Consider the following 57,671-nt stretch of genomic DNA (forward strand, 5'->3'; position numbering starts at 1 on the left):
CTGCTATTTACTCACTCGTTGATTCAGTTTTCAAAGGACAATTCTTTTCGATCATTTTCGACATTCCGTCAAAAGCGACCTGATTAATATAGCACATTCATTCATTCAATTGCAAGTACTTTTTTTATCATTATATGTTTCTTATTATGACCAGAAAAGCTTGCCCTCGAAGCGACAAAAAGTAATATAACAAATCGGCAAGAAAATTGCAACAACTATTTTTCAGCTATTTTTCAGCTCAGTATACCCAACTACTAAAAAAATAAAGAAAAAACGCACCTCCCATAAAGGAAGATGCGTCGTAATCATTTTATACCAGAGAAGCTTATTCGCCTTGGCGTTCGCGCATCGAAGGGAATAATAAGACATCCCTAATTGATGGGGAATCTGTCAGCAGCATGACAAGTCGATCAATTCCGATGCCAAGTCCACCTGTAGGAGGCATTCCGTACTCCAGTGCACGTAGAAAGTCTTCATCCATCTCATGTGCCTCATCATTGCCTTGCTCACGCTCAATCAGTTGCGATTCAAAACGCTCACGTTGATCTATAGGGTCATTTAGCTCAGTGAATGCATTCGCATGCTCACGGGCCACAATGAACAGCTCAAAACGATCAGTAAATCGTGGGTCCAGAGCATTCTTTTTAGCTAAAGGGGAAATCGCGACAGGATGGCCATACACAAAAGTAGGCTGAATCAATGTCTCTTCGACAAACGTTTCAAAGAATTGATTCACAATATGACCAAAGGTCATCGTCGGTTCAGCATGAACCTTATGGTCCTTAGCCAATTGGTGTGCTTCCTCATCCGTCATGTGCTTGCTGAAGTCGACCCCAACAACCTCTTTAATCGCATCCACCATGGAGACGCGTCTCCATTCTGGAGTCAGGTCAATTTCCTGTCCTTGATACTGAAGCTTCGTTGAACCCAGCACCTCCTCGGCGATATGTGCAATCAAAGTCTCAGTCAGCTTCATGATATCCAAATAATCCGCATACGCTTCATACAGCTCAATCATTGTAAACTCTGGATTATGGCGAGTCGAAGTCCCTTCATTACGGTATACACGTCCAATCTCGTACACCTTCTCCATACCGCCAACAATCAAACGCTTCAGATGAAGCTCGATGGCGATACGCAAATGAAGCTGCATGTCCAACGCATTATGATGCGTATTAAAAGGGCGCGCAGCCGCACCACCTGCTACCGAATGCAAGGTCGGTGTTTCCACTTCCAAATATCCGTGGGAATCCAAATATCTGCGCATGGACTGAATAATTTTCGAACGCTGAATAAAAGTAGCCTGAACTTCCTGATTCATAATCAAATCCACATAACGCTGACGATAACGAAGCTCCACATCCTTTAAGCCATGAAACTTGTCCGGTAGCGGCAATAACGATTTGGAAAGCACGACGACATTGTTTACTTTTACGGAGAGCTCACCTGTTTTGGTTTTAAATACAGTCCCTTGTACACCGACGATATCTCCGATATCGAGTAAATTAAAGGCCTGGTACTGGATAGCGTCCAGTGCATCCTGACGTACATACAATTGAATTTTACCGGAAATATCCTGAATATGAGCAAATCCTGCTTTACCCATGCCGCGCTTTTGCATAATACGTCCTGCAAGGCTGACTTCGATGGATTGTGCATCCAGTTCCTCATGGGTTAATTCATCATAAGCTTGCAGTAATTCGCCTGCATGATGGGTAACATCATATTTTTGTCCGAACGGGTCAACACCCAGCCCCCGCAGTTCATCCAATTTATTACGCCGTATTTGCAGCAATTCATTAAACTCTTGTTCTTCTGACATCGTGCTTCCAGCCCCTTATCCATCATTCTTCTTACATTAAAAAAGCTTCCAGAGGAAGCTTTTTGCTTGTATAAAACCGTATCGATTTCAACTTGCCTTCCACATCTTATTTCTTAATATCAATGATTTCATACTGAAGTGTGCCTGCGGGAACATTAATATCTACTTTTGTTCCTTTCGGTTTGCCGAGAATAGCTTTACCTACAGGACTTTCATTGGAAATTTTATTATTGAAAGGATCAGCTTCTGCCGTACCCACAATATTATACTCAACAGTTTCGCCATATTCCAAATCCTTGAGCGTTACAATAGCTCCGACACTGACTGTATCTGTGTTCACATCAGCGTTATTAATAATACGTGCGTTACGCAGCATTTTTTCTAAAGTAATGACTCTGCCTTCAATAAAAGCCTGCTCATTCTTGGCATCCTCGTACTCAGAGTTCTCACTGATATCGCCGTATCCAATTGCCACTTTGATCCGTTCCGCCACTTCACGGCGTTTGACCGATTTCAAGTGCTCCAGTTCGTCTTCTAGCTTTTTTAAACCTTCCTGCGTGAGGATGACTTCTTTCTCGGCCACGGTAACGATCCCCTTTCATGTAAAAAATTCCCGTATTTATGAGCGGATTCATGGAGTCTGAATTCACTGTTAATCATATGTTGACCATCTTATTCTTAATGACTAATATCTCATGAGGATGACTATTGACTGATTATATTGCAAGCCTATACAAATGTCAATCTAAGCCAAACCTACAACTTTTAGACCAATTGCCGCATAATCGGCATTCCATCCTGGGAATCGGTATTGTCCAATGAAGCAACAAATTCCTCCAGCACGCCAGCCATAATATCTCGCTTGGTCGTCTCCATAACGATGTCCTTCACACGTGCTCCACCCGGTAAACCTTTTAGATACCAAGCCAGATGCTTACGCATTTCCTTAACGGCAACGTTCTCGCCTTTAAGTGCTACCAGTCGATCCATATGCAAAATTGCGATGCGGATTTTTTCCTGACCTGTTGGCTCTGGAGGCAGCTCTCCCTTGGTCAAGTATTGAATGGTCCGGTACAGCATCCACGGATTACCGAGCGCAGCCCGCCCGATCATAACACCATCTACACCGGTCTCATCCAGCATTCGCTTGGCATCCTCAGGTGTTGTCACATCGCCATTCCCAATGACAGGAATCGACACGGATTGCTTAACGTCTCGAATGATATCCCAATTGGCGTGTCCTGTATACATTTGTACACGTGTCCGGCCATGGACAGAAACAGCAGAACCACCGCCATTTTCGACAGCTTTAGCATTTTGCACCGCATATATATGCTCATCGTCCCAGCCGATCCGCATTTTCACTGTAACCGGCTTACTTACGGCCTTCACGACGGTTGTAATCATCTCTTCAATTCTGGATGGATCGAGCAGCCAACGGGCTCCTGCCTCACATTTCGTTATCTTGGGAACGGGACATCCCATATTAATATCAATGATATCGGCATTCGTATGACGATCCACATGCTTTGCCGCTTCAACCAGCGTTTCTGTATCTCCACCAAAAATTTGCAGACTGAGCGGCTTTTCCCGGTCATCCACAAACAGCATATCCATCGTACGATGATTTCCATGTAAAATAGCTTTGTCACTAACCATTTCGGCACATACCAGCCCACAGCCGAATTCCTTGGCGATCAGCCGAAAAGCCGGATTGCAGACACCTGCCATTGGCGCTAATACGACTTGGTTGGGCGCGACGACATTTCCTATTTTCAACATATAGTACCTCCTCCTTTCTTGTGCTATTTATTTTGCAGTTGGAAAGAGCTCTTCCGGGTCAATTCCGAGTACTTCGGATATTTTACTAATGATCTGTGCGTCCGGACTTCGAGTTCCTCGTTCGATAGCTCCCAGAACAGCAATCGATACATCCAATTGATCGGCCAGCTCTGTCTGTGTAAAGCCCTTCAGCTTACGAAACGCGCGAATGCGCTGTGCTATTGCATAGGATTCCATATTCTGACACCCTCCTTCCCATCCACCTGATCCAACTGCTCAGCCCACTCACCAGCTTGACTGGAGTGTCTCTGCTGCATAACCTCGACCAGGGGTACCAATACAAACGCCCGCTCTGTCATTCGCGGATGCGGTAAAATGAGCTGCGGATCTTCCTGTTGAAGATCATCATACAGCAATAAATCCAGGTCAATCGTTCGTGGTCCGAAACGAATCTCTCTTATGCGGCCGAGCTTATTTTCTATACTTAGCATAACAGTAAAAAGCTCCTGTGCCGATAGGTGAGTTTCCACCTCAATTACCATATTCAAAAAAGCGTCCTGATCCACATAACCAACAGGCTCGGTTTCATATAGTTGTGAGCGTCCGGAGACGTGAATATGTTCATGGTTATCAAGATACTGAATGGCATCCTGTAGATTCCGTTCCCGATCACCCATATTGGAGCCAAGTGCAAGGTATGCACAACATGGTGACATAGAGCCCATAAAGTTATACCCGCTTTCTGCGAATTTCAACCTTGACACCATCAAAAAACATTTTCACCGGCGGATGCGGCTTGAGTACACGTACGGTCACCTCAAGGATACTGGGGTACGTTTGCAGCAATAGAGCAGCAATTTCCTCAGCGAGTGCTTCTATGAGCTTAAATACTTGGCCTTCCACGATATTACGAATGACCTCATAGGCTTCAGCGTAATTGACGGTATCTTCAACACGGTCACTTCGACCGGGCTTATCCAACGGCAGCATCAGCTCGACATCCACCTGATAGCGCTGACCGAGCTTGTTCTCTTCAGAAAACACGCCGTGATAGCCAAAAAATTGCAAACCTGTCATGATGATTTTATCCAATGCTTGTTCCTCCCTTATGATTTAGCATCGTATCCATCATCAATGCGGCCCGTTTCATTTCCAATACATCATGGACTCTAATGATCGAGCAGCCTTGTTGAATTCCCATGCAGACTGTGGCCGCGGTGCCTTCTCGTACTTCATTGGCAGGAAGGCCCAGCGTTCGTGTAATCATGCTTTTTCTTGACGTCCCTAGTAAAACAGGATAACCAATAGCGACAATTCGATGCAGCTCATTCATCAGCTGTAAATTGTGCTCGTACGATTTGGCAAAGCCAATGCCCGGGTCAAGTATGATCTGTGAATCCCTGATTCCGGCAGCATGCGCCAGGCGAATACTTTGCAGCAAATCGTCTATAACCTCAGGAATGTAATCATCATACACGGCTTCATTCCGATTATGCATAATCACTATAGGGCATCCATACTCCGCCGCTAATTGAGCCATTTCCGGTTCTCTTTTCAAGCCCCAAATATCATTCAACACATGCGCACCCGCTGCGAGGGCCTGTCGGGCAACCTCTGCTTTGTAGGTGTCTACGGATAAAGGAACCGTGATCCCGGCCTCTATCAGAGCCTCTACAACAGGAATAACTCGCTGCAGCTCTTGCTCAAGGGTTACAATAGTTGAACCCGGACGGGTTGATTCTCCACCAATATCAATCATATCGGCTCCTGCAGCAACCATCCGCCTTGCCTGTTCTACGGCCGCTTGTACGCCAACGTACAAGCCTCCATCGCTGAACGAATCCGGGGTCACATTTAAAATCCCCATAATCGCCGTTCGATTGCGTAGATCCAGTATGATCCCGCGGCAATCGACCTCAATACCTCGTCTATGTGATATTTCCATCTTATTCATCCTTTATATTACCGCTATTGTGCGCTGTCTATATAGCCGCAGCAGACGCCCAGTCAAGTCGCCAATTATTCCGTTGCTCATCGTTGTTTGCTGTCCTGTAGGATCAAACAGCTTCGTAATGGGTACGATCTCCTGGATAGAGTTCGTAATGAATACTTCATCCGCTTCACGAATAGTGCTCCAGTCATACAAACCTTCCTCAACGTATACCCCAGCCGCTTCCGCCAGGCTGATTACAAAAGCACGCGTAATTCCCGGTAATATCCCGGTTGCCAAGGATGGCGTGTACAATCGTCCGTGCTTCACATAAAATACGTTGTTGACTATCCCTTCCGCTATTCGCCCTTGTCCATCCACAAGAAGTCCTTCGGCCCCATCAGCCCAAGGATACTGCTGGAGCTCACGCTTGGCCAAGATGTTGTTCATAAAATGCAAGGACTTGAGACGCACGGGACCCTCGGGCGTGTTTCTTGGCAGCTGCAGGAGCTGCAGTGATTTCCCGTAACGGTCCTGTTGTTCATTTCTTGGAGGAAGCGATTTGATATAGACAATGACAGAAGGTTCAGCGTAAGAGCCTACAGGTAAACCCAAAGCTTCCTGTCCGGCTGTTACTGTAAATCTTATATAAGCATTCCTCAGCTCATTAGCGTGGAGCAAACTTTGAACGATTTGCTCCCATTGTCCTGCTTCGGTTTGATAAGCTATCCCTAATTGTTCACAGCCTGCCTGCAGACGTGCCCGATGCTTTTCCAGCAAGAAGGGCTGTCCATCATAAGTCCGAAACGTTTCAAACAAGCCGATACCGTATAAAAAACCATGGTCGTAAACCGATACCATGGCCTCTTGTTCGTTCGTCACACGACCGTTGATATAGATCTTCACGCTTGCTTAACTCCTGTTTCCTGCAAAAAGTTTTTTAATATTTGCAATCCGTGATCTGTGATAATGGATTCTGGATGGAACTGTACACCTTCGATAGGATACTCCTTATGACGCAATCCCATAATTTCACCTTCGGCTGTTTCGGCGCTGATTTCCAGACAATCGGGCAGCGTTTCTCTTTTTACGATCAAGGAATGATAACGGGTAGCCGTAAATGGCGAAGGCAGGCCTTTAAACAAGGTTTTACCGTCATGAATAATCGGAGAGGTTTTGCCATGCATCAACCGTTCAGCACGAATAACATCGCCTCCGAATACTTGTCCAATCGACTGGTGCCCCAGACACACGCCCAAAATTGGAATTTTACCTTTAAAACGCTCGATTAAGGCCAGACTAATACCTGCTTCATTTGGCGTACATGGGCCAGGAGAAATCAAAATATGATCCGGCTTCAACGCCTCGATACCATCCAGGTCAATCTCATCATTACGGCGCACCTCAACGTGCTCGCCAAGCTCACCTAAATATTGCACCAAATTATACGTAAACGAATCGTAGTTATCAATCACTAGAATCATCGTAATCCCTCACCTTCACACCGGATTTTGAACACTTAATTCGCTGTATTGTATCGCTTTCCATAACGCCTTCGCTTTGTTGATCGATTCCGTATATTCCTTCTCGGGTATCGAATCAATGACAATGCCTGCACCTGCTTGTACGTAGCCTATACCGTCCACTACAACGAGGGTACGGATTACAATGTTGAATTCCATGTTTCCGTTATAATCCATCCATCCGATTGAGCCCGTGTACGGTCCGCGGCGAACTGGCTCCAGCTCCTCAATAATCTGCATGGTGCGAATTTTGGGAGCACCCGTAATCGTTCCCCCCGGGAATTTGGCTGCAATAACCTCATAGGCCCCGTTGCCTTCCGCTAGTTGCCCCTCAACCTGAGAAACAATGTGCATGACATGAGAATAATATTCAATAACCATAAAATCCTTGACCTTTACCGTTCCATAGGTCGATATGCGCCCCAGATCGTTGCGTTCCAGGTCAACCAGCATAATATGCTCGGCCCGCTCTTTTTCATGATGAATGAGCTCATCTGCCAGCTTACGATCCTCCTCGGCGTTTTTGCCTCGAGGTCTTGTGCCAGCAATCGGGCGTGCTCTGACCACACCACTTTCCAACTGCACCAGAAGCTCCGGCGAGCCCGACACGAGCTGAAAATCTTCAAATCGCATCATAGCCATATAAGGTGACGGATTGATAACGCGCAGCCATTCATAGATTTCCTCAGGACTTTGGGTGAGCCGCTTATGTTGACGGACGGACAAATTAACTTGAAATACATCGCCTGCACCAATGTAATCCTTAATTGCATTTACCGCATCGATGTAAGCTTCCCTCGGAAAATCTGCTTTAATGCCTTCAATAGAGTCAACATCAATATGAAGTTGATCGTTGTCCATATGCTTCAGCATCATGTCTCTAGTACGCAGTGCATCGTTCTCGTTATTGATTACAGCGATCCGGTCCCATCTTTCTTTCATCCGATAAATGTCTGCTGCTGCCTGGCTGTAAAGCTGCTCTAGCTCGTCAAGACCGCCTACAGATGGGTTCCATTGATGAGAAGATGAGCAATACAGCTCCCGCTTCTCATGATCAATGATCCAAACCTGATCAAACCGGACAAAGGCATAATCGGGTATATCCAAATCGTCTACAGACGTCTCAGGAAGCTTCTCAATTGAACGAACCACATCGTATCCCCAAAAACCAACGCAGCCGCCCAGAAACTTCGGGGCTTTGTCGACGACAGGGGAGTGGAATGGCTCCATCCATTGGCGAACCAGCTCAAGCGAGGCCCCATGCTGCTCAACAACAGATCCGTCTGTATTTGTAATGATCGCTTGATCGTGTTTCCCCCGAATTTCCGAAATCGGTTGAAGACCAAGAAACGTGTAGCGTCCGCCTTTTCCACTCTCCAATACAAAAGAACCCGGATTTGCTTGCTTCCATGCATACTCCCATGAAAGGATACGGTCATTCTCCAAAGGAAACGATTGTACATAAGGAAGCATCGTGTAATGCTCAGCCCATTCGTTCCATTGCTTATAGGTTGTTACAAACACCTGCTTCCCCCCTTTATCTACGCTGTCATATAAGTTAGGATTTAGTATACTGTATATTCTCAACGAAAAAAAGCCCCTCAAGGAACTGAAGGGCTCTGTCGATGCTGCTACTCTTCGAATTGATACAAAGGTGTACTCAAGTATCTTTCACCGTTGCTCGGAAGAATGGCAACTACACGCTTGCCAGGTCCGAGTTCTTTGGCAACTTTCAATGCTGCAAAAATCGCTGCTCCGGAAGAAATACCACCAAGAATTCCCTCTTCTTTGGCAACACGACGGGAAGTTTCAAAAGCTTCCTCGTTATCAACCTGAATGACTTCGTCATAGATGTTCGTATTTAAAATTTGCGGAACAAAGCCGGCACCGATTCCTTGAATTTTGTGCGGACCTGGTTTACCTCCGGACAAAATAGGTGACGCACTTGGCTCAACCGCATAAATTTTGATATTAGGGAAGTTTTCTTTTAGAACGCCACCTGCACCTGTAATCGTTCCGCCTGTACCGATACCTGAGATGAAGGCGTCAATCTTGCCGTCATGGGAATTAATAGCTTCCACGATTTCAGGACCTGTCGTTTCTGTGTGGACCTTAACATTCGCAGGATTGTTAAATTGTTGAGGAATAAAATACGACGGGTTCTCCGCTTGAAGATCTTCCGCACGTTTAATTGCACCCTTCATGCCCTCAGCCCCTGGTGTCAGCACCAGCTGCGCCCCATAAGCGCGAAGCAAATTACGGCGCTCCAAGCTCATTGTTTCTGGCATAACGAGTATGGCTTTATATCCTTTTGCAGCAGCAACCATAGCTAATCCAATTCCGGTATTGCCACTTGTAGGCTCGATAATCGTATCACCCGGTTTGATTTTGCCTTCTTTCTCAGCAACCTCAATCATACTGATCGCGATGCGATCCTTAACACTAGCTCCCGGATTTTGATATTCAAGCTTCACATAGATCTCTGCACTACCTTCAGGTACAACACGATTTAACTTAACCAAAGGGGTGCCACCAATTAAATCCGTAATACTTTGAACTAATTTCGCCATGCCGAGTTCCTCCTAGAATCGTTATGAATAATATCCGAGTTTTTTGGTTGGTATTCTTTCCTTATCTTATCAACCTGTGCTAAGGTTGTCAATATCCAATTGGATTAAAATGTAATGCTAACCTTCCATCTTTCGCGAAGCTTGAGTATCACATCTTTTAATGGGGGTGCTTCCCGTAGTGCCATTTCTTTTCTAACGATTTCCTTGAGTTCATCCTTTTTGGCTTTGGAATCTTCCTTCAGCTCCTTCAGCTTGATGATATAAAAGTTATCGTTGAAAAGAATCGGTTTACTGACCTCACCCACTTTAAGCTTTTTGACAGCGCTCATAATAGATGGGGCCATGAACGGATCGTTCTCATCCAGCCAACCCAGGTCTCCACCCTTATTACGTGTTGAATCATCAAGCGAACGGTTTTTGGCCACTTGTGCAAAATCCATACCTTTGTTCAGATCGGCTGCTACCTTATCCGTTTGCTCCTTGCTGCTGACCACAATCTGTTGAAGCCTCAGTTGAACGGGCGAGTTAAATTCATCCGGGTGGGCCTTGATGTAGGAATTAACTTGCTCATCTGTGATGGTAATGGATTTGGTCGCTAGCTTCTCCAGCAATAATTTATTGAATAAGTCGGCTCTTAGCGTTTCTGGTGTAAAACCCAGCTGATCCTGCATCGCTTCATAAAACTGCGTTTCACTATCATACCCTTGCTGCATACGTTTTAATTCTTTTGTTATCTCGTCTTCGGTGACTGTCAAGCCTTCCGCATTTCCTTCCATACGAATGACTTCATGGTCCACCATTTGATCTAATAATTCCCGACCGTGTTTTTGCAATAACTGCTGATTCAAATCCTCACTGGTAATTGTTTTGTCACCCAATTTGGCGATCACGCGCCCACGGGGGTCCGTCGGGTCAGGCTTCATTGCAGTAGGAGGCTTCTTTAACAATTCGGCAAATATTACGGAGGAAAGGATGACAACGACAAGCAGCAACAGTGCATTGACTCCCCACAATATCTTCATGTTTCGCATTCCTAGTCCCCTCGTATGGTCACTCTCCGTGGATTGAGCTATTTCTTCTATAAAGTATGTGTTCAAAAAGTCGACTTTTCTGCTTCGTGCAGTCAAAGCTTTGGAGTCGGAATGCATAATTCGATCCCAGTCAGCAACGTGTATGTCTTCATGATCAAAAGGGGACTTTTTGAACAATCTCTATAACTAACGTGTGCTCAAGCTTCTGATTATAACTCCTGGATAAGACCTTCAAGATTTTCCCGATTAAACAGATAGGCTTCATTACAATAATGACATGAAACTTCCGCTTGCCCATCCTCCTGAAGCATCAATTCAAGTTCTTCTCGTCCCAGTGAAATCAAGGTCTGCTCGACCCTCTCTCTGGAGCACTTGCAGCGGAATCTGACATCCATCACTCCAAGCACCTGCACCTCAGGAAGAATTCGATGTAAAATGTCCTCAAGATCCAATCCCTGGCTTAATAAGGTTGTAATCGGTTCGATGCGTGAAAGCTGAAGCTCGATCAAGGAAATATCATCATCACTTAACCCTGGCAGCAGTTGAATAACAAAACCACCGGCAGCTATAACCGAGTAGTCAACATCTACCAGCACACCTAGTGCTACAGCGGATGGTGTTTGTTCAGACTTGGCAAAATAGTAAGTAAAATCTTCGGCCAGCTCCCCTGATATTAACGGTATACTTCCCCGGTACGGCTCCTTAAGCCCCAAATCCTTAATGATATTCAAAAACCCTTCCGTACCAACAGCACCGGAAACGTCCAACTTGCCCACCTGATTCAGCGGCAAATCCACTTGAGGATTGTCCACATAACCACGAACGTCGCCACTGGCATTCGCATCTACCACGACTTGGCCAATCGGTCCTCCACCTTTAACAATAATGGTCAACTGTTCATCACCTTTAAGCATGGCTCCCATAATCAAGCCTGCTGACACTGTCCGCCCTAAAGCGGCCATAGCTGTAGGCGACATCGAATGCCGCTTGCCTAATTCATCGACAATTCCTGTGGTACGAACAGCAAACGCCCTGACCTTTCCGTCCATTGCCGTAGCTCTAATCAATTGATCCTGCATCGCTTACCCTTTCTGTGTTAAAGTAATTGGTATATAATCGCTCTGCTTATTGATTGCGTTCATAAATAATTCGCAGTCCTTGCAGGGTCAGCAGTTGGTTTGTCGTTTCAATGGTTCGCGATTCTCTGGAAATCAATTCAGCCAGCCCACCGGTTGCAACAACTTTGGGGTTCGTCCCAAATTCCTCGCGAATACGTTCGACAATCCCATCAACCTGCCCGGCAAAACCGAAAATGATGCCTGCTTGCATGGAAGCTACCGTATTACGTCCCACAACGCTTTTAGGTTTAACCAACTCTATTCTCGGCAGCTTGGCTGCACGCTGATATAAAGCTTCCGTAGAGATCCCAATACCCGGTGCAACCGCTCCTCCAATATATTGTCCAGCCTCATCTATGTAGTCAAAGGTCGTCGCTGTTCCAAAATCAACAACAATAACGGGAGAACCATATATCTCAATCGCTGCTACAGCATTGACAATCCGGTCTGCACCTACCTCGCGTGGGTTTTCGTAACGAATATTTAAGCCGGTTTTCACACCCGGACCTACAATCAGAGGTGCTTTCTTAACATATTTTAAACACAATTGCTCCAATACAAACATTAAAGGCGGCACAACCGAAGAAATAATGACGCCCTCCACCTGATCCAACTTAATTCCGGCATGCTGGAACAAATTATACATCGTCATTCCATACTCATCAGCCGTCGCAGCCCGATTGGTGCTAAGTCGCCAGTCATGAAGCAAGTTTTTTCCGTCATAGAGGCCTAATACGATATTCGTATTACCGACGTCAATTACCAAAATCATGCCTGCACCCCTTTTTGCGCGTTCAGATCCAGACTGATATCGAGCGACTGTACCGAATATGTCAGTCGACCTACCGATATCACATCCACACCAGTTTGCGCTATGGCCCCAACCGTATCCAAATTGACGGAACCTGATGCTTCTATCAGAATATGCGGTGCTGCTGATTTCATGCGTACAACAGCCTCCCGCATCTGGTCTGTTGACATATTGTCCAGCATAATAATATCAGGCTGTGCCAATAACGCCTCTTCCAGCTGCTCTTTGCTTTCAACTTCTACCTCGATCTTCATCGTGTGAGGAATTTGAGCGCGAGCAGCGCGAATTGCTTCGGTTATGCCACCTGATCCTTTAATGTGATTATCCTTGATCATAACAGCATCATACAGACCAAAACGGTGGTTGTGTCCACCTCCGACCCGTACTGCATATTTTTCTAACAGTCGATGACCAGGAGTTGTTTTACGTGTATCCACGAGTCTGACTGGCAAGCCTTGCAGAGCATCGACAAACTGCTTGGTACGGGTTGCTATGCCTGACAAACGCTGCATCAAATTAAGCGCAAGCCTCTCGCCGAGTAAAATATGTCGGGTATTGCCTGTTACCACAGCCAACACACAGCCTTTCTCTACAGCTTGTCCTTCCTCTACATTAGCTTCAAATCGAAGCTCGGGATCAACCAATGCAAAAACAGCAGCTGCAATCGGCAATCCGGCGATAATGCCAGACTCCTTGACATGAATAATAGCTTTAGATTGATGATCCTTGGGAATGGTTGTCATGGTCGTAACATCACCCATTCCAATATCTTCCTCCAGCCACAGCTGAAGGTTTTTCTTTACAATATCCATCTGCAGCTCAAACATCATCAATCTTCTCCTCCGTAATCCCGTCTTCCCGACTGAATATCGTATGCTTCCTCCAGTTCAGATCGTCCTTCTCCGGAAAATCATCCCTGTAGTGTCCCCCACGGCTTTCTTTCCTAATCAAAGCAGCCTCAGTCGTTAAGAGCGCACATGTCAGCATATTGGCAAACTCATAATCCTCACGCTTGGTCAAACAAGATTCAAAGATGGACAGCTGGCGGCGCAGCTCCTCATAGCCTTTTTCTAACCCTTTGGCTTCGCGCTTTAACCCTGCATAACGCAGCATAATTTTTTGCAGCTTCAGCTTTTTTTCGACTATTGGCTGTTTGGCATGCTCACTGCGAGACGTTACTTGCTGAACAGATGGATTCACTGTCACAGGAGACAATTGATCAATGCGCTCCAAAATTCTCCGACCGAACACAATCGCCTCGGATAGTGAATTACTGGCCAGACGGTTAGCCCCATGGACTCCGGTCGACGACACTTCACCACAAGCAAATAAGCGGGCCACCTTGGTTTCACCGTAAAGATCCGTTTTCACACCGCCCATCATATAATGCGCAGCAGGTGCAACGGGGACCCAATCCGAAGATAAGTCCAAACCATAGTTCAGACAAAACTCATATATGGTTGGGAAACGATGCTTCACCGTTTCTTCCGATTCATGCGTAAAATCAATATAAACAAATGTAGATCTTGTCAGCTCCATCTCATTCACGATAGCCCTGGCTACGACATCACGCGGCGCCAGCTCCAGCTGTGGATGGTATTTTTCCATAAATCGTTCACCTGTAATATTGCGCAAGATAGCGCCTTCACCACGAACAGCCTCAGAAATCAGAAAACGTGGTGCTCCTGGGTAACAAAGTGCTGTCGGGTGAAATTGTATGAATTCAACATCCTGAATAAGTGCTCCTGCACGGTAAGCAATCGCGATTCCATCACCTGTAGCAATATCTGGATTCGTGGTATACCGAAACAATTGCCCCGCGCCGCCAGTACATAAAATCGTTGCATTCGCTTTGACAAAAACCTTTTGACCGCTCGGCTTTTGCACCAAAGCGCCGAGACATTCCCCGTTTTCGGTTATCAGATCTATTACAAAATGATCATCCCAAACTTCGATGTTCGAGTCCAGCTTCGTTTTCTCCGATAAGGATCTTACGATTTCTGCTCCTGTTGCATCCCCGTGAGCATGTAAAATACGGCGGTGACTGTGAGCCCCTTCTCTGGTTAATGCAAATTCCCCATCCTCCAGATCGAACTGCGTACCCATCTTGATCAAATCCCTGACACCTGCCGGCCCTTCATGTACCAATACATCAACAGCCTCATGGGAGCACAGTCCTGCACCAGCTACCAAAGTATCGTGCAGATGATAGTCCGGTGAATCATCATCCGCTATTACTGCGGCGATCCCACCTTGAGCATAACGTGTGTTGCTATCCAGCAGCGATTTTTTCGTCACCATCAGCACACTATATTTTTCACTTGCTTTGATAGCGGTAAAAAGACCGGCGATTCCAGCGCCGATCACCATAACATCGGTATGAACTTGAGGCAGCTTGCTGATATCAAAGTCTACTAAATAACGTGGTATCATGAGTACGCTCACTTTCTTCTACAAAGAGAGTAGCGCATGCTACTTCACTAGCAGCATGCGCTCCAAGGATGCTCTGGCTTGATCGGCAATATGCGGCGGTACATAAATTTGCGGCTGCATCGTTTCGAGACAGCGTACCACCTTTTTCAAGTTGTTTACTTTCATATTAGGGCATACCAGGTATTTGGTAGCAAAATGGAACTTTTTGTCCGGGCTGTCCACTCTCAATTGAAACCCGGTTCCATCCTCTGTACCTACTATAAATTCTTGATGCTCCGATTCTTTACAATATTTGATAATGGCTGTAGTACTTCCTACAAAATCCCCCAGCTTAACTACCTCAGGACGACATTCCGGGTGAACGACAAATTTGGCATTGGGGTACTGCGCTCTCATCTCTTCTACATCTTTAACGGTTAGCATGTCATGGGTGTTGCAGTAGCCTTCCCATATAATCATTTTTTTGTCCGTAAATTTGGAAACGTAGTCCCCCAGGTTTTTGTCCGGGACCCAGATGATTTCATCGGAATCTACCGACTCGATCACTTTAATAGCATTGGCCGACGTACAGCAAATATCGGTTTCTGATTTCACATCAGCCGATGTATTGATATAAGCAACGACTTTCGCATTAGGATGCTGTTTCTTCAGTGCACGCAGACCATCAACATTGACCATATCTGCCATCGGACAGCCAGCTCGTTCATCGGGAATCAGTACAGTTTTGGTTGGAGCCAGTATCTTTGCACTTTCTCCCATAAAATGCACGCCGCAAAATACAATGACCTCAGCATCGGTTGTAGCTGCTTTTTGTGCCAAAAGAAAGGAATCACCACGAAAATCAGCAACTTCCTGAATCTCATCTCTTTGATAATAATGAGCTAATATGATGGCGTTTCGTTCCTTCTTTAATTGAAGGATCCGTTCTTTTAATTCGCGCTTTTGTTCTTCCTTACGTTCCAATGCCAGTGCTTCCATAAGAAAACCCTCCCTTTCTCTTGAGCTGCATTCGGTTTAATGATATTAGTATGTGAATTTGTTCACATAAAGTTTAAAGATTTACACCTAATTTACACAACATCACAGGCTGTGTCAATGCTTAAATAGATGCAAAATGAACTAATTGTTTGCGCATCCGAAAGCAGGTTGCGTATACCCTTAGCCTGAGTCCAGTTTCATCTATATCATGTTTTTTTCCGGCTCCTAAACAACAACAAAGCCGACAGCAATGAATATGCCGCCGGCTTGTATAAGTCAGTAAATTAAGATTCTTTATTCGGGTCTTCTTCAATTGGATGCTTATCAAAATCAAGCTTATTGGCTTGTGAGGTTGTTTCCTGACCTTGGATATTAATTCTCACATCGGAAGCATCATCAAGACTACCATTGTCGATGAGTTGAATAATTTCATCCTTTTCCAGGATCTCTTTCACCATTAGTGTCTCAGCAATGAGTCGTACTTGATCTGCATACTTCTCCAACGTTTCCTTCGCTCTTGCGTAGCAGCTGCGGATAATGGTTTGCATTTCCTGATCGATTTCGTAAGCAATCGCATCACTGTAGTTTTGCTCATGCCCGAAATCGCGACCAAGGAACACTTGCCCCTGAACATTGCCGAACTGCATCGGTCCAAGCTTATCGCTCATTCCGTACTCCATGATCATCTTACGAACGATGCCAGTCGCACGTTGGAAGTCACTATAGGCACCGGTACCGATTTGACCGATGAACAACTCTTCCGCCACACGGCCTGCCAACAATCCGGTTACCTTGTCAAGCAGCTCGGTTTTGGTATTCATCATCTTGTCTTCGCCTTCTTTAGGAAGCATCATCACGTAGCCGCCTGCGCGACCTCTTGGGATGATCGTAACCTTATGAACCATATCGGCATTTTCAATATGATAACCGACAATCGTATGTCCGGCTTCATGAAAAGCGACCATACGTTTCTCACGTTCGCTAATAACGCGACTCTTCTTCTGGGTACCCACAACCACACGATCAAAAGCCTCGTCCAGTTCACCCATGGAAATATCTTTACGGTTACGTCTGGCAGCGATTAAAGCAGCTTCATTCAGCAGGTTCTCCAGATCAGCGCCTGTAAACCCTGTTGTATAACGTGCTATCGATTCCAGCTTAACATCTTTATTTAATGGCTTATTGCGGGCATGAACTTTCAATACTTCTTCTCGGCCTTTGACATCTGGACGGTCAACTGTAATTTGACGGTCAAAGCGTCCTGGACGCAGCAATGCCGGATCGAGAATATCAGGTCTGTTCGTAGCGGCGACAATAATAATGCCTTCGTTAGCTCCGAAACCGTCCATTTCTACAAGCAATTGGTTCAATGTCTGCTCACGCTCGTCATGTCCGCCGCCTAAGCCTGCGCCCCGCTGACGACCTACAGCATCGATCTCATCGATAAAAATAATACATGGTGCGTTCTTCTTGGCATTTTCGAACAAATCGCGTACACGCGATGCCCCAACACCTACGAACATTTCAACAAAATCCGAACCGCTTATGCTGAAGAACGGCACACCGGCTTCACCAGCTACAGCCCGCGCAAGCAAGGTTTTCCCTGTTCCTGGAGGACCATTAAGCAATACACCCTTAGGAATTCTGGCACCAACAGCAGCGAACTTACGAGGATCCTTTAAAAACTCTACAACCTCGACCAGTTCTTGCTTCTCTTCATCTGCCCCCGCGACATCTTCAAAGGTAACGCGCTTCTTCTCTTCGTTATATAGTCTGGCGCGGCTTTTACCAAAATTCATAACCTTGCCGCCGCCACCCTGCGCGTTATTCAGTAAAAAGAAGAACAGGATGAAAATAATAACAAACGGAATAATGGAGGTAAGGAAGCTAATCCAAACATTGTCACCTTCCATTTTCTCAATCGTGATGTTCGGAACCTCAGCCTTTTCAAACATCTGGATTACTTCTTGGTCGAAGGGCGCACGAGTCTCGAAATTTTTCTTATCCGGCAAGGGCGCATTTTTATATTTCCCACGAACCAAGTATGTATATCCGTCAAATTTGACATTGACCGAATCCACATTTTTCTCTACTAAGGCCTGTCGGAGCTTATCGTAACTAATTACGTCTTTCTGTTCATTCTGTGTGCTAATAAAGTGAACGATACCGACGGTGACCAAAAAAATGAGCAAATAAAACCCTGTATTGCGTATAATTCGGTTCATCCCTTACCTCCTCTCAAACGGCAACTTTGTTTATTGTACCACAGCAAGTCTGGGCATAACAAGAAATGCTAATGTGAGTAAACTTCCGGCTTTAAAATCCCGACATACGGCAGATTGCGATACTTTTCCGCATAGTCCAGTCCGTACCCGACTACGAATGCATCCGGTATGCTGAATCCTTTATAGTCTGCTTCCAAATCGGTCGTTCTACGCGCTGGTTTGTCAAACAGGGCTGCGACTGTAATCGATAATGCATTGCGACGTTCGAGAACATCTATGAGATAGCTGAGTGTAAGTCCGCTGTCGATGATGTCTTCCACAATAAGGATATGTCTTCCCTCAACAGGAACATCCAAATCCTTCACAATCTTGACAACCCCTGATGATTTGGTCGACTGTCCGTAGCTGGACACCGCCATAAAATCAATTTCCAATGGAATTGTCATTCGTTTTACCAAATCCGACATGAAAATAAACGCGCCCTTTAATACACAGATGACCAGCGGATTACGCCCTTCAAAATCGCGGCTTAATAGCTCCCCCATCTCCTTAACTTTCTCTTGAATGTCTTGTTCGCTGTAAAGTACTTCGAGAATGTCGTTTTGCAACAGAGAACCTCCTACTGAAATAAAATTAAATGATAGCACTTATAGACTTTTTGAGCTCGCACTTATACAAATCATCAAACGTGTATCCCCTGTAATCAAGGCATGCGATGATCTGCGAACCCCAGGCAGCCACACAATGCGTTCCTGAGCGTCCATGACAACCGGCACCTGCAATCTTAAGCTGGGCGGTAGTTTGGTGTCGATGAAGATATCCTTTACCTTTTTGGACCCTTTCAGTCCAAGCAGATTCATTCGGTCTCCATCCTTACGATTTCTAATGTGCAGGGGAAACTTCAGCAGGTCTGCATCAAACCAGGCGGTGTTACGATCATGAACGGGAACAACCCAATGCTCATCCACCGCAGGCCGCTCGATCCAGCTGCATGCCAGCTTGACTCCTGTTTCTCCAATTGTCAGGCTATCCATGCCCCGCTCCCACGTATAGCTGTAGGATGAAGGCGGTACCCCATCATTATGCACATAAATCCGATCGTATTCCCTTGTTAAAACCAAGCTGCCTCCTATATGTAGGCTCAGGTTAGATAGGTCCCCGAGAATTGCGTCCCGCACTTGCTCAAGCTTTAGGAAATCTATGGAATCTGCGTCACCAAGAAGACAATTTAATATTAGTTTAATCAAACGTCTTTGTAAAGCAAGATGAAGCCCTTCAAACCATTTTCTTGACCATTCGCAGAAATCACTTTCCTGGTTAACCCCCTCTGCAAAAGCTGACATGGTCTGCAAATGCATGAAATCATGCTCAGCCGTCATCATAACAGACAGCCGATTCAACGCTTGCGGCAATTGATCGTTGTAATTACGAAGCTGCGGAAGCAAATCAAGCCGAACTTCATTACGAAAATATTTGGTATTCATATTACTACTGTCCACATAAAAAGCAAGCCCTTGCTGCTGGCAATAATCCAACAGCTCTGACTTATATATACGGAGCAAGGGGCGAACAAGTTCCACATCTTTTTCTAAGCGACGAATCGGGATGCCTGATAGTCCCGCTGGCCCCGTCCCCCGAAGTATCCTCATCAGCATCGTCTCCGCCTGATCGTCTGCGTGATGACCAAGTACAATATGCGCTGCAGCATATCGATGTGCGGTTTCAATTAAAAACCGATAGCGCAGCTCACGTGACGCAACCTGCGGATTCTTTCCGGTTTCCCGAATGTACTGCGGTAAATCGAAGTGCGCCACTTCACAAGGCAGGCCAAGCTCGGCAGCCAGACTTGCTACATACAAAGCCTCCTGCTCCGATTCCTCTTTGCGAAACCCGTGATTTACGTGCGCAAGGACCAACCGCCAATTCCACCGTTTCGACATTGTAAAAAGGAGATGCAGCAGTGCTACGGAATCCGGTCCTCCCGATACCGCTACAACTATGCATTCCCCTTCCACCAATAACCGCTCCGACTTGATTAAAAATTCCATTCTCGCTGCTAAATCAACTGCTAGATCCATATCCCCATCCTTCCGGCTTGCTGCCAGCTATGACCAGTAAAAGTAAACGACTAAACCAAAGAATAGCAGGGAGGCTGTAAATCCCAATTTCAGCCATGTTTCCCGATTGGCAGAGGAAGCAGGTAAACGCTTATGAAATTTCAACCGCCGCCAAGCCGCCAATACCTGGCTGGAGCTTGTGTAATGCCCAAGCAGTGCTTTTTGCAGCACAGGCTTACAAGGCTCCAAGATCGGATTCGTCTTCAATAAATCGATCAGCATTTGGACGTTGCGGTTTTGCGGCAGCAGTTTATCTATTCCATGCATTCTCTGCTCTGTCTCCGTGCTGCTTATGAGGAGTACAGCAAAAGCAAACATATCATAGCCCTCATCTGCGGAACGTGTTCCGGCCCCCCAGTAGCCACGATCGTACACCTCTGTAAATTGCTTCACAGATCGACCTTTTGCTGTGACTCCGCCAAAATCAATCAATTCGACATCACCGTAGCCGCATACGAGCATATTTTGCACTTTAATATCACCGAACACGTAACCCCGGGCATGCAGCTCGACCAGCTTGCGCAATATATTCAATCCAATCAGACCGATCCAATCCCGACCATTGTGTCTAATAAAATCGGAAATGGTTTGTCCCTTAATATAACGCATTACGTAGAACGGATAATCTACACCTTGGTGATGGAAATCGTCGACATCCAGCAAATAATTTTGAAAGGACGTATTGGATTTTGACAGCACCTTCAAAGCATTCACCTCGGATTGAAGATCTGCCGCATCCAGTCCAAGCTTGAGAGCATATTGACGTTTACCGCGTTTAACTAGATATACCTTGCCATTGGCCCCTTCACCCAGCAAACGTTCAACCTGATAAACGGCCTTGTTCCATTTGCCGCTCAGGACGGTATCGGATTGTATAATTTGATCAAACGATGTAATCACTCAATATCCCATCCTTGCCTATTGGCGCGTTTCCAGTCACTATTGTGTCTTTATGGCGGAAATTCCCATTTTCATATATATCGGCAGCGGGAGTGCCTATGATAAACTCGGTCACTTTCAAAAGAGCCGGACCCGTTGGAGTCGTACCTCTCATGTTTAATTTATAAAACAAACGGTTCAAATTTGCAAGGTTCCGTGTCCAATCCATATCCATTTCCGCCTCTTCCTGATGAGCTCCTGTCCCTGGAAAGTGGAATACTGCCGTCTCACTGCTGCCTGTTCGCGCCTGCAGGCTTAACTGCAAATCATAGATAGCTTCTTTGACCGCTGACAGCTTCTGCTTCATGCTGGCACTTGTATCGATAAGCAACGCCACCTTAATAGAAGCCGTTTCGCCTAAATCATCCATCACCTGTACAACCTGTGCACGCTGATCCAAAGGCAAGCTTTCCAGCTTGGCGTCACCCAAAATATGCTGCAGCTCCTTGCCTACAATTTGCTGGATAGTATGTGCAACCGTCTTACGGGTCATCATCTGAACCGTTTGCGACAGCTTGGCTGGCGTTACAATCCGACTGGTTCCTCCTCCGGCCCGGGCGATCTCCTGGATTTCCTCCGCTCCCATCTCATCAACCTCATGTTCATTGAGCAATCCGATCACATTTACCACTATACCTTCAGCCTTGGCCTGAGCAGCCGCAATAACAGGACTTATACCTACATTTGAGCAGCCATCGGTTATTAAAAGAATTTGTTTCACGGGTTGACCTCCTATTAATGCAATTAATAGGTTTAGTTTTTCCAGTTTGCAAGTTTCTTAAACTCACCAATACGATGTTGAAACAGGCTGTTTTCACATTTACAAAAAAAGAATCGTCGGCATGTACCTACGATTCTTTTCTAAGAAGCGATATTCTTGATTTCATAATGGGAATTGAACAAATGAATCATTCGCACAGCATTACAGAAGCGGGTACGGAGGGGAACGATAGCCTCAGCTCACCACCTTAGGACGCTCAATACGCTGTAATCCGGGCCAGCTGAAGGTAGCCCATTCCGGCTTGTACTTTTCCACACGCGCGACTACGACCGTCATATCATCATGAATCTCTCCGTAATGATAACGAACAATCCGCTCCAGTAAAATATCGGCAAATTCCTGTGGGGATTCAGAATCAATTTCCGACAGCACCCGCTTCATCCACAATTCTTTATTCACCGCATGCCCAGGTGCGTCATAAATCCCATCGGTCATCATAACAAGGATATCTCCGGGATATAACGGCAGACTGATCAGATCGACATCGATTTCATGTACAATTCCGACGGGCAGGTTATTGGCCGTGATCGGTATGACCTCGCTGCCTCGCTTAACAAAGCTGGGAACCGATCCGATCTTCAGGAACGTCGTATGGGCATCATAGAGATCAATCAACGCGACATCTACAGTTGCATACATCTCATCTGAGGACCGAAGCATCAAGACAGAATTAACGGATTTAATAGCCAGTCGTTCATCCATACCGGACTGTAATAGCTGCTGTAAAATCGTAAGCGCAGTGCTGCTCTCGGCCCTTGCCCGCTCCCCATTGCCCATTCCATCACTTAAAGCGACTGCGAATTTGCCATTCCCCAATTCAATCGTGCTGAAGCTATCGCCGGAAAGCACATCTCCGCCCTTTGCAGCAGCAGCGACGCCCGTATCAATTTCATATTCCTTCGCCGATCCAAACACCACCGTGCTGTAGCCCTCCTTACGCTCCAGCATCTGCTCATTTTTAACCGTTATGTGTTCTTCCAATATTTCCGATAGCAAGGGGCCGATGATCTTTCGACATTCATCAAACCCCTTGGTGTATTGGTGAATAATCTCGATTTCGACATTACCCTCATCCAGACTAATAATATCGATACTATGGATCGAGAGTCCAAGCTCCTCCAAGGCGCTGCGAATCTGCTCCTCCTGCACGAACAACTCCTGACCTTCGCGCTTGATCTCATTGGCCAAGTCCTCCATCACCTGAGAGACGCCAAATAACTGCTCGGCCACCAAATGCCGACTGTCAACAATCTGCTTTTTCCAATGCTGGTCGTTCTGATACAGCTTGTATTGCTGCTGCATGATCTCTGCGACCTGATCCGGCTTTACACACAGCTTTTTCCAATGCGGCTGCATGTCCTTACGCTTGAGCCCATGACCGAGCTCTACCTCCGTCATCATTTCCGTCATAAACTTATAGGTCTGATAAAACTTCTCATCCCAGCACTGATCCCGCTTCCAGCAGGAGGCACAGCTGCGGTTCGCAACCGAGTTCATAAAATGACCAATCTCTTCCTCCTTTTTCATAGGTTCTGTTTCCGCTGTAATTTGTCTAAAGCTCCGGGACAGCTGACGAAATACTTCCGAAAACTTTTCTACACGGTCAGCAGTAATATCTCGGACTCTTTTTGCATAATCATGCTGAGACTTCATATTTTCCTGCGTACCCGGCACATATTTGGCGAGCAGTTGAAGCACCCCTCGAGGCGTTAGTATAAAAAGCAGCACGGCTACGAGAGACTCATACGTCGAATTCAGAATTTCTGCCTGATTCCCGATATAGATCGATAAAATCGAAGAGCCGAGCAGCATGCCCAGAGACACCGCCATCCGATTACCCTCCTTTAGCAGCCCGGCCAACATCCCTGCAAAGGCGAGCAAGCTCATCTGGTAAATGGCCGAGGAATTCGCCAAGCTCAAAATCAGTCCGGTAATAACTCCGACCGAAGCGCCCAGCGGCGCACCACCCACCAGTGCAAACAGTAATATTAAATATCGGGACAGAACGTGCTCCAGGGTAACCGGTCCAATCAACCAGCCTACTGTACCTGTCATGACAGAAGCAAGCAATATAATCAAACATATAATTTCCTCATGCTTTAAGCTGTAATGTTTGCGCGTAAGCGTAAATACCGGAACTGCCTGCAAAAAGATATGCGTCAAGATCAAGCTCAATACGGATTCGACACCCGTTATCGTCAAGGTATACCAGGAAAGCCTGCCGGCAGCCAATACAGCAAAAAGCTGTACGAAAAAGGTAGCTGCAAAAACAATCAATGGTGCATAGGAAATGTCAGAGCGTTGAAAGCGCTCTATACCTTTTTGTATAAGCAGTACTACCAGCATCGCTACTATCATATATCCGGTGTGCCCCGGTGCCTGTGAGAACAAACTCCCCCCAATCAAGAAAAGTGCGGTTCCGACTAACAATTCCTTGCGCAAAAAATAGATCACAGCAAAAAATGCAACGGCAAACGGTGCCAACTGGTCAAGAATCATCGCCCGTCCCAGCAGGAAGGCCATGCCCAGTATGAGGGTCGAGCCTTTTCGTGCCGCGATTGATTGCACCCATCGATTGTCCGCAAACTTGCTGACCACATTGTGTTTTGTCTTTTGAAACCAACGGTTTCGTTCCATTCCTGTTTGAGTCCATCCTAAACTTTTCATCATACTTGGCCAACACCACCCATATTTGATTAGTGTTTTCTAGTATATCGAGAGTCTATTGTAAAGTTTGTCACAATCAGTTGGTAGACATAAAATTTTTTCCGACAAAAAAGAAGCCGTCTGTGTGACAGCTCCCCTTTAACAGCAAAAAAACACCCCACCGGACAGCAAGTCTCGGCAAGATGCTTTTGTTCTCTTGCAATAGCGGCGAAGGGAATCGAACCCCCGACCTCACGGGTATGAACCGTACGCTCTAGCCAGCTGAGCTACACCGCCACAACATGTATGACTATATAACAGGCTTGGCCTGGTTGTCAAGCAGGTTTAACCCCGCAACAGGGAGCATCAGACAGTAATCAACAAAAAAGCCGCATAAGCAAATTTGCTCATACAGCTTCATCACCTTACTATATTTAATCGCGTCTAGCGCCGCGACCTCCACGTTTCCCTTCCGTGTTCTTCTTCAGGGAAGAGATGCGTTCCTCGCTATCCTTTAAAAAACGCGAAACCTTGTCCTCGAACGTTAACTTGCCTACTGGAGGTTTGCCTCCACGGCCTCCACGATCGCCTCCACGGCCTCCAAATCCACCGCCGCCTCCGCTGCTGCGACCGCCACGATCGCCTCCACCACTTCCGCCGCTGCCACCCATACCGCCGCCACTGGAACTACCAGCTGGTCGTTCGTAGCGTTGAGGTCTTGGCGCTTCAGGGGGTTTGTCAACTGCTTGCTTGATGGATAAACCGATTTTGCCGTCTTTGTCGACATTGATAACTTTAACCGTTACCACGTCGCTCAATTTCAAATGATCGTTGACGTCTTTTACATAATTGTCTGCGATCTCCGAAATGTGCACCAGACCTGTACCACCCTCTGGAAGCTCAACAAACGCCCCAAAATGAGTAATGCCTGTTACCTTGCCTTCCAGCTTGCTGCCCACTTCAATTGCCATAAAGTAAAATGTTCCTCCCTTAAATAGTTAACAAAAGACTTCAACAATGGAGATTATAACGTACACGCTGCAATACGGTCAACCAAAGCTTTCTTGCATAGACCTATTTCTTTAGCTCTTTGGGCACATAAAATAATGTTTCCCCTTGCTTCACATAATGCAGCTCTTTTCGAATTTTTTGTTCAACGTATTCCGGATCATTCAATCGGACAATTTCACGCTTCGTCGCTTCATTGATTTTCCGAGTTTCATCCAGCTCCTGCTGCAAAGCGCTCAATCTCTCATCCTTGGCTCCAAGCTTACTTACTTGATTCCACAAGGTTACGCCAGCCCAGCTCATAAAGCAAGCAAGAACAATCAGGACCAAGCGGCGTCTGCGAAAAGAGCCTTTATTATTTGGTTTCGTATTGTTGCTTGTTATGGAGACAGCTCGCATCGTTTGAGAATCCTCCTACGTCCGATGAAAAAACCGACGAATGAACTTTACCATCGTTTGAACGGTTGTATTGTTACCTATTTGAGCACGAACATATCTGATTAGTGGGAATGTTAAAAATTTAACTATTTTCCACACAGTATATAACAATTGTAACATAACTTTATACAGGAAAATAGCTATTGCCGATAAAAATCCAAAAAATATGATGAACACTCTAAAAAGCAGTACAACAGGTCTTATCAACAGTATATTAACCAATTGGACCACCCAGTGAATCACAATTTTCACCATACGGATAAGAAATTGCAAACATTTAATGAGTATTCCGCTGAACAACCAGAAATAGATGACAACCCCTGCCAGCAGGCCGATAAAGATAAACATTCTGACCTGACCCCAGTTGATATCATACAGCAATTTAAAAATAAGCAAGGTCCCGATAATCCAGAACACAAGGTCCAACACATAGTAGGCATAACGAGTAGCCCTTAAATGATGGGCAAGCACCCGATACAAGTCAAACAATCCCCCGAGCGACAGACCTCCCAGCAGCATGGTACCCATCGTAGCAAATTGCATCTCCAGCGTCATTTAAACATCTTGCCCCATAATCCCTTAGGCTTCCCCTGTGCATTCGCATCCACATACAGCAGCTCATTAATCAAGCCCTCAATGACGACGAATCCTTGCTCCAGACTGAGGTTCTTAATGTGCAGGTTCTGTCCTCTGATTCTAAGAAAGCCATAGTCCGTCTCCAGCATAAATTCCTCACTATCGAAGCTTTCCACGTTTAAAACACCGGACACCTCAAGCAGCTTGCGGTTGAGCATTTTGATTTCTTGTCGTTTCACTTTTCCCTGCTCAATGGCCATGACCGATCCCTCCCATCAGCTTTGATTGTCTGCAAAGCTTGTATACTCTACACATATGGGGGGATGTCCACATTTAGAACACAAAAGAGACTGAAAGATCAGTCTCTCTGGCTTTGCCATAATTCAGTTTTGTGCATTTCCTCTTTGAGCAGTGTATACATGTGGGCTGCATCTTCCTTGCGGGTAGATTCGGAAAGCTGTTCCACGCGAACCGTGATACTTTTCTGTCCGAATTGGATTTTCAGCTCGTCCCCGACCTTCACCGCACTGCTCGGCTTGGCATCTCTGTCATTGATCCACACGCGTCCTTGGTCGGATACATCCTTGGCCACTGTCCGTCGTTTGATCAACCGCGATACCTTTAGGAACTTATCAAGACGCATTATTTTACCGCTTCTTTAAGCTTGTTACCTGCTTTAAAAGCCGGTACAGTCGATTCTGGGATTGAAATTTCTTTGCCCGTTTGCGGGTTGCGGCCAGTACGTCCCGAACGCTTGCGCGTTTCAAAAGTACCAAATCCGATTAATTGGACTTTGTCGCCAGTGGACAGTGCATCTGTAACTTCACCTAAAAAGTTATTCAGGACGGTTTCCACATCTTTTTTGTTCAGTCCACTTTTTTCAGCAATATTCGTAATCAAATCCGTTTTATTCATCGTTATATATTCCTCCTCAAAATAAAGCTTATTGGTATGTATTCTTGATGTCTCAGGAAAATCCTGCTAAAAGCCTGTTATCTTTATATTTTTTTTGCTTCCTGCCATAAGGCTTCCATCTCTTGTAAACCAGTTTGCTCCAAATTCCGACCCTTTAATCGTATCTGCTGCTCAATATAGCCAAAACGATTAAAAAATTTGCGATTGGCCGCACTCATGGCTTCCTCAGGCTCAATTTTCAGGAATCGGGCCAGATTGACGACAGAAAACAGCAGATCACCCAGCTCTTCCTGCTGTTCAGTTTTGGATAAAGACGCAATCGCTTCCTTAAGCTCCAACAGCTCTGACTCCACGACTTCGATAACTTCCTCCAACCGGCTCCAATCGAAACCGACAGCTGCTGCCTTCTTCTGCAGCTTGTAGGCTCTCATCAGGCCAGGCAGCTCACGAGGCACTCCGGATAGCAGCGGAAGCTGCTCCGGATCGATCCCCTTCTTGCGCTTCTCCTCCTGTTTGATCTGGTTCCAATTGACAAGCGCCTCATCGGCATTACCTGCCTGAGCCGCTCCAAATACATGAGGATGACGGCGAAGCAGCTTTTCATTGAGACCTGCGATAACATCCCAGACGTTGAAGCTGCCCGCTTCGGCTTCGATTTGTGCATGCAGCATGACCTGCAGCAGCAAATCGCCCAGCTCCTCGGCCATATGGTCTGTATCCTCTTCATCAAAGGTTTCCAGCACCTCGTAGGCTTCCTCGATCAGGTTTTTACGCAGTGATTGGTGCGTCTGCTCCCGGTCCCACGGGCAGCCCTCTGGACTCCGCAAAATATCGACAATTTCATGCAGGCGGGCAAAGGTGCGGTTCCGCAGCCTTTCCTGATCACTTCTTGGAACCCATACCAAGGAAAGGTTACCAAAATCCTGCAGATGGTCCAGCTCATACAGCGGGATGTGATGAATACGTTCCTCGCCTGCTACACCCAAGGCATGTCCAACAACAATCTCATGCTCATCCGGATACAATTCCATCAACGATAGCTTGACATCAGAGGCACTGAGGGTGTCGTATACCTGAGTAATAACAGTATGAAGCTGAGGATTCAGGCTGTACAATGACAGATCTGATCCATTCAGCAGCTGAAAGCCTTCTATCGGATCAAAGCCAAGCCGCAGGAAGGCTTGATCGAGAAAGCTCTCCCCACCCAGCAGTGTCAGCTGAATGCCCGCTTCCGGACAACGCTCCCTTAACAGCTGAACGGTTTTTTCGGCTACCATCGGATGTCCAGGTACAGCGTATACAATTTCACCAGCTGAAGGATCGGCGGAAGCAGCTGTCTTGGCCTTAGCCAGCAGCTCATCGGTTATCGCTTCATATACCTGCTCGAACTGGTCATGGCTTTCGTAAATCGCATCGAAGGATTCATAAGTAATTCCGTTGCGTGTCAGCATCTGGACCATCGGATGCTGATCGGTACGCAGATACAGCCTGCTGGCAGCTTGAAGTTTTTTCCAGACACCTAACGTAAGCTGATCCTCGTCGCCGGAGCCAAGACCTACAATAATAATATGGGGTTTCATGATACTATTCGCCTCCAATGTATAAATAAGGGGTGTCGTTCGTTAACAGAAATCACGTAACTCCTTAAACCGAGCAAGAGCTTATAACTTAACGCAGCAATCCGACTTTGCGCAGAAGCGCCAGCGGCTTGCCTCGCAGCTTGGGGATTTGCTCCAGCTCGGCGGCGCTGACAACGCCGAGGCGAACCAGCGCGAGTATGTATACGAGCGCGCCAACCGCTACGCCTGCGAGTGCGACTATTGTGGCTGAGCCCCTTGGGGGCAAAGCCACAGAAAGCGCGCCCAGCAGTGCGGGCAAGCCGTGCGTCACGGCGAGCAGGCTTGCCGCCATCAAGCCAACGCAGAGCAGCGGCTTGATCACGGCACGGCCGATGGCCGGCGTGACGCCGGTCGCGCGCAGCGCGTGCGCGAGCGCCAGCAAGCCTGCGAGCGCGTAAGCGCCAACAGCCGCGAGCGCGGCGCCATCGATGCCCCAATGGGGCACGAGGGCGGCGTTCGCCGCGATCTTGGCTGCCGCGGCCGCGAGCAGGTACAGCGCCGGAGCTACGACGGCGCCGAAGCCCTGAAGTACACTACCTGCGATAATGTTAAGCGTGCTGAACAAGGCCGTAAGGCTAAGCAGGCTCATCGCAAAAGAACCATCAGCACTTTTGTAAAACATTACATTCAGCGGCTCAGCCAAGACTGACAACCCTACTGAAGCAGCCAGCCCAATTACCCAGGTTAGCCGCAGCGCTGTACTTGCGCGATTTCTCAGAATCTCTGGTTCGGAAAGAAGCTTTGCAGCGGCAATGGAAGGAACAAGAGCTGCCGATATTGAGGATGCCATCATCGCAACCAGTTGAACAAGCGGCAGTCCATGATTGTACAAGCCGAATTGATAAAGGGCTTCTGTCTCATCCAACCCATGGAGCTTTAGTAAACGCGGCAATGTAAAGGAATCGACCAAGGTTAAAATAGGCAGTGAAATCGTTCCCAGACAAATTGGCAGTGCGTACAGCAGCAGCCTGCGAACCAGACTCCAATCGCTTTCTCTGGTTTGCAGACTTTGCAATCCGTGCGCACTGTCCGATGGATGCGGTGTTATGGTTTCCACGGGCGTAAGGGCCCCTGCAGCACTCTGATCCCGCTCGTCCTTCCGCTTAGCCTTTCGATGATAGACCAGCATGACAATAAGACCAGCAGCAGCACCTGTCACCGAACCAAAGGTAGCCCCAGCAGCCACCCAATCCGCTCCATAGCCCCAATGCATAAATAATAACAGTAAACCAAACATGGTTGCTACCCGAACCGTTTGCTCGATCACTTGTGAGACCGCAGTAGGAATCATATTCTGATAACCTTGATAATAGCCGCGAAGCGCTGACATAACAGGTACCAGCAGCAGTGCAAATGACACACTGCGAATCGCCAAGCTCGTCTGCTTCGCATCCATCAGCTCCGCCAGCCAATCGGCCCCGTAGAAAAGCAGTAGAAAGCAGGTGAAACCTGAAGCGATCAATACATATGAGGCTACCTTCAACACACGCCGTGCTTCTTCATATTGCTGCATGGCGACTTGCTCTGACACAAATTTGGACACAACCAGCGGGAATCCGGCTGTTGCCAAAAACAAGATCAAAATGTAAAGCGGATATACCGCGTTATAAATACCGAATACGGCATCGCCAGCCATGTTCTGCAGCGGGATTTTTTGCATGGTTCCAATCAGCTTGGACACGATTGTAGCAAGCCCAAGAACGACAGCTCCTTTTAGAAGCATCGATCCCATCTGCTTATCTTGAAGCTTCTGCTTACTGTTCATAATCGTTTCCCCTTCGTCTCATCAATCCTCCTTATTATAGCACATGACATGCACTCACTCTCATCGGGTCGTTCATACGTTTAATTTCATCAAAAATAGCCCCCTGGCCAACGTCTCAACAAGCTACGTTAATAAGGGGACTTGTTATTCAAGCTATCAGACGTGCTACTGTTCCATTTGCTTAGCTAAAAACCCGGCAGCCGTTTCTGCCATCTTGGTTTCCATTTGCCCCATCTTAACCTGTTCGTCTTTGTTCAACAAGATGACCGCACCGATCGGATCGCCACCTGCTATAATAGGCGCCACTACATAGGATGAGTAGGCTTCATGGAGATCCTTAATCAGTTCATATTGTCCAGCTTCACTTTCAAGAATGGTCTTACGGTTATCCATACACGCTTCCACCAGAGGACCAACCTGCTTTTCCAAATATTCTTTTTTGGATCCGCCGGAAACCGCTATGATGTTGTCCCGATCCGTAATCATGGTCGTATGGCTGGTGCTTTCGTACAAGGATTCTGCATATTCCTTTGCAAAATCACCTAATTCACCAATAGGAGAATATTTTTTCAAAATCACTTCTCCATCACGATCAACGAAAATCTCCAGCGGGTCACCTTCCCGGATCCTTAACGTGCGGCGAATTTCTTTGGGGATAACCACTCTTCCTAAATCGTCAATACGACGAACAATTCCAGTTGCTTTCATGATTCTAGATGCCTCGCTTCCCTTGAGGAGTTAAATACTGCTGGATTTGTAATCTGTTCTATACCTAACATCAAATGGGGATTCGACTAAGTAACCATAGTATTCTTTCATTCCCAGCAGTTTATGCATGTGAGGCTTGTATTCAGACGACCGTTTTTTTTAGCTATGTAACTTCGGGGCGCCGTTGTTTACATTATGTCCATAATTGTGAAATAAAAACAGGGTACCCATATGGGTACCCTGGTAATATATTACTTTGCTGCTGGCGCCTCTGTTTTTGGTGCTTCAGCAGGTGGAGCTGCTGGTGCAGTTGGAGCCGGGGCTGCTGCCGGTGGTGGTGTAGGCTTCGGCAGTGTGTTGGTTTCAATCAAGGTCGGCAATTCTTTTTCCACAAAATCATACACTTGAGTTTCTGCTGCTTCCGAACGCAGACTTTCCTTCACTTCATCATACGTTTTGGTCTTACGGGATTCAACTCTCATAATATGATAGCCATAGCTGGTTTCAACGGGATCACTGATTTGATTGATTGGCAGTTCAGCTGCAGCCTTTTTAAATTCAGGCACCCACATCGAAAGCTCGACATTTTCATACTTACCGCCTTTATCCTTAGAACCCGGATCGTCGGAATATTCCAAAGCCAAGGCAGCAAAGTCACCGCCAGCCTTCAGCTTGTCCTGCACTTCTTTTGCACGCTTCATAGCTTCTTCCTTGGTTCTGGTCTCCTTGCCTGTTGCCGCATCTGAAGTCCCGACCAAAATGTGGGATACTGTAGCGATATCATAGATGTTTTTGTCGGCAGCCAGTTTCTTATCATAAGCATCCTTGACCTGCTGTTCCGATACTTTGGATTCAAGTGCCGAAATGGCAAGCATGCTGCGTCCTATAAACTGTTCAATATCCTTGGCGTTCAGATTGGCATCCTTCAACTGCTTATCCATCCCGCCTTCTTGCATACCAAGATACATGTTGATTTGCTCAACCTGCTGCTTGGTCTTCGTATCAGCCTCAGCCTTCGCTTTGTCATCCGCACGCGCAGACAATACTCTGAATGTAACCAGCTGCTTCATCATATCCTGCTTAAATGCTGGATCTTCTTTGTACTGCGCATACTCCTTATAGAAAAAAGTGTTAATATTGACAAACGTATCGAACTCTCCACGAGTTACCTTGCCGCCGTCTTTATAAGTGACCAGCACATCATTGGCATCACCCTTTGCTGGTGTTTCCGTTGGCGTTGGCGCTGGAGCTGCTCCTGTACCCGCTTTATCTCCGCCACAGCCTGCTACTACTGCCGCTACGGTCATGACTGTCGCTAATGTAATTAGACCCTTTTTTGCACGATTCCATTTAATTGATAACATTCTGTAATTCTCCCTTCGATTTCAAAGCTCGCTTATATTGTACCAGAAACCTTTCGAGCAGATCGATGGATTCTTCTGGCTGTAAACCTTTACCCTTGAGCTGGATATGGATTTGCGGACCCGCTATCAGCTTGAATCGTTGATCAAATTCGCTTGCCAGTGCGGCTAAAGCCTGACCATCCAGATTAGGGGTTTGATCAGCATGAATCTTGATCTCATAATCGGCAGCCTTTTGTGAAATCGTTTCGATGGCATACATTGCACCGTATACCTTCAATCTGGCAACAGCCAGCAAATGATGCACCGCCTGCGGCAGGTCGCCAAAACGGTCTACAAGCTCGTCATGCAGCTCGGCTACTTCATCCAACGTTTTGAGAGCTGCTACCTTTTTATAAATTTCAATTTTTTGCACACTATCATAAATATAATCTCCAGGAATGTACGCATCTAATTGTATATCCAGTACGGTTGACCATGGCTTTTGCACCACTGGCGCTTCCCCGGTAATCTCATGCTTACGCTTGGCAATTTCCTCACCCAGCATTTGCGAATACAAATCAAAACCAACGGAGGCAATAAAACCATGCTGCTCCGAGCCGAGCAAGTTACCTGCGCCGCGGATGGACAAATCCCTCATCGCAATTTTAAACCCTGATCCAAGTTCTGTAAACTCTTTTATGGCCTGCAGACGCTTTTCAGCGATCTCTGTTAGTACTTTGTCCCGTTGATACGTAAAGTAAGCATAAGCAATTCGATTCGAACGTCCTACGCGGCCTCTGAGCTGGTACAGCTGGGACAAGCCCATCCGGTCTGCATCATGAACAATCAGGGTATTGACATTGGGAATGTCTACACCTGTTTCGATAATACTGGTAGACACAAGAACGTCGAACTCCCCATCCAAAAAGTCCAGGATCGTTTTTTCCAGCTCATGCTCGGTCATTTGACCATGCGCTACCGTCACCCGCGCATCGGGAACGAGCATCGATATTTGTTCAGCCATTTGGTTGATGCCCTGAACGCGGTTAAACAAATAGTATACCTGTCCTTCACGCGCAAGCTCTCGCTCAATCGCTTCACGGACGAGTCCCGTGTTATGCTCCACAACATATGTTTGTACCGGAAAGCGATTCTCCGGTGGCGTCTCGATAACAGATAAATCACGAACTCCCAACATCGACATGTGAAGCGTACGTGGAATGGGCGTTGCTGTCAATGTCAGCACGTCAACATTCGTTTTGAGACGCTTAAGCTTTTCCTTGTGAGAAACGCCAAACCGCTGTTCTTCATCAACAACCAGCAGACCAAGGTCCTTAAACTTCACATCAGCTGATAGTAACCGATGCGTCCCGATAACAATATCAACGGTTCCAGCCTTAACTCCCTTCATTGTCTCCGCTTGATCCTTCTTGGAACGGAAACGGCTCAATACCTGAATATTGAAGGGATAACCGGAGAAACGCTCACGGAAGGTCTCATAATGCTGCTGGGCCAAAATAGTTGTAGGTACCAGTACAGCCACCTGTTTGCCATCGATGGCTGATTTAAAGGCTGCTCGAATAGCAACCTCGGTCTTCCCGTACCCAACATCTCCGCAAAGCAGACGATCCATAGGCCGCGGCTTTTCCATATCTTCCTTGATTTCACTGATTGCCCGCAGTTGATCCGACGTCTCTTCGTAAGGAAACATACCTTCAAATTCCTGCTGATAGGTGCTATCCGGATTAAATCCGTAGCCTGTCGTCGCCTGGCGCTCCGCATAGAGCTTGATCAGATCATCGGCGATATCCTCTACAGAGGAACGCGCCTTGCTTTTCACACGATTCCAGTCCGCACCGCCCAGCTTATAAACCTTCGGTTCCTTTTCCTCAGAGCCAACATACTTCTGAATCAAGTCGATCTGGTCGATAGGCACAGACAGCTTGTCGCCGCCCGCATACAAAATATGCAAATAATCCTTGTGAATGCCGCCTACTTCCAGAGTCCCGATACCTACAAATTTGCCGATACCATGATTGACATGAACAACGTAATCACCCAGCTTCAGCTCCTGGTAGCTTTTAATCCGCTCGGCATTTTCGATCTTCTTGTCAACCTTACGTACTTTGCGCTGCTTCTGGGTGAACATTTCGCCTTCTGTAATGACAACCAAATGAATATTAGGCAGCTCGAACCCTGTCTGCAGATTACCGTTGAGTATTGTCGGCTCATCGATGTTGTAGTCCGCCAATACGCGGCGCACCCGCTCCACACGCTCTTCGCCATTGGCCAGTATAAGCACTTTAGCGTTAGACTTTTTCCAGCGCTCCATCTCGTTTTTAAGCACATTCATTTGGCCGTGAAAATTTTGCATCACCCTGCACATAAAATTAACGATATTTTGCGGTTGTGTTTGCGGTACCTGGCGCAGGAACAAGGACATGTATAAGGTCGGATACGGCTTGCGCTGCAGTAATGTTTCATACGGCTTGGAAAGGACAAGGGCAGGGATGCTTTTTCCATCCTGCAGCGACATCGTCATCCATTCCGCCTCATCGCGCTCAAGCTGCTTTGCCGTTTCCAATAAACGCGCCGGCTCGTCTATAAGCAGGATGGAATCGTGGGGCATGTAATCCAGCAAGGTTTTACGCTCTGGATAAAGCAATGAAACATACTTGAACAAGCCCGGGAAAAAGCTGCCTTCCCGCATCATTTCGATTTCATGTCCAACACCTTCGAGCAATCGATCCTTCGCATTGCGGTCGGACATTTTATCCAGCTGCGCCTGTAACAGGTCTGACGCATGCTGAGCCGTGTCTTGTAAACGTTTTCCATCGGCAACAATCTCACGGCATGGCGTTATGACCAACTCATTCAATTTATCAATCGAACGTTGGTCCGCTATATCAAAGCTGCGTATCGAATCAATTTCAACATCAAACATCTCAATACGATAGGGCTGAGGTGAAGATAATGGATAGAAATCAATAATGCCCCCGCGGACACTCATTTCTCCCTTGGCTTCAACTCTTTCCACACGCTCATACCCAAGTCCGACCATACGGACAATCAATTCATCCATAGGGATCTGCTGACCGACTCGAATCGTGATCCGGGCTGCTGCAACATCTTCTTTATACGGCAGCACCCGCCGCATCCCTGCATAAGGTACTACCACGATTCCGTGAAAATCTGCGGCAAGCCTCGTCAACGCATCAATCCGCTGTGCAAGCATCTCTGGACTCGCTACGGCTGTCTCAGCAGCCAGCAGCTCCTGGGCTGGAAACAGCAGCACCTTGTCGCTGGGCAAGCACTCTACCAAGTCTTCAAATATTTTTTGCGCGGAAAACATATTATGCGTGACGATAAACAAGGGCCGCTGAAGCTCCTCGTACACAGCTGCCAGCATGACCTGCCGTGAGGACCCGGACAAACCGGATAATAATTGTTCCTTCATCCCCGAGCGAACGCCCGAAACGATACTTTGTAAATCAGGATCCGCGGAGAACGCTTGAATTAAAGCCTGCAAAACGGTACACCCCTCTCACCCATTTAAACCCATATACCTACTATCAAAATCCTCCGCAAACGGGGATAAGGAGCTTCACCAGTTGCGGGTGAGGCCCCTTGATAAGCCATATGTGAAATCTTTAAATCCTTCATCATTGCCCTGACCTGAACATAACATGAGTCATCGTTCTGATACTTGAAAAAAGCCTAGACTTCCAAGCCTAGGCCGTTATCATCTACATTTGTTTTCCGTGTGGATCTTGAATTCATGCAATTACTGCAATGGACTCACTATCAAAGATAGCTCCGGATTGCTGTCCAAAGCCTCTTTACAATAGTCACAAATTACTTTGACCTTGACATCTCCATTCGGGCTATACGATATTATACTCTGACGCTCCTCAGGGGTCAAGAAATGGAAGCCCAACAACTGTTCATTCACCTGCTGCTGGGGTAATTCTCCAATTAATGTTTGGCAGTGACGGCAAGTATAAGTAACGGTCAAAGCGAACACCTCCTTTTCATTCATTATGACCCAAAAAGGGAAATGCTAGCCTTCATCATCAACTATACGTTAAACTTGGCCATCGTTTTTTCAAAAGGATTTCCTAAAGCGTACTCCATAGCCTCACAGGTCGTATCCAACAGCTGAGGCATCGATTTGAATTCTTCCTTGGAAAAAGAAGAGAGTACATAATCTGCAATATTATAGCCCGGTAACGGGCGATTAATTCCCATCCGAATCCGGTTAAAGGACTGGGTTCCCAAATGCTGTATGGTCGATTTAATTCCATTGTGTCCACCAGCACTTCCCTGATAACGCAGCCTGATTTGCCCAAACGGAGTATCCAGATCATCATAAATGACGATAAAATCCTCAATCGGCGCTTTGAAAAAATCCATAAACGCACGTATCGACTCACCTGACAAATTCATATACGTCATCGGCTTGATCAAATATACCTTTGTACCGTTCACATTGCCTTCACCGAGCAGTGCCTTGCATTTGCTTTGTGTTACTTTGATTCCGTGCTTTTCCGCAAAACGATCCACGGCCATAAAACCTATGTTATGACGGGTCGATTGATAGGGAGTGCCCGGATTTCCTAGACCAACAATCCACTTCACTCTTTAGTTGCGCCCCTTCCAGACTGCCAAGCTTTCCAAATATCTTATATATATCATACCACAAACCCTACTGCATGTTGCACATGGACAGCATGTCCGTTTCTAAAAACATTTTTACCTTTCAAAAAAGCACAAAAAAGCGCATCGAATAACGATTCGATACGCTTCTGAATCTAACGATAATTACAATCAATTACTCAGCTTTGGAATCCGCAGCCTCGGCAGCAGCGCCAGAAGCCTCTGTTGGTTCAGCTTCCACTTCTTCCTCTGCCTTCTGAGGAGCCAGAACCGATACCAGTACATCATGCTCGTCGGTTTTGATTTCCAGCTTGCTCGATAGCTTCAGCTCGGACACCAGAATGTTTTTGCCGACTTCCAACTCACTGATATCCACTACTATGGATTCGGGAAGGTCATCGGGTAAACAACGAATCGAAATTTCATGATGCTGAATTTGCAGAATACCGCCTTCTCTTACACCAATCGAGTCGCCATGAAAATCCAGACGAACAGTTGCCGTAACAGGCTCATTCATATTGATTTGATGAAAGTCAACATGGGTTACAAATCTAGAAATCGGATCGCGTTGAACTTCGTTGATCATCACAGACTGTTTGCCTAGGTCAGGCACATCCATCTCAACAATCGCATTAGGGTGAGTACGAAGCAATGCCAATAATTGCTTTTCTTCTATCGATATAGCCTTACTTGTAATGTTAGAGCCGTATATAACACCGGGAATTTTTCCATTTGAACGCAATCCTTTGCGCTCAGACTTGGTTGTACCTCTCCGTGCTTCTGCTTTCAATGCTAATACCACGGGTTGTGCCCCCTTCAAATTTCGATGATTTTGCGGATATGCTATTACATTACCCCAAAACAAAGAAAATCAAACACCGTGGATGATTCTAATCCAACACACGTACTAACTCACTATATATTTCTTTCTCGTTACTCAGGACTTGTTCTTCTTCTCGCTAAATTTGCTTCTTAACTTGGCTGCATAGCCTGCTTTGTTGACCTGACGTTCGCGAGCAATAGCGACATCGTTGGGCTCCACGTCGTGTGTAATTGTTGAGCCAGCTACGACATAGGCACCTTTGCCAATCTTCAGTGGGGCGATCAAGTTCACGTTGCTGCCGATAAAGGCATCCTCGCCAACCTCAGTCAATTGTTTATTGAATCCATCATAGTTAACCGTGATCGCGCCGCAGCCAAAATTCACATTTTTCCCTACGACGGCATCCCCTATATAGCTCAGATGGGAAACTTTAACGTCGTCAGCCAAGGTCGCATTCTTGATCTCGACAAAATCCCCGATCTTCACATTCGATCCCAGCTTCGCACCCGGACGCAAGTAAGCATAAGGTCCAATTGCCGTCGCATTTCCCACTTCAGCCTCTGACAGCACTGCATACTTGACCTGAACACCGTCAGCTATCGTACTATCCGTAATATCAGCCTGTGGGCCAATGTAGCAATCCTCTCCGATCACCGTTTTTCCTCGAATCACACTACCCGGCGCCACAATCGTATCGGCTCCGATTTGCACATCCGTCTCGATATAGGTGCTTAATGGGTCCAGCAAGGTAACTCCGGCCAGCATGTGTTTGTTGTTAATTCGAGCACGCATAATCCGCTCGGCTTCAGACAACTGCACCTTATCGTTGACACCCAGTGTTTCCATTGCGTCATGGGTACAGTAAGCCTGAACAATTTCATTATCGCCGACCAATATACCAATAACATCCGTTAAATAATATTCCCCCTGCGCATTTTGATTGGTCACTTTATTCAGCGCATCAAAAAGCTTGCGGTTCGTAAAGCAATACATCCCTGAGTTAATTTCTTTAATAGCCCGCTCCTGATCATTACAGTCTTTCTGCTCGACAATGCTCGAGAGCCTTCCTTCCTGATCACGAATAATTCTTCCCAGACCTGTAGGGTCCTCCATGATCGCAGTCATCACAGTTGCCGCCGCTCCTGTTTCCTGATGCAGCTTGATCATATCCAGCAAGGACGCATTCGTAATAAGCGGTGTATCACCATACAGAACCACTGTAAGCCCTTCTTCTGTGCCCAGCAGCTCCTTCGCCTGAAGAACAGCATGCCCTGTACCAAGCTGCTGCTCCTGCATCGCATACTCAACACGTTCACCCAAGTATGATTTTACGGAATCGGCTCCATGGCCAACGACAACGACCTTCCGTTTCGCATCTATTTGCTCCAGAGCACTAACCACATGCCCCACCATTGGCTTGCCGCATACCTTGTGAAGTACCTTATATAATTTAGATTTCATTCGCTTACCTTGCCCAGCTGCAAGTACAATCCCCATTATACTCAAATCCGTCAACTCCATTTCCCTGAACATGTTATGACCTCAATTTTATATGAATCCGTACCAAAAGAAAAGAGAGCCTCGAAAGGCTCCCCGGAATACGTATTATGCTCCTTCAACGATAACGGCTTCTTCTTCTGTTTCAGACGCGGCCAAATCGTATTCTGCCAGAACAGCAGCTTGGATTTTTTCGCGTGTAGTTGAAGAAATCGGATGAGCGATATCTCTAAACTCTCCATCCGGTGTTCGCTTGCTGGGCATTGCCACGAACATCCCGTTATTCCCGTCAATAACTCGTATGTCATGAACGACAAATTCGTTATCTATGGTAATGGAAGCGATGGCTTTCATTCTTCCCTCGGAGTTAACCCGACGGAGTCTTACGTCTGTAATTTGCACTAGTGTTCACCACCTTTTCACATCTTGAGAAGACTTGGTGTTTAAATTCCACATTTTGGTGCTAAATCCTTCTTTTTTTTGTAACATTTTAACTATTTTTTTAATTATTTATTTAATTAAAAATTATTCGACAATTCTCGCCGCTATCAGTTCTATTTCGACAAAAACATCCCTTGGTAAACGGGCTACTTCCACGGTAGAGCGGGATGGCTTATGCGTTCCGAAGTAGGCAGCATAGATTTCATTCACCTTTGCAAACTGATTCATATCCTTCAGGAAAACGGTTGCTTTGATCACTGTATCGAAACTCGCTCCACCTTCAGCCAACACGGCCTCCAGATTGCGAAATACTTGATGGGTCTGCTCTTCGATTCCACCTTCAACCACTTGTCCATCAAGTCCGAGCGGAATTTGTCCGGATGTAAACAATAGATTGCCAAATTGAACAGCTTGTGAATAAGGCCCAATGGCTGCTGGTGCTTTATCGGTCGCAATTGTATTCAAAGATATCGTCATAAGTCACTCTCCATCAGAAAAATAGTTTCCAGGTTCTACCGTTATATGCTTCGTCCGCGGATCTACACCTGACAGCTTGGCCAGCGAAATGTAGTCCTCTACCAGATGCTCTTCTACCTCACCGGATTCAACGAACACCCCTACGCCTTTAACTGTCGCTTTAAACTCCTGCAATAAATCCATCATGCCATGAACTGTACCGCCTACACGCATAAAATCATCTATAATCAGCACGCGCGACTCTTCCTTCATCGCCCGACGCGACAAAGACATCGTCTGAATCCGTTTGTTGGAGCCAGAAACATAGTTAATACTCACTGCCGAGCCTTCAGTCACCTTATTATCACGTCGTACGATAACGACAGGTAAATTTAAAAAGGTCGCTGTCGCATAAGCAAGCGGTATACCCTTCGTTTCGACGGTCATCACCACATCAATATCTTTCGCAGCAAATGCTGTCGCAAACATTTTGCCAACCTCATTCAAAATAAGCGGCTGCCCCATAATATCGGACATATACATATATCCGCCAGGCAGGATACGTTCCGGCTGCTCCAGCTGTCGGCATATCCCTTGGATGAATTGCAAAGAGTACGCTTTCGAAACCTTGGGAATAAATTTCACCCCTCCGGCCGCTCCAGCCAGCGTTTGCAGATCGCCAAGCCGCTCCTCCTCAAACACTTCCTTAATGATCGCCAAATCCTCACTGATTGAAGACTTTGCTGAATTATACCTGTCGGCAAATGTAGTTAAAGGAATCAGTGTATGGGGGCGAAAAAGCAAGTATTGCGTCATTTCGACCAACCTTGCACTTCTTTTCATTTTTTTCATAGTGCACCCCCTCATGGTAAAATTCATTAAAATCCGAATATTATAATGAGAATATACCATTTTTATACGTATTTATTCAAGATGTCCATGAAAATTATTCTAACATAGAACTAACATTTTATCATTTCTGCATTCAGCCCTCCTACTAATTAGGTCAAAAGCCGAACCGCATACACATCCTTGCAAAATCCACGCAGCCCATTGTATATTCTTGCCACTTTGGCTTCCCGAGAGACCAGTCCAAATACAGTCGGACCGCTGCCTGACATCAATACGCCATCCGCACCCAATCTGACCATGCACTCCTTCAACTGCCTTACCTCGGGATAAAGATCCAGCGTGACCTCTTCCAGCACGTTGCCCAACCGCTCGCACAATAAATCAAACCGCTTCAACCGAATGGCCTCCAATACATCTGACGCTGAAGGATGATTGGCAATCTGATTGGCACGCAGCTTTCCGTAGATCTCAGATGTCGATACATTGATCGGAGGCTTGGCCAGCACAACCCAGCATTGCGGAGGCGCCTCAATAGGCTCCAGCTTCTCTCCACGGCCGCGAGCAATCGCGGTCCCTCCTGTAACACAAAAAGGCACGTCCGAGCCCAGCTCAGCTCCCAGCACCTGCATCTCCTCAGCAGGTATATTTAGCTTCCATAACCTGTTTAAACCACGCAGAGTGGCTGCCGCATCGCTGCTGCCGCCGGCCAGACCTGCAGCTACCGGTATCTTTTTATCCAAATGTATGTAAACACCTTGCTTCACATCATAACGGTCCTTAATCAACCGAGCCGCCTGAAACGCCAAATTCTTCTCGTCCAGCGGTATGTAGCCGGCTTGACTGGAAATGATAATCGTGTCACGAAGCAGTTCCTGCATCTCTATTCTGTCGGACAGATCAACCATCGTCATAATCATTTCAACCTCATGATATCCGTCCTCGCGCTTGCGCAAAACATCCAACAATAAATTAATTTTGGCCGGAGCCTTCTCAAAAACCTTCATTACGACACCTTCTTTGCGGCTCTATGCTTCTATATGTTTATACTATACCAAAAAACGAACAAAAAAAAGCTAAAGCCGCTTAATGCATGCTTCAGCCAAAGTAGAATCGCTGTGAAATCACCTGAACGGAGGCTGTGATTGCTGCTTTAAAGCCTGCTCGGCAATCTGAATCGCCCTTTTCACCATATTTCCCGCATCCTTAGTACGTATACCGCCCCAGCCTTCTCGCTGTACAGTCTCATAAAACCCCAAATCCTTTGCAAGCTCATACTTAAACCCTTCAGACATAACTCCACGGCTTCGGCCTCTGCGTGACATACGGAACCCTTCCCTTCGGTAAGATGGTTGTAGTATCCCCCCATTGCCTCGCTCTCATACGATAAGGTTTAATTGTGCAGCAACTGCAACAAAAAACAGCACACCCGCCAGGGGTATGCTGTTTATGTAATTATTGATGTATAGCAATCCGTAATTCTCCATCAGCCTGACACACCGTAACTTCAACGGATTCCGTGAGTATGTCTGCATAACTGTAAGAAACACGCTTAAAGGCATTTTGTTCCTGATCAAGCTTCACAATAAAAACAGATGGGTAGGTTTCTTCTAACACACCGGAACGTTCAATCGTTTTACGGCGACCACCATTTGCTCTTAACATGATTTTTTGTCCGACATGAGGTTCCAAACTGCGTTTGATATCCAACAGCGCATTTTTAGCCATTTGACCACTCCACCTCTTTCTTACTAAAGTATACCGCATTAGAGGGGTTATGTCAAATGAGCTTAAATATTATAGCAGTGGTCCAAAGCTATTGTCAACGGCATTTTTGCTTAATTGAGTCAATTTTAGGTGTGTAAAAGTTCAATGACGTTCACAAAAATGTCAAAACTTAAGTAGAGGACCTACATTCTGTATGGTCGCTCCAAATAATTGCCCAAAGAAAAAACGCCCAAAGGCGTCTATGCACAATTGACCTATTGAAATTGAGGAACTCCTCTGCGAAAGCTGCCGCGCGATTCAATGCCGCCCATTCCCTCAAAACCGCTATGGGTCAAGCCTATAACACCTGCCACATTAACAGTATCGCGAATCGGGGTAAATGCAACCTTAGCCGCCACACAGAGCGGATCTAATGCATGTATGAGCACACGCGCCGGTGAACTGGCATAATTGGCACCTGCCAGCAGCAGCGCTTCAAAGTGGGACTGACAGGCTCCGGCAATGATGGTCAGCTCATCCTTGTTTTTCTCATATTGTCTGGCCACCTTGACCGCCTGAACGAAATGATACGAGTTTTTATAGCTTCCCAGCTGGTTCATATCGCTTCTGCGATTTTTGAGAATACCGTCATGGCCTGTAATGACGAGAATGTCCGGCTTCGTTTGCGGCAGCAAGCGATACAAGGCCTCAGCCATCTTGATCTCAGACACATAAAAGCCTTCTGCCGGCACTCTAAGCTCCCCATACAGGTTCATGCATTTTCGTAAGTAAGCGGGATCTCCGTCCAAGTGCAGCACTTTACCCGGTATTTCAAAATATCTCATAGCTATGCTCTCATTAGGTGTCGCTTTCACTCCATGCGAGTCTATTGATGGCAGCAGCATTGGTTGAGCCTCATTACTGCGAATCATGTCCATCCAGGGAGGATGCACTCTGCTTGTAGATGGATAGGATTCCAACTGTGGGGCACTGAGCAGGTCATTCAGAGGCGCATCAGCCAGCAACCGATAATCGACTCCCCTTAAAAGAGCCTGCCGCTGTATAACGTCCTGAATTTTAAACACAATATCATTATCGTAAGATCTACGAGTAACCAGATCTCCTTGTTTCATGGGCAATCGCCTCCTCGTGTATCTTATGGCACTCCTTAGCCATTGGTGAATACCGAGCAGGCTCACAATTTACTGGCGATTTACTCTTTGGCCAATCCTTTGGACAAACAATGGCTTAAATGGGCATACTCCTCCATAGACAGCGTTTCACCGCGTCTCACAGGGTCTATGCCTGCCTCAAGCAAAATAGCCTCCAGCTGTCCCTTGGTTTCTTTGGTGAAATAACGGACTGCCAGATTGTTATAGATGGTTTTTCTGCGTTGAACGAACGAAGCCTGAACCACATCAAAAAAGAAAGCCTCATCCTCAACCTCCACAGCCGGCTTCTCTCGCACCTTCAGCCTAATGACAGCAGAATCTACGTTCGGCTGAGGGATAAACACAGTTTTCGGTACAATCGTGACGACCTCAGGCTCGCAGTAATACTGGACAGCTATACTGAGGCTTCCATACTCTTTGCCACCCGGCTTGGCCGACATCCGACTGGCTACCTCCTTTTGAATCATGACGACAATGTTCTCAAGAGGCAGCTTCTCCTCCAGCAGCTTCATTATAATCGGTGTTGTGATGTAATAAGGAAGGTTGGCTACAACACTTACTTGTGCAAAATCCTTATACTGCTCTTGGAATAACGCCTGCAAATCGACCTTCAAAATATCGCCATGAATAACGCTTGCATGAGCGTACCCCGCCAAGGTTTCCGTGAGCAATGGCAGCAGCCGCTGATCGATCTCAATCGCAACAACCTTGCCCGCTTTTTTGGCAAGTTGTTGAGTCAAAGCCCCAACACCAGGACCAATCTCCAATACGCCTTTATTCTCATCCAGATCTGCCGAGCTTACGATCTTATGTAGAATGTTAGGGTCTACCAAAAAATTTTGACCCAAGCTCTTTTTTAATACAAGGCTATGTTTTTTCAGCAAATCATTTGTTCTTTTGGGTGAAGCAATATCCTCTTGCTCTGTCCGTTGGTTCGTATCCATCCTTCAGCCCTCTTCTTGTTCAAGTTGCTGCCAGGCAGCTGCAAATTCTTCACGTGTAATACGAAACATCCGACAGCGGTTGTAAAACTGTTTGCCGTTGCAGTAGCCTATACCAAGCCGCTTGCCCATCTCCATACGTCTCGCCGCTGCTTGGGGATGAACGATAAGACCTGCTGCAATAAGGTCCTCCAATGCAATATCCGACTCCGCCACTTCATAATCGGTCCGCACGTTCTCAAGCGCTCTGCGTATCGTATCCACTGATGCATTCTCTACCCCGATGTCACCTTTGCTGGTCGCATCCTCTCGCGTTATAAAGGCATGCTTGCATCCCGGAACCTGAGCCGTAATGATCTTGCGAATTCGTTCCCCCGCATGGTCAGGATCGGTAAATACAATGACTCCCCGTCGCTGCTGTGCCAGCTTGATTCGCCGGATAATATCCTTGTTAATCGCAGAGCCTCCGGTCTCGATCGTTTCGGCATCGACAGCGCGCTTGATAGCCGTTGTATCGTCTTTCCCCTCCACCACAATCATTTCTTTAATCACACCTGCACCTTACCTTTCAAAGCAGAAAAAAGAAGAGGGACTCCTCTTCTCTTCCTGTAATTCTATATATGATGAGTCTGCCCCAATTGCCGACTGTTAGTCTGACGTTGGCTTGTTTGGTCCGATTACATAGATAGTATTTCCTCGCTTCATGCCAAAGCGGTTCGCATAATCGTTGCTATCAAAATAAACATCGATTTTGTTCCCCTTGACTGCACTACCAATATCCTCTGCTCTGCGGAATCCAAGCCCGTCTATATATACCCACCAGCCAAGTGGAATCACTGTGGGATCCACCGCAATCGTTCGACCTTCCATTACTCTCGTACCTGTCGCAGTAAGCCCATATTGCGGGTGCTCGCTGCTTTTGCCAGTCGATGATACACCAGCTGAATAAGCAGTCAGGGTCACATTATTTATAACCTGTTTTACGTTAAATTTCAAGCCACTCTTGGATAATTCCTGAATGCTCGGAGAAGACGCAGATAAAACCGTAACCGGATTTTTCGTACCTATTGCCACAATTTTGTTAACACGCTCGGACTGAACCTTTTCATCGACTACAGCTTCTGAAACCAGCTTTCCATCCTCAAACAACTTTTCTTTTGTTTTTACAATTACGCCCTCTTGCCCCTCTTGTACAATCTGTTCCTTGCCTTTGGGAAGCTGTGCATCGTTTTGCTTCTCAACATCATAGGCTATCTTTTCCGAGAACTCTTCCTTTTCTTTCTTAACACGGACAATTTGAACTACACCGGTTTCAGATAATTCGGTGTCAAGTGCCGGACTCACCTTATCCAGTTCTCCAATGGAGACTTGAAACTCCTGCAAAGCACTTCCAACAGTTTTGGCCACTGTGTAGAAGGTTTTTACTTCTCCGTCAGCTGTAAGCTGTAACGGTTTCGCATGGTCAATGGCGATGCGGTCGCCCGTATTCACCTTTGCATCCAGTGATGCGGAGAGACGATCATACTCTCCAATAGAAATCCCCTGTTCATCCAGTAAACGTTGCAGAATCCATTGCTTTGTATACACAATTGATTCTTGTCCATTGACAACCACAGATACTCGCTTGGTAGCTGTGCCGTATAACATCATTAAAAACATGAAAGCGATAGCGATTGAAATCAGTGAAACGATCGAAATCAAACGCAAGTTTTCATGCTTCCATCGCAATGCGAAGGACATGCTGGATGATCGTCTTACATGGGGTTGCTCATACTCAATAGCTCCCACTTATTCGGTCCTCCTTAAAGCCCCGCCGTCGTGTGTATCACATGATTCATCTGACGCGACTATGGTTTAGGTTTTGCAAGCTTTCGTTAAACGAGGATAAACGGCTTCGGCTTTCCCGATCATGTTCGAGGCGCGTTTGTCTAGAAACTAAAGGGCTGCAATCTACGTTCCATATCGTTCTTTCTGAGTGCGTTCAACACCTCCCAAGTGTAAGATGTCGGCCTGTTCCGGAACCCCTGCTATAATGACGGGAGAACACAAAAAAAGTCAGCGGAGAAGAGGACTCTTCCCGTGACTCTTATATTATTTCACCGGCGCGGTGAAATAAAGTACACGACAATCGTTACCTCTCTCTTAACGCTTACGAGGTTAGCTGACGGATTCGGACTTGAGAGTCGCCCTACTTTGGATTGAATCACTTACGTTAACACGTGATTTTATCCGAAAGATTCACCCCAGAAATTGTGACTTTTGCCCCATTGAATACAAGCAGCAAATCACTTTTTGGTTCCCCCGTTTCCCATTAGGAAACTCAGCGAAAATGGAAAATTGGTAATCGTATTAAGTTAATATTGAGTTTACGCTCTCTAGTGCAAACTTGTAAAGTATACAAACAGGGCAAAAAACGGTGAATTTCAATTGAATTAGGTCATAATTTGGATTTTTACCGATAAAAACCCTATTTATCTCTCATTTTCATAATACCTACGTATATTTCCTTGCTTTATCCTCTAGAGCAGTAAAAATAAAGCCTCTCTACACCCGTAAATGATTCATTTTAGATCGAATAATGTAATGGCATTTTGAGTAGTAATTTGTGCAATTTGCTCCAGTGTAAGGCCTTTAATTTGAGCAGCTGTTTCTGCGACTAATTTCACATAAGCCGTCTCATTTCGCTTGCCGCGGTAAGGGTGCGGCGTCAAATAGGGAGCATCCGTTTCGATCAATAATCGATCCAGAGGAACCTTGTCCAGTACTTCTTTGGGCTGCCTGGCATTTTTAAACGTTACAGGTCCTCCAAAGGAAATATAAAAGTTCATATCCAGACACTGCTTCGCCGTTTCCCAGCTGCCTGAGAAGCAATGCATCACGCCTCCGACCTCGGCTGCTTTTTCCTCACGAAGCACCTGAATAATATCATGATGAGCATCACGGTTATGAATGGCTATGGGCATACCCAGCTTGCGGGCGAGTCGGATTTGTTGGCGGAACACCTGATCTTGCACATCCTTGGGTGAGGTGTCCCAATAATAATCCAGTCCGATTTCCCCAATAGCGACAACCTTGGGATGACTGCACAGCTGCTCGATCCATTCCAGATCTTCAGGTGTCATATCCTTGGCATCCTGTGGATGCCAGCCCACAGTCGAATATATGCAATCATATTGCTCGGCCAAAGCGATCGAGCTTGGAATGGTTTCTCTATTAAATCCGACATTGATCATTCGACTGATTCCGTTCTCTAATGCGCGCTGTATGACCTCGTGTCGATCTTCATCGAACTGGGGCGCATTTAAATGTACATGCGTGTCGGTTAGCATAATGGTTATAGCTCCTTCGATAAGTTAGTCTTCCGCATCCAGCAGGTTTCTGAGCTCGTTCGGAATGGTGCTGCGATCAACCTGAAGCAGCTCCTCAGGGAAATATAAATGGTATTGCCCTTTATGAATACCGCTGATTGAACGGATAATCTCTGATTTCTGCGATATTTCAGTTAATTGGTCATGCTGATCAAGCAATAATATCGGCAAGTTTTCGTCGTGCTCACCCGGACGGTACACATCATACGAAAGATCCGAAGGAAAATCAATTTCCATATAAAATGTCGGATCTATGCCCGCATTCTGCATAACAACTCGTAATTTTTCCAATTGTTTAATATCCAACCGCTCCAGCCTCACATACTTAAACAAGCGGCGGTTTAAAAACCGTGAGCATAAATCCGACAAAATCGGATCCTTTTCGGTCGACCATTGTGCCAGCACGGTCTGCATGAACGCCTCATCCAGCATATGGTACTCCTGCACCGTTAACGTTTTGCGGAATAAGCTTAATAGGGGCGGAAGCATAAAAGCGAACTCGTAATTTTCCTCATAGAGATGCTTGGCTCGTCCGAACACCTTTTGCAAAATAATTTCAGCGCTTCGCGTAACCGGATGAAAGTAAACCTGCCAATACATCTGATAACGTGACATCAAATAATCTTCGACGGCATGCATCCCGCTCTCCTTGACAACAATATGGCCTTGAAAGGGGCGAATGATTCTCAGAATACGTTCGAGATCAAAGGTGCCATAATTGACCCCTGTAAAATAAGCGTCCCGAAGCAAATAATCCATACGATCGGCATCGAGCTGGCTGGATACAAGGCTGACGACTATTTCCTTGTGATAGGTTTTGCAAATAACACCAGCAACTTGCTCTGGAAAAGTGGGTGACACCTGTTTAAGCACACGATTGACCTCGGTATCGCCAAGCACGATCCTGCAGGACCAATCCTCATGGTGGGTGCCAAATGTCTTTTCGATGGAATGTGAAAACGGACCGTGACCAACATCGTGAAGCAGAGCAGCGCATAAGGAGAGCAGCCGTTCCTCTCGAGGCCAATCCTCATACTGGTTGCGTTCAAATTGCGAGATGATTTTTCGAGTCACCTCATATACGCCAAGCGAATGTGAGAACCGACTGTGCTCTGCCCCATGAAAAGTCACAAAGCAGGTGCCAAGCTGCCTGATCCGGCGCAGCCTTTGAAATTCCTTGGTATTAATCAAATCCCAAATCGTCTGATCCTGGACATAAATATATTTGTGTACAGGGTCCTTAAATACTTTTTCTTCTTGAAGCGACCGTGTCATTCTTCTTCACCTGCACTTCCTACGATTTTTCGACATAAACAAACAAAAAACTTTCTTTTTTGTCGAATAATATCATATTAATATTTCCAATTTCTTATTATATTTCGCTGGTTAAATCGCCTTTCTAAAGCCTCTAATAAATTAATTAAAGAAAAATTTAGCTGTTTTGAATGTATTTTTAATTAAATTTAAACAAATTCGACACTATGATTGTCAAAAATCGACAAGTTGAGGTTGACTATTATGGGAATGGTTGGTATCATATAAAATAAGAATTATGTCGAATAATGACGATTATTTTTTTCTGAGAGGGGACTTATAACATGTTAAAATCTACTGGTATTGTTAGAAAGGTCGATGAATTGGGCCGGGTTGTTATTCCTATCGAGCTTCGCAGAACTTTGGGTATCGGCGAAAAAGACGCTTTGGAAATTTATGTTGATGGCGAGCGCATCATGCTTAAAAAATATGAACCCGCTTGTATCTTTTGCGGCAATGCTGAAAATGTTTCTTATTATAAAGGTAAAATTATTTGTCACGAATGTTTGTCCGATATGCCAATACCTGTGACAAAATAAGAAAAATAGTTTATAATAAGGATAGCAATTCTTACTTAGGTAATTCTAACCTTTTTCATATCTCCTCTTGTCCCTGAATCATAGACAACTATGACTCAGGGATTTTTTTTGGGAAGAGGCGGATTCCGTAAAGGCCTACTCTCAGTGGTTTTAAACCATTCGAATCATTCTTCTTTATGTAGGAAGTTATACAATTCTCGCTTGGGCATCTGACGGTCGGAGGCGGCTCGTTTCATCGCTTCCTTGCGGTCCGAGCCTTGCGACTCATAATGTTCTACATGCGCCTTAATCGTGTACGTTTCCCACCACTCGACAGTCAACGCTGTCTCCGAGGCCGTGCTGCCTTCAATTATGATGCAATACTCACCCTTGGGCTCGTTTGCGTTCAGCCAATTGCAGCATTCACGTATTGTTCCTCTAACAGCCTCCTCATACTTCTTGGTCACCTCGCGCATTAAGCACACTTGCCGTTCAGGGTTCCAAACGCTCAGCATGGCCTCAAGCGTCTTAACAATCCGATGCGGAGATTCATACAAGATGAGGGTTTCCTTTTTAGGCTGCAGTAGCTCAAGCTCTTGAAGCAATGATTTTTTGTCACGGGGCAGGAAGCCCAGGAACGTAAAACGCTCTGTCGACAATCCAGAAACAATCAAAGCTGATAAAGCCGCATTGGCACCCGGTATCGGAATTACATCAATACCCGCTTCAATCGCTTGCCTCACCAGTTCCGATCCTGGATCACAGATCGCCGGCAAACCGGCATCACTGACCAGAGCAATAGAATCCCCTGTTTTTAGCAAGCGAATCAATTCTGGCCCGCTGGCGTGCTTATTATGCTCGTGATAGCTGACAAGCCTCGTAGGGATGTCGAAATGCGTCATCAGCTTTCTCGTCTGTCGTGTATCCTCAGCAGCAACCCACTGCACCTCTCCCAATATACGAATGGCTCGGAAGGTCATATCCTCCAAATTACCGATCGGGGTTCCTACCAGGTACAGCTTGCCTAATCCATTGTCTTGTCCATAGCTTTTTTGAATATTCATTATAATTTCCTCTTCAGTCTTCAGGTTGTTGGATTAGTTCGTCACGTTTGCCATAATAAAGCTCCATGAGCTCATCACAATATTCCGTCTTATTTTTATATACCAGCAGCGGCGGCAATGTCCTAAGCTCCGGTTTGCCATCCTTATGCGCTTCAATTAACACCATGTTGGCTTCTTCTCCGGCACGTGGATGAACGAAGCGAATTCGCTTGGGCTCCAGCTTATAGGCGCGCATCATACCAAAAATCTCTACCAGACGACTTGGTCGGTGAACCATCGCGACTCGCCCTCCGGCACGCACGAGCTTACTGCTGACCCTGACAACGTCCTCCAACGTACAAAACACCTCATGCCGCGCTGCAGCAAAATGCTCGTTCCTGTTTTGCTCTCCGTCCTGAATCGGCAAGTATGGCGGATTGACGGTAACAACGTCAAATGCCCCATGGCCCAGCTCGGTGCAGGCATCCTTCAAATCACCATGAATGATACGGATTTGCTGCCCCAACCCATTCAGTTCCACATTACGCTTGGCCATATCTGCGAGTCTTTCCTGTATTTCGATGGCTACGATCGAGGCTTTGGTTCGCGTACTGAGCAGTAAGGGGATCACACCATTGCCTGTACATAAATCGATCATTCGCCCTTTTGGTGGCGTATAGCAAAAGCGACCCAGTAATACAGCATCCAGAGAAAAGCTGAATACTTCATCACTCTGAATAATTTTCAAATCATTCGTAAGCAGATCATCAACCCGCTCACTGGCATGCACAGACACTTTTTCCATAATGTTCCTCTTTCTAAAAAAACCGTAGAGAAGCTTGCTCCCCTACGGCGGTTTTATTTGCAGTTTATCACTTCATCGCATGCGCATTTCGATGCTGATTATTTATTAAGAAAAGATAAGCAGAACAAGCAATCCCCTTCTGTCCGCAAATGCCCATAATACACATTACATATATGGAACCCTTCATGGTACAGTCGAGACAGGTTGTCATAACCTTCCCCTGTAAGCTCTTTGGCCTGTGCCGGCGTAATAGGTGTTTGTGGCACAATGACCTCAGACGGTAAGGTGTCCATCTTCATCAGCTTGCGCAGCTGCTGATTTTCTATACTCAGACGTTTATTTTCTTCAAGAAGCTCGACTATTTGCCGCTTCATCTGACCAAGCTCGCCGTATATCGTTCCCATTTGTTCTTCAATCTGCTCTATTTGCACAAATACATTTCTTTTATCCACGCGTTCACCTCAAGGAAGCTTGAACTTGAACTACCATTAATGCTGCTCAACCGCATCGTCAAAAGAAAGCTCCATTACTTTTCCCAAATCATAAACTTGAATTTTTGCCGTACGTTCGTTCATGTTCAGCGAAACCACACGTCCGCTGCCCAATGATGTAATCACATTACTACCCACACGCGGCACATCTTCCTTGGCACTCTCATAATTATCGTGCTCATATTTCAAGCAGCACATTAACCGGCCGCAAAGCCCGGATATTTTCGTTGGATTCAATGACAAGTTTTGATCTTTAGCCATTTTAATCGAGACCGGCTCAAAATCACCCAAAAAGGAAGAACAGCATAAGATACGTCCGCATGGACCAATTCCCCCCAGCATCTTGGCCTCATCACGAACACCAATCTGCCTGAGTTCAATTCGTGTACGGAACACACCAGCCAAATCCTTTACCAGCTCCCGGAAATCCACTCTTCCTTCAGCTGTAAAGTAAAAAATGATCTTGTTACGATCAAATGTATATTCAACATCAACCAGTTTCATTTTCAACTGATGATCCTTGATTTTTTCCTGACAGAGCGCGAATGCATTTTTGGCTGCCGATTTATTATCTTCCACCAGCTGCGCATCCGTATAATCCGCTATCCGTATGACTTTTTTTAGCGGCAAAACTACATCCGATTCTTTAACCGTGCGTTTACCGATAACGACTTTTCCATATTCAATGCCACGAGCCGTTTCAACTATGACAGCACTATCTTTATCGACCGGAAGATCGATGGGATCAAAATAATAAATTTTCCCAGCTTTTTTAAAGCGTACACCTACAACCGAGTACATGTTACACCCCCTTCAAGTGCATCAACATTTTTTCAAGCACCAGCTGCGGGTTTGCATGGAAACGGAGCCTTTTTTGCAGCTCGATCGCCTGCTCCATGCAGCGGACCCAGTGCTTCATATCGTAACTCAAGGCTTGTCCGCCCATCCATTCGGTTTGATCTGTAAAAACAAGCTCATTGTGATCACCCAGACTTAACCGGACCATATCCTTCAGCCACAAAATGAGCATATCCATAAATAATGGAAGCTGATCGGTAAGCTCCGATTTGGCCAGCTTCTGTTGAGCAGTCAGCATTGATGTCGGTAGTCGAGTCAAGCTCTCCCTCGCTAATTGTATCACTAGGCTTCTAATTTCTGCAAACCCATTTCCTTGAATCAGCTCTCGCGCCGCTTCAGTTCCTGCTGCCAAACGAACGGCCGGTTGGATCAAATAGGATGGATGACCCTCCGCTTGAAGCGCTTCTATCATCAACACCCGGCTGAGTGGAGCAAACGGCACCCATTGCGCTCTGGAACGAATGGTAGGAAGCAGCGCTTGCCCATTATCCGTAATCAAGATCGCCACTACCCGGGAGGTTGGTTCCTCCAAAAATTTCAGCAAACTGTTCGCTGCCTGCACGGTCATTGTATCGGCATTCTCCAGCACGTACATCTTTAAGCCGGAAGCTCCTGCACGATAAGCAAACTGCTTTTGCAGCTCACGAATCTGCTCGATCTTGATCGATGCTCCGTCAGGCTTTACCCAATGAAGGTCTGGGTGATTACCATGCTCCACCTTGCGGCAGTCCAGACATTCACCACAGGCATCATCGGGAAGCACCTTGCAATACAATGCCTGAGCAAAAGCAAGTGCCATCTGCCTACGCCCTGTTCCGTGCTGACCTGTAAAGATATAGGCATGGGACACTTTATCCGTACGCAAACTATTTTGCAATATGCGTTTGACGCGTTCCTGCCCAGCTATGGACTCAATAGACATCTCGGTCTGTAAAATCCTTTCCTACTCAATAATATTTAATTGCGGGTCAATTCCTGAGGATTTAGAAAACAAGGTTGATCAGCATCCCCCGGATCTCGCCAATTTTGTGTAAAATATCGATCCGTCCCTGCTCGCTCTCCAGCATATCATCAGCAAGCGTCAGCAGCTCTTGATCAACCTCCTCCAGCAGCTTGTAACGTTTGGAGCGGCCACGTCGGTCCCAGCCTCGTGTATCACGCAATTGGACACCCCGACGCACCGTTTCCTCCAAAAACCTCATTACGAGCAGTTTATACTGGCGCAGCTCACGTACCGTCATGGATTTGCTTAGACGATCTCCCTGCATGTGAATCTCCTGCAATATACGTTGAAGCTGTTCCTGATTTGCTCCTTCATTTTGCTGCTGCATCATATCTGAGAACGACTTCTGCTGCAGCTGCTGGGAAGCTGTATTTTCCATCCGTTGAATTTCTTTACCGAAAGGTCGCCAGCCCGGATTAATTTTCACTCCGCGTCCACTCTTCCTTCATTTAATAGTGCTCGAATCGTTCAACCGGAAGCACGAACACCGCAGCTCCGCCCACCTGTACTTCTACAGGGAAAGGTATATAAGAATCGGTCGTTCCACCCATAGGGGACACGGGAGTAACCATCTGCTCACGAATCTTGCAATTGGCTTTAATCACCTGCATCACATCGCTAATGCGCTCGTCTTCAATACCGATCATAAAGGTTGTGTTCCCTGCTCTCAAAAAACCGCCTGTACTGGCCAATTTGGTTGCGCGAAACCCTTCCTTGATTAACGCATTGGAAAGACGATTGCTGTCTTTATCCTGGACAACGGCAATAACTAATTTCATTAGCATCAACCTCCTCGTGAAATATGTTCTCCCACACTATAATAATTTGACATCCATGTGTACAATTCCTGCAATACCAAGTGCTGCAATACGCTAAAAACCATCGAAAACGAGCATAAATGGACTATTTTTGAAGAAAATCGGTAATTGCCGCTTTCACTTGCTTAAAAACAGCCTCGATCTCTACATTAGCATCTATCGTCACGATTCTTTCAGGAAAACGTTCCGTCAGGATCAGATAGCCCTCACGCACTTTTTGATGAAAAGCGAGCTCCTCCAGATCGAGTCTGTTGACTTCTCTTTCCTCATTAGCATGAATCCGCTTAAGTCCAACCTCCGGATAGACGTCCAAATAAATCGTGAGATCGGGTACCATCTGATCAATCGCAAATCGGTTGATACCGAATACTTCATCGATACCCAAACCTCTGGCATGACCCTGATAGGCTAAGCTGCTGTCAATAAACCGATCACAGATGACAACTTTACCTGCCTGCAGAGCCGGTACAATTTTTTCAACCAAATGCTGCCTTCTGGCTGCCGCGTATAATAAGGCCTCGGTGCGTCCGTCCATCCTTGTATTCTGTGTATCCAGAAGGACCGCCCTGATTTGTTCGGCAATTTGAATGCCTCCCGGCTCACGAGACGTCATGACCTCATAACCTAAAGCTGATAGATGATCGGTGAGCAAATGAATGATCGAAGTCTTCCCTGCGCCCTCACAGCCCTCAGTTGTAATGAACAATCCTTTATACATGATGTATACTCCAATACTTAATAATCACAGCTGTTGCGTTCCTTCTTTTCACCGCCTCCGAAAAGTTTTCTACGAAAACTTGTTCTTCTCAGTGCTGAAAAGCGACTTACGAACACATATTTAAAGCTGTTTCTTCTATTATATATCGTTTGCCTTATGATTACCTCACATTTTGAATAAAATATCACACCACTTAAGATTTGACACTGCTCAATACCGAGAGCATGGGCTGCTCTCCCTCAATTAACCCATGGATTCTTGCCCCCATAGCAACCAGCTGCATTAAGTAACGCAGTACTTCAGCAGAAATCAGCTCTCCTGGACATAGTACCGGGATACCGGGTGGATAAGGAACTACCATTTCAGCTGAATGCATCCCTTCCACATCCTCCAGTGCAACCTGAATCGTGCCTTTTTGACGAACGTTGGATTCATCAAAAGAAACAGGCTTGGATAAACCGGGCATTACTGTAGAGGAAAAGCTGCGTAATGTTTCTATATTATTATCCCCTACAATTTTCTCGTTATTTGCCAGGCTTATAGCCTTGAGAGCCTTCAGCACCTTGAGCACATCCTGCTCTGTCGATGCCAGACTAAATACGAGCAGGACGGCTTGAGGATCAGCCAGCTCTACAAAGCACCCCTGCGTCTCCAGCTTATCCTTCAGGTCAAAACCGCTTAACTCATGGTTTGAATCTTTGATCGTCACTTTAAAAGGGTCTTTACAGCTGATCTCGCTATCCGTAATCGGCTCAAGCAAGGTAAAATCACTTAGCAATGCCAAGCCCTTGTAAAATTTACCAACAACAGCAAGTGCTTTGTCTAACAATGCTCTTCCTTCTGTATGCATCTGTCTACGGCTGAGGTCCAGGCTGGCCATCAGCGGGTAGGACGGACTGGAGCTTTGCAGCATGGTCAAATACCGTTTTAATTCATGTCGATCTATGAGCTCGCCCTGTACATGAAGCATCGCTCCCATGGTCATGGCCGTTAGCAGCTTGTGTGTTGACTGGACTACTGCATCAGCCCCACAGGCTAGCGCAGAAGGGGGCAGCGCAGGGTGGAGGCCAAAATGTGCCCCGTGTGCTTCATCGACAAGCAGCAGTCTACCATGA

60 protein-coding genes, 1 tRNA gene and 1 riboswitch (1 of these 62 running past the window's edge) are annotated in these 57,671 nt (G+C 46.3%); of the genes, 1 reads left to right on the forward strand and 60 read right to left on the reverse strand.

Annotated features, from left to right (window positions below; translation table 11 throughout):
• Positions 1–325 precede the first annotated feature (325 nt).
• From lysS to LRL21_RS40685, 51 genes are all read right to left on the reverse strand, one after another.
• A complete protein-coding gene (gene lysS / locus LRL21_RS40435; RefSeq protein ID WP_240421466.1) occupies positions 326–1,822 on the reverse strand; it encodes a lysine--tRNA ligase in 1,497 nt (498 codons plus the stop codon).
• Positions 1,823–1,928: 106 nt separating this feature from the next.
• On the reverse strand, positions 1,929–2,405 hold the full coding sequence (gene greA / locus LRL21_RS40440) for a transcription elongation factor GreA (RefSeq protein WP_240421467.1): 477 nt from the start codon (positions 2,403–2,405) through the stop codon (positions 1,929–1,931).
• A 182-nt stretch (positions 2,406–2,587) separates the two neighbouring features.
• Positions 2,588–3,604: a tRNA dihydrouridine synthase DusB gene (gene dusB / locus LRL21_RS40445; RefSeq protein WP_240421468.1), complete on the reverse strand. Its 1,017-nt coding sequence runs from the start codon at positions 3,602–3,604 to the stop codon at positions 2,588–2,590.
• Positions 3,605–3,631: 27 nt separating this feature from the next.
• Positions 3,632–3,841: a helix-turn-helix domain-containing protein gene (locus LRL21_RS40450; RefSeq protein WP_076237366.1), complete on the reverse strand. Its 210-nt coding sequence runs from the start codon at positions 3,839–3,841 to the stop codon at positions 3,632–3,634.
• Positions 3,823–4,320: a 2-amino-4-hydroxy-6-hydroxymethyldihydropteridine diphosphokinase gene (folK, locus tag LRL21_RS40455; protein ID WP_240421469.1), complete on the reverse strand. Its 498-nt coding sequence runs from the start codon at positions 4,318–4,320 to the stop codon at positions 3,823–3,825. Before folK ends, LRL21_RS40450 begins: the two co-directional genes overlap by 19 nt.
• Positions 4,321–4,333: 13 nt before the next feature.
• Positions 4,334–4,696: a dihydroneopterin aldolase gene (gene folB / locus LRL21_RS40460; protein ID WP_240421470.1), complete on the reverse strand. Its 363-nt coding sequence runs from the start codon at positions 4,694–4,696 to the stop codon at positions 4,334–4,336.
• The gene (folP, locus tag LRL21_RS40465; protein WP_240421471.1) at positions 4,689–5,549 is read right to left on the reverse strand and encodes a dihydropteroate synthase; all 861 of its coding nucleotides are present in this window, start codon (positions 5,547–5,549) and stop codon (positions 4,689–4,691) included. Before folP ends, folB begins: the two co-directional genes overlap by 8 nt.
• Positions 5,550–5,561: 12 nt before the next feature.
• A complete protein-coding gene (gene pabC / locus LRL21_RS40470; protein ID WP_240421472.1) occupies positions 5,562–6,440 on the reverse strand; it encodes an aminodeoxychorismate lyase in 879 nt (292 codons plus the stop codon).
• Entirely contained in the window at positions 6,437–7,018 is a 582-nt protein-coding gene (gene pabA, locus LRL21_RS40475) for an aminodeoxychorismate/anthranilate synthase component II (RefSeq protein ID WP_240421473.1), read from the reverse strand. The genes pabC and pabA overlap by 4 nt, the downstream gene beginning before the upstream one ends.
• A 15-nt stretch (positions 7,019–7,033) precedes the next feature.
• Positions 7,034–8,581, reverse strand: coding sequence for an anthranilate synthase component I family protein (locus LRL21_RS40480; protein WP_240421474.1), 1,548 nt, complete (start codon positions 8,579–8,581; stop codon positions 7,034–7,036).
• A gap of 107 nt (positions 8,582–8,688) precedes the next feature.
• Positions 8,689–9,627, reverse strand: coding sequence for a cysteine synthase A (gene cysK, locus LRL21_RS40485; RefSeq protein ID WP_240421475.1), 939 nt, complete (start codon positions 9,625–9,627; stop codon positions 8,689–8,691).
• Positions 9,628–9,731: 104 nt separating this feature from the next.
• The gene (locus tag LRL21_RS40490; RefSeq protein ID WP_240421476.1) at positions 9,732–10,649 is read right to left on the reverse strand and encodes a peptidyl-prolyl cis-trans isomerase; all 918 of its coding nucleotides are present in this window, start codon (positions 10,647–10,649) and stop codon (positions 9,732–9,734) included.
• A 218-nt stretch (positions 10,650–10,867) separates the two neighbouring features.
• Positions 10,868–11,737 (reverse strand): Hsp33 family molecular chaperone HslO, encoded by an 870-nt coding sequence (gene hslO / locus LRL21_RS40495; protein WP_240421477.1) that lies wholly within the window; start codon positions 11,735–11,737, stop codon positions 10,868–10,870.
• A gap of 46 nt (positions 11,738–11,783) precedes the next feature.
• Positions 11,784–12,548, reverse strand: a complete 765-nt coding sequence (locus tag LRL21_RS40500) for a type III pantothenate kinase (protein ID WP_240421478.1) — start codon at positions 12,546–12,548, stop codon at positions 11,784–11,786.
• Positions 12,545–13,417: a carboxylating nicotinate-nucleotide diphosphorylase gene (nadC, locus tag LRL21_RS40505; RefSeq protein WP_420832561.1), complete on the reverse strand. Its 873-nt coding sequence runs from the start codon at positions 13,415–13,417 to the stop codon at positions 12,545–12,547. Before nadC ends, LRL21_RS40500 begins: the two co-directional genes overlap by 4 nt.
• Positions 13,407–15,020, reverse strand: a complete 1,614-nt coding sequence (nadB, locus tag LRL21_RS40510; RefSeq protein ID WP_240421479.1) for an L-aspartate oxidase — start codon at positions 15,018–15,020, stop codon at positions 13,407–13,409. Before nadB ends, nadC begins: the two co-directional genes overlap by 11 nt.
• Before the next feature lie 39 nt (positions 15,021–15,059).
• Positions 15,060–15,998 carry a quinolinate synthase NadA gene (gene nadA / locus LRL21_RS40515; protein ID WP_240421480.1) on the reverse strand — a complete coding sequence of 313 codons (939 nt, stop codon included), beginning with the start codon at positions 15,996–15,998 and terminating at the stop codon, positions 15,060–15,062.
• 284 nt (positions 15,999–16,282) lie between these two features.
• Entirely contained in the window at positions 16,283–18,223 is a 1,941-nt protein-coding gene (ftsH, locus tag LRL21_RS40520; RefSeq protein WP_240421481.1) for an ATP-dependent zinc metalloprotease FtsH, read from the reverse strand.
• A gap of 68 nt (positions 18,224–18,291) precedes the next feature.
• The gene (gene hpt / locus LRL21_RS40525; RefSeq protein WP_240421482.1) at positions 18,292–18,831 is read right to left on the reverse strand and encodes a hypoxanthine phosphoribosyltransferase; all 540 of its coding nucleotides are present in this window, start codon (positions 18,829–18,831) and stop codon (positions 18,292–18,294) included.
• A 39-nt stretch (positions 18,832–18,870) separates the two neighbouring features.
• Positions 18,871–20,301 (reverse strand): tRNA lysidine(34) synthetase TilS, encoded by a 1,431-nt coding sequence (tilS, locus tag LRL21_RS40530; protein ID WP_240421483.1) that lies wholly within the window; start codon positions 20,299–20,301, stop codon positions 18,871–18,873.
• A 27-nt stretch (positions 20,302–20,328) separates the two neighbouring features.
• On the reverse strand, positions 20,329–21,240 hold the full coding sequence (locus LRL21_RS40535; RefSeq protein WP_240421484.1) for a protein kinase domain-containing protein: 912 nt from the start codon (positions 21,238–21,240) through the stop codon (positions 20,329–20,331).
• Positions 21,224–22,000 (reverse strand): vWA domain-containing protein, encoded by a 777-nt coding sequence (locus LRL21_RS40540; protein WP_240421485.1) that lies wholly within the window; start codon positions 21,998–22,000, stop codon positions 21,224–21,226. The genes LRL21_RS40535 and LRL21_RS40540 overlap by 17 nt, the downstream gene beginning before the upstream one ends.
• Positions 22,001–22,234: 234 nt before the next feature.
• Positions 22,235–24,697, reverse strand: coding sequence for a stage II sporulation protein E (gene spoIIE, locus LRL21_RS40545; RefSeq protein WP_240421513.1), 2,463 nt, complete (start codon positions 24,695–24,697; stop codon positions 22,235–22,237).
• Between the two features lie 232 nt (positions 24,698–24,929).
• Positions 24,930–25,003 (reverse strand) — tRNA-Met (locus tag LRL21_RS40550).
• A 137-nt stretch (positions 25,004–25,140) separates the two neighbouring features.
• Positions 25,141–25,677: a S1 domain-containing RNA-binding protein gene (locus LRL21_RS40555; RefSeq protein WP_076237322.1), complete on the reverse strand. Its 537-nt coding sequence runs from the start codon at positions 25,675–25,677 to the stop codon at positions 25,141–25,143.
• Positions 25,678–25,780: 103 nt separating this feature from the next.
• Positions 25,781–26,113, reverse strand: coding sequence for an FtsB family cell division protein (locus tag LRL21_RS40560; RefSeq protein ID WP_240421486.1), 333 nt, complete (start codon positions 26,111–26,113; stop codon positions 25,781–25,783).
• A gap of 15 nt (positions 26,114–26,128) precedes the next feature.
• Positions 26,129–26,707, reverse strand: a complete 579-nt coding sequence (gene yabQ, locus LRL21_RS40565; RefSeq protein ID WP_240421487.1) for a spore cortex biosynthesis protein YabQ — start codon at positions 26,705–26,707, stop codon at positions 26,129–26,131.
• The gene (yabP, locus tag LRL21_RS40570) at positions 26,704–26,988 is read right to left on the reverse strand and encodes a sporulation protein YabP (RefSeq protein WP_076237316.1); all 285 of its coding nucleotides are present in this window, start codon (positions 26,986–26,988) and stop codon (positions 26,704–26,706) included. The genes yabQ and yabP overlap by 4 nt, the downstream gene beginning before the upstream one ends.
• A gap of 98 nt (positions 26,989–27,086) precedes the next feature.
• The gene (locus LRL21_RS40575) at positions 27,087–27,371 is read right to left on the reverse strand and encodes an RNA-binding S4 domain-containing protein (protein ID WP_240421488.1); all 285 of its coding nucleotides are present in this window, start codon (positions 27,369–27,371) and stop codon (positions 27,087–27,089) included.
• A complete protein-coding gene (locus tag LRL21_RS40580; RefSeq protein ID WP_076237312.1) occupies positions 27,371–27,643 on the reverse strand; it encodes an HU family DNA-binding protein in 273 nt (90 codons plus the stop codon). Before LRL21_RS40580 ends, LRL21_RS40575 begins: the two co-directional genes overlap by 1 nt.
• Before the next feature lie 83 nt (positions 27,644–27,726).
• On the reverse strand, positions 27,727–29,223 hold the full coding sequence (yabN, locus tag LRL21_RS40585) for a bifunctional methyltransferase/pyrophosphohydrolase YabN (protein WP_240421489.1): 1,497 nt from the start codon (positions 29,221–29,223) through the stop codon (positions 27,727–27,729).
• Positions 29,224–29,311: 88 nt separating this feature from the next.
• Positions 29,312–31,027, reverse strand: a complete 1,716-nt coding sequence (locus LRL21_RS40590; RefSeq protein ID WP_240421490.1) for a putative polysaccharide biosynthesis protein — start codon at positions 31,025–31,027, stop codon at positions 29,312–29,314.
• Positions 31,028–31,192: 165 nt separating this feature from the next.
• Positions 31,193–31,735, reverse strand: a complete 543-nt coding sequence (gene spoVT, locus LRL21_RS40595) for a stage V sporulation protein T (protein WP_240421491.1) — start codon at positions 31,733–31,735, stop codon at positions 31,193–31,195.
• A 251-nt stretch (positions 31,736–31,986) separates the two neighbouring features.
• Positions 31,987–33,099, reverse strand: a complete 1,113-nt coding sequence (locus LRL21_RS40600) for a peptidylprolyl isomerase (protein WP_240421492.1) — start codon at positions 33,097–33,099, stop codon at positions 31,987–31,989.
• Positions 33,086–36,607 carry a transcription-repair coupling factor gene (mfd, locus tag LRL21_RS40605; RefSeq protein ID WP_240421493.1) on the reverse strand — a complete coding sequence of 1,174 codons (3,522 nt, stop codon included), beginning with the start codon at positions 36,605–36,607 and terminating at the stop codon, positions 33,086–33,088. The genes LRL21_RS40600 and mfd overlap by 14 nt, the downstream gene beginning before the upstream one ends.
• A gap of 255 nt (positions 36,608–36,862) precedes the next feature.
• Positions 36,863–37,093, reverse strand: a complete 231-nt coding sequence (locus LRL21_RS40610) for an anti-sigma-F factor Fin (protein ID WP_240421514.1) — start codon at positions 37,091–37,093, stop codon at positions 36,863–36,865.
• Between the two features lie 62 nt (positions 37,094–37,155).
• On the reverse strand, positions 37,156–37,716 hold the full coding sequence (pth, locus tag LRL21_RS40615) for an aminoacyl-tRNA hydrolase (RefSeq protein ID WP_240421494.1): 561 nt from the start codon (positions 37,714–37,716) through the stop codon (positions 37,156–37,158).
• Positions 37,717–37,909: 193 nt separating this feature from the next.
• Positions 37,910–38,536, reverse strand: a complete 627-nt coding sequence (locus LRL21_RS40620) for a 50S ribosomal protein L25 (protein ID WP_240421495.1) — start codon at positions 38,534–38,536, stop codon at positions 37,910–37,912.
• A 135-nt stretch (positions 38,537–38,671) separates the two neighbouring features.
• Positions 38,672–40,063: a bifunctional UDP-N-acetylglucosamine diphosphorylase/glucosamine-1-phosphate N-acetyltransferase GlmU gene (glmU, locus tag LRL21_RS40625; RefSeq protein WP_275901141.1), complete on the reverse strand. Its 1,392-nt coding sequence runs from the start codon at positions 40,061–40,063 to the stop codon at positions 38,672–38,674.
• Positions 40,064–40,162: 99 nt separating this feature from the next.
• Positions 40,163–40,456 (reverse strand): septation regulator SpoVG, encoded by a 294-nt coding sequence (gene spoVG, locus LRL21_RS40630; protein ID WP_076237295.1) that lies wholly within the window; start codon positions 40,454–40,456, stop codon positions 40,163–40,165.
• Between the two features lie 123 nt (positions 40,457–40,579).
• Complete coding sequence (locus LRL21_RS40635; protein WP_240421496.1) at positions 40,580–40,972, reverse strand: RidA family protein; 393 nt, start codon at positions 40,970–40,972, stop codon at positions 40,580–40,582.
• Between the two features lie 3 nt (positions 40,973–40,975).
• Positions 40,976–41,803 (reverse strand): pur operon repressor, encoded by an 828-nt coding sequence (gene purR / locus LRL21_RS40640; RefSeq protein WP_076237291.1) that lies wholly within the window; start codon positions 41,801–41,803, stop codon positions 40,976–40,978.
• Between the two features lie 149 nt (positions 41,804–41,952).
• Positions 41,953–42,807: a 4-(cytidine 5'-diphospho)-2-C-methyl-D-erythritol kinase gene (ispE, locus tag LRL21_RS40645; RefSeq protein WP_240421497.1), complete on the reverse strand. Its 855-nt coding sequence runs from the start codon at positions 42,805–42,807 to the stop codon at positions 41,953–41,955.
• Positions 42,808–42,924: 117 nt separating this feature from the next.
• A complete protein-coding gene (locus LRL21_RS40650; protein WP_076237376.1) occupies positions 42,925–43,125 on the reverse strand; it encodes a small, acid-soluble spore protein, alpha/beta type in 201 nt (66 codons plus the stop codon).
• Between the two features lie 130 nt (positions 43,126–43,255).
• Complete coding sequence (gene veg, locus LRL21_RS40655; protein ID WP_076237287.1) at positions 43,256–43,528, reverse strand: biofilm formation stimulator Veg; 273 nt, start codon at positions 43,526–43,528, stop codon at positions 43,256–43,258.
• Positions 43,529–43,782: 254 nt separating this feature from the next.
• Complete coding sequence (gene yabG / locus LRL21_RS40660) at positions 43,783–44,640, reverse strand: sporulation peptidase YabG (RefSeq protein WP_240421498.1); 858 nt, start codon at positions 44,638–44,640, stop codon at positions 43,783–43,785.
• A gap of 80 nt (positions 44,641–44,720) precedes the next feature.
• Positions 44,721–45,623 (reverse strand): 16S rRNA (adenine(1518)-N(6)/adenine(1519)-N(6))-dimethyltransferase RsmA, encoded by a 903-nt coding sequence (rsmA, locus tag LRL21_RS40665; RefSeq protein WP_240421499.1) that lies wholly within the window; start codon positions 45,621–45,623, stop codon positions 44,721–44,723.
• A gap of 3 nt (positions 45,624–45,626) precedes the next feature.
• Positions 45,627–46,172, reverse strand: coding sequence for a ribonuclease M5 (rnmV, locus tag LRL21_RS40670; RefSeq protein ID WP_338044759.1), 546 nt, complete (start codon positions 46,170–46,172; stop codon positions 45,627–45,629).
• 96 nt (positions 46,173–46,268) lie between these two features.
• Positions 46,269–47,408 (reverse strand): ubiquitin-like domain-containing protein, encoded by a 1,140-nt coding sequence (locus tag LRL21_RS40675; RefSeq protein ID WP_240421501.1) that lies wholly within the window; start codon positions 47,406–47,408, stop codon positions 46,269–46,271.
• Between the two features lie 342 nt (positions 47,409–47,750).
• Positions 47,751–47,956, reverse strand: a riboswitch (cyclic di-AMP (ydaO/yuaA leader).
• Between the two features lie 225 nt (positions 47,957–48,181).
• A complete protein-coding gene (locus tag LRL21_RS40680; RefSeq protein ID WP_240421502.1) occupies positions 48,182–48,949 on the reverse strand; it encodes a TatD family hydrolase in 768 nt (255 codons plus the stop codon).
• A 24-nt stretch (positions 48,950–48,973) separates the two neighbouring features.
• Positions 48,974–50,263, reverse strand: coding sequence for an HD domain-containing protein (locus LRL21_RS40685; protein ID WP_240421503.1), 1,290 nt, complete (start codon positions 50,261–50,263; stop codon positions 48,974–48,976).
• A 323-nt stretch (positions 50,264–50,586) separates the two neighbouring features.
• On the opposite strand from LRL21_RS40685, the gene LRL21_RS40690 reads away from it, so the two are divergent.
• Positions 50,587–50,841: an AbrB/MazE/SpoVT family DNA-binding domain-containing protein gene (locus LRL21_RS40690; protein WP_076237273.1), complete on the forward strand. Its 255-nt coding sequence runs from the start codon at positions 50,587–50,589 to the stop codon at positions 50,839–50,841.
• Positions 50,842–51,005: 164 nt separating this feature from the next.
• On the opposite strand, the gene rsmI is transcribed toward LRL21_RS40690, so the two are convergent.
• The 9 genes from rsmI to LRL21_RS40735 all read right to left on the reverse strand — a co-directional run.
• Positions 51,006–51,884 (reverse strand): 16S rRNA (cytidine(1402)-2'-O)-methyltransferase, encoded by an 879-nt coding sequence (rsmI, locus tag LRL21_RS40695; RefSeq protein WP_240421504.1) that lies wholly within the window; start codon positions 51,882–51,884, stop codon positions 51,006–51,008.
• 13 nt (positions 51,885–51,897) lie between these two features.
• On the reverse strand, positions 51,898–52,668 hold the full coding sequence (locus tag LRL21_RS40700; protein ID WP_240421505.1) for a tRNA1(Val) (adenine(37)-N6)-methyltransferase: 771 nt from the start codon (positions 52,666–52,668) through the stop codon (positions 51,898–51,900).
• 98 nt (positions 52,669–52,766) lie between these two features.
• Positions 52,767–53,120: a DNA replication initiation control protein YabA gene (gene yabA, locus LRL21_RS40705; RefSeq protein ID WP_240421506.1), complete on the reverse strand. Its 354-nt coding sequence runs from the start codon at positions 53,118–53,120 to the stop codon at positions 52,767–52,769.
• Between the two features lie 36 nt (positions 53,121–53,156).
• Positions 53,157–53,960 (reverse strand): PSP1 domain-containing protein, encoded by an 804-nt coding sequence (locus LRL21_RS40710; protein ID WP_076237265.1) that lies wholly within the window; start codon positions 53,958–53,960, stop codon positions 53,157–53,159.
• A gap of 1 nt (position 53,961) precedes the next feature.
• Positions 53,962–54,939, reverse strand: a complete 978-nt coding sequence (gene holB / locus LRL21_RS40715; RefSeq protein ID WP_240421507.1) for a DNA polymerase III subunit delta' — start codon at positions 54,937–54,939, stop codon at positions 53,962–53,964.
• A 61-nt stretch (positions 54,940–55,000) separates the two neighbouring features.
• Positions 55,001–55,447, reverse strand: a complete 447-nt coding sequence (locus LRL21_RS40720; protein WP_076237261.1) for a YaaR family protein — start codon at positions 55,445–55,447, stop codon at positions 55,001–55,003.
• 22 nt (positions 55,448–55,469) lie between these two features.
• Positions 55,470–55,799 carry a cyclic-di-AMP receptor gene (locus LRL21_RS40725; protein ID WP_076237259.1) on the reverse strand — a complete coding sequence of 110 codons (330 nt, stop codon included), beginning with the start codon at positions 55,797–55,799 and terminating at the stop codon, positions 55,470–55,472.
• 124 nt (positions 55,800–55,923) lie between these two features.
• The gene (tmk, locus tag LRL21_RS40730; protein WP_240421508.1) at positions 55,924–56,556 is read right to left on the reverse strand and encodes a dTMP kinase; all 633 of its coding nucleotides are present in this window, start codon (positions 56,554–56,556) and stop codon (positions 55,924–55,926) included.
• A 193-nt stretch (positions 56,557–56,749) separates the two neighbouring features.
• Positions 56,750–57,671, reverse strand: the 3' portion of a protein-coding gene (locus LRL21_RS40735) for an aminotransferase class I/II-fold pyridoxal phosphate-dependent enzyme (RefSeq protein ID WP_240421509.1). Its footprint extends 563 nt past the window's final position; only the last 922 of its 1,485 coding nucleotides appear in the window; its start codon lies beyond the right edge, outside the window; the stop codon is at positions 56,750–56,752.

Source organism: Paenibacillus periandrae, from assembly GCF_022458865.1.
GTDB classification, from domain to species: domain Bacteria; phylum Bacillota; class Bacilli; order Paenibacillales; family NBRC-103111; genus Paenibacillus_S; species Paenibacillus_S periandrae.

Bases quoted from the DNA above. Each gene is read 5' to 3' on its own strand.
- LRL21_RS40700 (WP_240421505.1), bottom strand. From the start codon at position 52,668: ATGGAAAAAGTGTCTGTGCATGCCAGTGAGCGGGTTGATGATCTGCTT.
- LRL21_RS40450 (WP_076237366.1), bottom strand. From the start codon at position 3,841: ATGGAATCCTATGCAATAGCACAGCGCATTCGCGCGTTTCGTAAGCTG.
- purR (WP_076237291.1), bottom strand. From the start codon at position 41,803: ATGAAAAAAATGAAAAGAAGTGCAAGGTTGGTCGAAATGACGCAATAC.
- spoVT (WP_240421491.1), bottom strand. From the start codon at position 31,735: ATGAAAGCAACTGGAATTGTTCGTCGTATTGACGATTTAGGAAGAGTG.
- yabP (WP_076237316.1), bottom strand. From the start codon at position 26,988: ATGGCCATTGAGCAGGGAAAAGTGAAACGACAAGAAATCAAAATGCTC.
- LRL21_RS40490 (WP_240421476.1), bottom strand. From the start codon at position 10,649: ATGAAGATATTGTGGGGAGTCAATGCACTGTTGCTGCTTGTCGTTGTC.
- holB (WP_240421507.1), bottom strand. From the start codon at position 54,939: ATGTCTATTGAGTCCATAGCTGGGCAGGAACGCGTCAAACGCATATTG.
- nadC (WP_420832561.1), bottom strand. From the start codon at position 13,417: ATGATGTTTGAGCTGCAGATGGATATTGTAAAGAAAAACCTTCAGCTG.
- LRL21_RS40600 (WP_240421492.1), bottom strand. From the start codon at position 33,099: ATGTTATCAATTAAATGGAATCGTGCAAAAAAGGGTCTAATTACATTA.
- yabN (WP_240421489.1), bottom strand. From the start codon at position 29,223: ATGAAACCCCATATTATTATTGTAGGTCTTGGCTCCGGCGACGAGGAT.
- veg (WP_076237287.1), bottom strand. From the start codon at position 43,528: ATGGCTAAAAATGCGCTGTTGGATATCAAACGCAGTTTGGAACCTCAT.
- spoIIE (WP_240421513.1), bottom strand. From the start codon at position 24,697: ATGGAACGAAACCGTTGGTTTCAAAAGACAAAACACAATGTGGTCAGC.
- LRL21_RS40680 (WP_240421502.1), bottom strand. From the start codon at position 48,949: ATGCTAACCGACACGCATGTACATTTAAATGCGCCCCAGTTCGATGAA.
- LRL21_RS40580 (WP_076237312.1), bottom strand. From the start codon at position 27,643: ATGAATAAAACGGATTTGATTACGAATATTGCTGAAAAAAGTGGACTG.
- LRL21_RS40590 (WP_240421490.1), bottom strand. From the start codon at position 31,027: ATGAACAGTAAGCAGAAGCTTCAAGATAAGCAGATGGGATCGATGCTT.
- lysS (WP_240421466.1), bottom strand. From the start codon at position 1,822: ATGTCAGAAGAACAAGAGTTTAATGAATTGCTGCAAATACGGCGTAAT.
- nadA (WP_240421480.1), bottom strand. From the start codon at position 15,998: ATGGAAGCACTGGCATTGGAACGTAAGGAAGAACAAAAGCGCGAATTA.
- folK (WP_240421469.1), bottom strand. From the start codon at position 4,320: ATGTCACCATGTTGTGCATACCTTGCACTTGGCTCCAATATGGGTGAT.
- hslO (WP_240421477.1), bottom strand. From the start codon at position 11,737: ATGCAGGATCAATTGATTAGAGCTACGGCAATGGACGGAAAGGTCAGG.
- tilS (WP_240421483.1), bottom strand. From the start codon at position 20,301: ATGGATCTAGCAGTTGATTTAGCAGCGAGAATGGAATTTTTAATCAAG.
- cysK (WP_240421475.1), bottom strand. From the start codon at position 9,627: ATGGCGAAATTAGTTCAAAGTATTACGGATTTAATTGGTGGCACCCCT.
- LRL21_RS40725 (WP_076237259.1), bottom strand. From the start codon at position 55,799: ATGAAATTAGTTATTGCCGTTGTCCAGGATAAAGACAGCAATCGTCTT.
- LRL21_RS40635 (WP_240421496.1), bottom strand. From the start codon at position 40,972: ATGACGATATCTTTGAATACAATTGCGACCGATAAAGCACCAGCAGCC.
- nadB (WP_240421479.1), bottom strand. From the start codon at position 15,020: ATGATACCACGTTATTTAGTAGACTTTGATATCAGCAAGCTGCCTCAA.
- LRL21_RS40500 (WP_240421478.1), bottom strand. From the start codon at position 12,548: ATGATTTTGGTAATTGACGTCGGTAATACGAATATCGTATTAGGCCTC.
- ispE (WP_240421497.1), bottom strand. From the start codon at position 42,807: ATGAAGGTTTTTGAGAAGGCTCCGGCCAAAATTAATTTATTGTTGGAT.
- ftsH (WP_240421481.1), bottom strand. From the start codon at position 18,223: ATGAACCGAATTATACGCAATACAGGGTTTTATTTGCTCATTTTTTTG.
- dusB (WP_240421468.1), bottom strand. From the start codon at position 3,604: ATGTTGAAAATAGGAAATGTCGTCGCGCCCAACCAAGTCGTATTAGCG.
- LRL21_RS40685 (WP_240421503.1), bottom strand. From the start codon at position 50,263: ATGACACGGTCGCTTCAAGAAGAAAAAGTATTTAAGGACCCTGTACAC.
- tmk (WP_240421508.1), bottom strand. From the start codon at position 56,556: ATGTATAAAGGATTGTTCATTACAACTGAGGGCTGTGAGGGCGCAGGG.
- yabQ (WP_240421487.1), bottom strand. From the start codon at position 26,707: ATGACGCTGGAGATGCAATTTGCTACGATGGGTACCATGCTGCTGGGA.
- rsmI (WP_240421504.1), bottom strand. From the start codon at position 51,884: ATGAATATTCAAAAAAGCTATGGACAAGACAATGGATTAGGCAAGCTG.
- LRL21_RS40555 (WP_076237322.1), bottom strand. From the start codon at position 25,677: ATGGCAATTGAAGTGGGCAGCAAGCTGGAAGGCAAGGTAACAGGCATT.
- pabA (WP_240421473.1), bottom strand. From the start codon at position 7,018: ATGATTCTAGTGATTGATAACTACGATTCGTTTACGTATAATTTGGTG.
- yabG (WP_240421498.1), bottom strand. From the start codon at position 44,640: ATGAAACAAGGAGATCTGGTTACTCGTAGATCTTACGATAATGATATT.
- LRL21_RS40710 (WP_076237265.1), bottom strand. From the start codon at position 53,960: ATGTACTCGGTTGTAGGTGTACGCTTTAAAAAAGCTGGGAAAATTTAT.
- LRL21_RS40560 (WP_240421486.1), bottom strand. From the start codon at position 26,113: ATGCGAGCTGTCTCCATAACAAGCAACAATACGAAACCAAATAATAAA.
- rsmA (WP_240421499.1), bottom strand. From the start codon at position 45,623: ATGGATACGAACCAACGGACAGAGCAAGAGGATATTGCTTCACCCAAA.
- folP (WP_240421471.1), bottom strand. From the start codon at position 5,549: ATGGAAATATCACATAGACGAGGTATTGAGGTCGATTGCCGCGGGATC.
- LRL21_RS40650 (WP_076237376.1), bottom strand. From the start codon at position 43,125: ATGTCACGCAGAGGCCGAAGCCGTGGAGTTATGTCTGAAGGGTTTAAG.
- LRL21_RS40575 (WP_240421488.1), bottom strand. From the start codon at position 27,371: ATGCGTCTTGATAAGTTCCTAAAGGTATCGCGGTTGATCAAACGACGG.
- LRL21_RS40690 (WP_076237273.1), top strand. From the start codon at position 50,587: ATGTTAAAATCTACTGGTATTGTTAGAAAGGTCGATGAATTGGGCCGG.